The sequence below is a fragment of the Catenulispora sp. EB89 genome, from assembly GCF_041261445.1.
GTDB lineage: Bacteria > Actinomycetota > Actinomycetes > Streptomycetales > Catenulisporaceae > Catenulispora.
This window is the reverse complement of sequence record NZ_JBGCCU010000008.1, coordinates 1-57671: the sequence shown is the minus strand read 5'-3', so window position 1 is coordinate 57671 and position 57671 is coordinate 1. Positions and strand designations below refer to the sequence as shown.

General features: G+C 71.6%; 41 protein-coding genes and 1 pseudogene (1 of these 42 running past the window's edge). 15 read left to right on the top strand and 27 right to left on the bottom strand.

Annotation, left to right across the window (positions count from 1 at the left end; translation table 11 throughout):
* Nucleotides 1-170: the 3' portion of an RES family NAD+ phosphorylase gene (locus ABH920_RS18900; protein ID WP_370350342.1), read on the top strand. It extends 523 nt beyond the left edge of the window; the window shows 170 of its 693 coding nt (coding positions 524-693); its start codon lies beyond the left edge, outside the window; its stop codon occupies nt 168-170.
* Between the two features lie 71 nt (nt 171-241).
* The gene (locus tag ABH920_RS18895) at nt 242-481 is read left to right on the top strand and encodes a hypothetical protein (protein ID WP_370350341.1); all 240 of its coding nucleotides are present in this window, start codon (nt 242-244) and stop codon (nt 479-481) included.
* Between the two features lie 37 nt (nt 482-518).
* Here ABH920_RS18895 and ABH920_RS18890 read toward each other — a convergent pair whose 3' ends face one another.
* The 4 genes from ABH920_RS18890 to ABH920_RS18875 all read right to left on the bottom strand — a co-directional run bounded on the left by ABH920_RS18890 (nt 519) and on the right by ABH920_RS18875 (nt 6094).
* Nucleotides 519-1643, bottom strand: a complete 1125-nt coding sequence (locus ABH920_RS18890; RefSeq protein WP_370350340.1) for a hypothetical protein — start codon at nt 1641-1643, stop codon at nt 519-521.
* A gap of 1 nt (nt 1644) precedes the next feature.
* Nucleotides 1645-2358, bottom strand: coding sequence for a TauD/TfdA family dioxygenase (locus tag ABH920_RS18885; protein WP_370350339.1), 714 nt, complete (start codon nt 2356-2358; stop codon nt 1645-1647).
* A gap of 129 nt (nt 2359-2487) precedes the next feature.
* Nucleotides 2488-4896: a hypothetical protein gene (locus tag ABH920_RS18880; RefSeq protein ID WP_370350338.1), complete on the bottom strand. Its 2409-nt coding sequence runs from the start codon at nt 4894-4896 to the stop codon at nt 2488-2490.
* 238 nt (nt 4897-5134) lie between these two features.
* The gene (locus ABH920_RS18875) at nt 5135-6094 is read right to left on the bottom strand and encodes a helix-turn-helix domain-containing protein (protein ID WP_370350337.1); all 960 of its coding nucleotides are present in this window, start codon (nt 6092-6094) and stop codon (nt 5135-5137) included.
* Between the two features lie 315 nt (nt 6095-6409).
* Between ABH920_RS18875 and ABH920_RS18870 the strand changes: the two genes are divergently transcribed.
* From ABH920_RS18870 to ABH920_RS18855, 4 genes are all read left to right on the top strand, one after another.
* Nucleotides 6410-6898 (top strand): DUF2690 domain-containing protein, encoded by a 489-nt coding sequence (locus tag ABH920_RS18870; protein ID WP_370350336.1) that lies wholly within the window; start codon nt 6410-6412, stop codon nt 6896-6898.
* A gap of 103 nt (nt 6899-7001) precedes the next feature.
* Nucleotides 7002-13715: an RHS repeat-associated core domain-containing protein gene (locus ABH920_RS18865; protein ID WP_370350335.1), complete on the top strand. Its 6714-nt coding sequence runs from the start codon at nt 7002-7004 to the stop codon at nt 13713-13715.
* Nucleotides 13716-13788: 73 nt separating this feature from the next.
* Nucleotides 13789-14265, top strand: a complete 477-nt coding sequence (locus tag ABH920_RS18860) for a DUF2690 domain-containing protein (RefSeq protein WP_370350334.1) — start codon at nt 13789-13791, stop codon at nt 14263-14265.
* A gap of 377 nt (nt 14266-14642) precedes the next feature.
* Nucleotides 14643-15905, top strand: coding sequence for an Appr-1-p processing protein (locus tag ABH920_RS18855; RefSeq protein WP_370350333.1), 1263 nt, complete (start codon nt 14643-14645; stop codon nt 15903-15905).
* 9 nt (nt 15906-15914) lie between these two features.
* On the opposite strand, the gene ABH920_RS18850 is transcribed toward ABH920_RS18855, so the two are convergent.
* Nucleotides 15915-16799, bottom strand: a complete 885-nt coding sequence (locus ABH920_RS18850) for a hypothetical protein (protein ID WP_370350332.1) — start codon at nt 16797-16799, stop codon at nt 15915-15917.
* A 493-nt stretch (nt 16800-17292) separates the two neighbouring features.
* On the opposite strand from ABH920_RS18850, the gene ABH920_RS18845 reads away from it, so the two are divergent.
* Nucleotides 17293-18534, top strand: coding sequence for a molybdopterin molybdotransferase MoeA (locus tag ABH920_RS18845; RefSeq protein WP_370350331.1), 1242 nt, complete (start codon nt 17293-17295; stop codon nt 18532-18534).
* A 14-nt stretch (nt 18535-18548) separates the two neighbouring features.
* On the opposite strand, the gene ABH920_RS18840 is transcribed toward ABH920_RS18845, so the two are convergent.
* Entirely contained in the window at nt 18549-19349 is an 801-nt protein-coding gene (locus ABH920_RS18840) for a hypothetical protein (protein WP_370350330.1), read from the bottom strand.
* 273 nt (nt 19350-19622) lie between these two features.
* Between ABH920_RS18840 and ABH920_RS18835 the strand changes: the two are divergent.
* Nucleotides 19623-19937, top strand: a pseudogene (locus ABH920_RS18835) (gamma-glutamylcyclotransferase family protein); the annotation flags it as partial.
* A gap of 48 nt (nt 19938-19985) precedes the next feature.
* Complete coding sequence (locus ABH920_RS18830) at nt 19986-20648, top strand: M24 family metallopeptidase (RefSeq protein ID WP_370350645.1); 663 nt, start codon at nt 19986-19988, stop codon at nt 20646-20648.
* Nucleotides 20649-20744: 96 nt separating this feature from the next.
* Here ABH920_RS18830 and ABH920_RS18825 read toward each other — a convergent pair whose 3' ends face one another.
* Together ABH920_RS18825 and ABH920_RS18820 are read right to left on the bottom strand one after the other, a co-directional pair.
* Nucleotides 20745-24872, bottom strand: a complete 4128-nt coding sequence (locus ABH920_RS18825; RefSeq protein WP_370350329.1) for a molybdopterin-dependent oxidoreductase — start codon at nt 24870-24872, stop codon at nt 20745-20747.
* A 233-nt stretch (nt 24873-25105) separates the two neighbouring features.
* Nucleotides 25106-25873: a hypothetical protein gene (locus ABH920_RS18820; protein WP_370350328.1), complete on the bottom strand. Its 768-nt coding sequence runs from the start codon at nt 25871-25873 to the stop codon at nt 25106-25108.
* A gap of 190 nt (nt 25874-26063) precedes the next feature.
* Between ABH920_RS18820 and ABH920_RS18815 the strand changes: the two genes are divergently transcribed.
* Together ABH920_RS18815 and ABH920_RS18810 are read left to right on the top strand one after the other, a co-directional pair.
* Entirely contained in the window at nt 26064-28085 is a 2022-nt protein-coding gene (locus ABH920_RS18815) for a cell wall-binding repeat-containing protein (RefSeq protein WP_370350327.1), read from the top strand.
* 297 nt (nt 28086-28382) lie between these two features.
* Nucleotides 28383-31010: a cell wall-binding repeat-containing protein gene (locus ABH920_RS18810; RefSeq protein WP_370350326.1), complete on the top strand. Its 2628-nt coding sequence runs from the start codon at nt 28383-28385 to the stop codon at nt 31008-31010.
* Between the two features lie 120 nt (nt 31011-31130).
* Here the strand turns inward: ABH920_RS18810 and ABH920_RS18805 are convergent, their stop codons facing one another.
* Entirely contained in the window at nt 31131-32390 is a 1260-nt protein-coding gene (locus tag ABH920_RS18805; protein ID WP_370350325.1) for an RNA polymerase sigma factor, read from the bottom strand.
* A gap of 66 nt (nt 32391-32456) precedes the next feature.
* On the bottom strand, nt 32457-32819 hold the full coding sequence (locus ABH920_RS18800) for a YciI family protein (protein ID WP_370350324.1): 363 nt from the start codon (nt 32817-32819) through the stop codon (nt 32457-32459).
* A gap of 180 nt (nt 32820-32999) precedes the next feature.
* Here ABH920_RS18800 and ABH920_RS18795 point away from each other — a divergent pair, with 180 nt between their 5' ends.
* Nucleotides 33000-33581, top strand: coding sequence for a DUF6069 family protein (locus ABH920_RS18795; protein WP_370350323.1), 582 nt, complete (start codon nt 33000-33002; stop codon nt 33579-33581).
* On the opposite strand, the gene ABH920_RS18790 is transcribed toward ABH920_RS18795, so the two are convergent.
* A complete protein-coding gene (locus ABH920_RS18790) occupies nt 33559-34791 on the bottom strand; it encodes a DUF4132 domain-containing protein (protein WP_370350322.1) in 1233 nt (410 codons plus the stop codon). The genes ABH920_RS18795 and ABH920_RS18790 overlap by 23 nt on opposite strands.
* A 292-nt stretch (nt 34792-35083) precedes the next feature.
* Here ABH920_RS18790 and ABH920_RS18785 point away from each other — a divergent pair, with 292 nt between their 5' ends.
* Nucleotides 35084-36688, top strand: a complete 1605-nt coding sequence (locus tag ABH920_RS18785; RefSeq protein ID WP_370350321.1) for a phytoene desaturase family protein — start codon at nt 35084-35086, stop codon at nt 36686-36688.
* Nucleotides 36689-36922: 234 nt separating this feature from the next.
* On the top strand, nt 36923-37444 hold the full coding sequence (locus ABH920_RS18780) for a hypothetical protein (RefSeq protein WP_370350320.1): 522 nt from the start codon (nt 36923-36925) through the stop codon (nt 37442-37444).
* Nucleotides 37445-37844: 400 nt separating this feature from the next.
* On the opposite strand, the gene ABH920_RS18775 is transcribed toward ABH920_RS18780, so the two are convergent.
* From ABH920_RS18775 to ABH920_RS18745, 7 genes are read right to left on the bottom strand one after another with little or no spacing between them, the layout of a single operon-like run.
* On the bottom strand, nt 37845-39068 hold the full coding sequence (locus ABH920_RS18775; RefSeq protein ID WP_370350319.1) for a 4-hydroxybenzoate 3-monooxygenase: 1224 nt from the start codon (nt 39066-39068) through the stop codon (nt 37845-37847).
* Nucleotides 39068-40228, bottom strand: a complete 1161-nt coding sequence (gene pcaD / locus ABH920_RS18770; RefSeq protein WP_370350318.1) for a 3-oxoadipate enol-lactonase — start codon at nt 40226-40228, stop codon at nt 39068-39070. Before pcaD ends, ABH920_RS18775 begins: the two co-directional genes overlap by 1 nt.
* A complete protein-coding gene (gene pcaB, locus ABH920_RS18765) occupies nt 40225-41649 on the bottom strand; it encodes a 3-carboxy-cis,cis-muconate cycloisomerase (protein WP_370350317.1) in 1425 nt (474 codons plus the stop codon). Before pcaB ends, pcaD begins: the two co-directional genes overlap by 4 nt.
* On the bottom strand, nt 41636-42205 hold the full coding sequence (gene pcaG, locus ABH920_RS18760) for a protocatechuate 3,4-dioxygenase subunit alpha (RefSeq protein WP_370350316.1): 570 nt from the start codon (nt 42203-42205) through the stop codon (nt 41636-41638). Before pcaG ends, pcaB begins: the two co-directional genes overlap by 14 nt.
* Nucleotides 42205-42957 carry a protocatechuate 3,4-dioxygenase subunit beta gene (gene pcaH / locus ABH920_RS18755; protein ID WP_370350315.1) on the bottom strand — a complete coding sequence of 251 codons (753 nt, stop codon included), beginning with the start codon at nt 42955-42957 and terminating at the stop codon, nt 42205-42207. The genes pcaG and pcaH overlap by 1 nt, the downstream gene beginning before the upstream one ends.
* Before the next feature lie 7 nt (nt 42958-42964).
* Complete coding sequence (locus ABH920_RS18750) at nt 42965-43600, bottom strand: CoA transferase subunit B (RefSeq protein ID WP_370350314.1); 636 nt, start codon at nt 43598-43600, stop codon at nt 42965-42967.
* A complete protein-coding gene (locus tag ABH920_RS18745; RefSeq protein ID WP_370350313.1) occupies nt 43597-44355 on the bottom strand; it encodes a CoA transferase subunit A in 759 nt (252 codons plus the stop codon). The genes ABH920_RS18750 and ABH920_RS18745 overlap by 4 nt, the downstream gene beginning before the upstream one ends.
* 207 nt (nt 44356-44562) lie before the next feature.
* On the opposite strand from ABH920_RS18745, the gene ABH920_RS18740 reads away from it, so the two are divergent.
* The gene (locus ABH920_RS18740; RefSeq protein WP_370350312.1) at nt 44563-46209 is read left to right on the top strand and encodes an IclR family transcriptional regulator C-terminal domain-containing protein; all 1647 of its coding nucleotides are present in this window, start codon (nt 44563-44565) and stop codon (nt 46207-46209) included.
* 12 nt (nt 46210-46221) lie between these two features.
* Here the strand turns inward: ABH920_RS18740 and ABH920_RS18735 are convergent, their stop codons facing one another.
* From ABH920_RS18735 to ABH920_RS18695, 9 genes are all read right to left on the bottom strand, one after another.
* Entirely contained in the window at nt 46222-47349 is a 1128-nt protein-coding gene (locus tag ABH920_RS18735) for a LacI family DNA-binding transcriptional regulator (RefSeq protein WP_370350311.1), read from the bottom strand.
* A 5-nt stretch (nt 47350-47354) separates the two neighbouring features.
* The gene (locus ABH920_RS18730) at nt 47355-48407 is read right to left on the bottom strand and encodes a LacI family DNA-binding transcriptional regulator (RefSeq protein ID WP_370350310.1); all 1053 of its coding nucleotides are present in this window, start codon (nt 48405-48407) and stop codon (nt 47355-47357) included.
* Between the two features lie 55 nt (nt 48408-48462).
* Nucleotides 48463-49929, bottom strand: coding sequence for a GH1 family beta-glucosidase (locus tag ABH920_RS18725; protein ID WP_370350309.1), 1467 nt, complete (start codon nt 49927-49929; stop codon nt 48463-48465).
* Nucleotides 49930-50070: 141 nt separating this feature from the next.
* Nucleotides 50071-51786 (bottom strand): ABC transporter substrate-binding protein, encoded by a 1716-nt coding sequence (locus ABH920_RS18720; RefSeq protein WP_370350308.1) that lies wholly within the window; start codon nt 51784-51786, stop codon nt 50071-50073.
* A gap of 204 nt (nt 51787-51990) precedes the next feature.
* Complete coding sequence (locus tag ABH920_RS18715) at nt 51991-53652, bottom strand: oligopeptide/dipeptide ABC transporter ATP-binding protein (RefSeq protein WP_370350307.1); 1662 nt, start codon at nt 53650-53652, stop codon at nt 51991-51993.
* Nucleotides 53649-54746: an ABC transporter ATP-binding protein gene (locus ABH920_RS18710; protein ID WP_370350306.1), complete on the bottom strand. Its 1098-nt coding sequence runs from the start codon at nt 54744-54746 to the stop codon at nt 53649-53651. The genes ABH920_RS18715 and ABH920_RS18710 overlap by 4 nt, the downstream gene beginning before the upstream one ends.
* Nucleotides 54746-55801, bottom strand: a complete 1056-nt coding sequence (locus tag ABH920_RS18705) for an ABC transporter permease (RefSeq protein ID WP_370350305.1) — start codon at nt 55799-55801, stop codon at nt 54746-54748. The genes ABH920_RS18710 and ABH920_RS18705 overlap by 1 nt, the downstream gene beginning before the upstream one ends.
* A gap of 3 nt (nt 55802-55804) precedes the next feature.
* A complete protein-coding gene (locus ABH920_RS18700; RefSeq protein ID WP_370350304.1) occupies nt 55805-56791 on the bottom strand; it encodes an ABC transporter permease in 987 nt (328 codons plus the stop codon).
* Nucleotides 56792-57344: 553 nt separating this feature from the next.
* A complete protein-coding gene (locus tag ABH920_RS18695; protein ID WP_370350303.1) occupies nt 57345-57629 on the bottom strand; it encodes a hypothetical protein in 285 nt (94 codons plus the stop codon).
* Nucleotides 57630-57671: the final 42 nt, after the last annotated feature.

Here is a 57671-nt window from a genome sequence, read left to right as displayed (position 1 = left end):
TCGGCGACCGCTTCCCCGGCCTCGACCACGGCGACGGCGTGCTGAGCCCCGGCCGGACCGACCCGCTGGACCTCAGGGCCGGCAAGGGGCTGCGGCTCGTCAAGGAGGTCGGCAAGACGTTCCACGTCGCCGTCGCACCGGAGCGGGTCAGGCCGGGGGCTGCGCGGTAGGACCCGCCGGCAGGGCGAGCTAGTGCCGTGGCCAGGCGGGCGGCTACCTTCGGTCCGTGTTCCATTTCCGCGTGGCGGCCGACGGGCCCGATCCGATGGTGGTGCGGTTCGAGCCCCTGGCCTGGGAGGTGGTGATCAACCCGGGCGATCACATCCTGATCGAGTGGCCCGACAGCCCTCCGGGCCCGGAGGTGTGCGGAATGTTCTGTCACGAGCCCGGGCGCCTGACGATCCTGGAACCGGACTTCCTGCGCCGGCCCCGGAACTACGCGCGGGTCTGGAACTCCAGCGGCGAAGAAATCACCTACTGACCACGGTCGGGCGCCGTTCGCGTCCGGCGATCCGGCACTAGCGGAAGACATCGCAGGCCCGCTCAGCGAGCACGGCAGCCGCCGGGAACCGCCGCTCGGCCTGCGCCCAACGCCAGTGGAAGTCGCCGGCGAGCCGGTCCGGAAGCAGGTCCGGTGCGGCGTGGCCAGCGAGCACGGCCAGCGGTCCGACGACGTAGTTCGCGGCGAGCGCCGGCAGGGCCTGGAACTCGCCGATCCGCACGCTCGCCGCTTCGATGAGCGAGGGGCTGATGTGGCCGCGCGCGTTTGACTCGTACCACTGGCGGTAGCCCGGGACCCGGCCGATGCGTTCGACCAGGCCGGCGCGCAGCTGGGCCGCCTCGCCGGCCAGGCCCGCGGCGGCGCACTCGGCGGCCGCGAGCAGTTCCACGGCCATCGCGTACGCCTCGGCGGCGAGCAGGCCGGCGCCGTACTCGATCGGGGCCGGGACCGGGCCGGGGGTGACGACGGCGGCGAGGTGGTCCAGGTGCGCGCCGTTGTGGACGCCGTGGCAGATCCGGCCGCGGTAGCCGGGCGCGCGGCCGGGTTCGCCGGCGACCAGCACCAGCCGGGAGCGGCCGCCGGTGGGCAGCGCCAGCCAGCAGCGCCAGGTCAGGCCGCGGGTCATGGCGGGGGCCTGCACCACCTCGTACGGATAGCCCAGCGGCGTGGGCCGCCACCTGCTCCCCCACCCCAGGTGGTCGGCCACGCCGGACCAGACCGGCGGCTCGTCGGTCCGGACCGGCCGGACCTCCAGCAGGGAGTCGCAGAACCCGCCGATCGCGCGCCAGGCCGCCTCGGTCCGCGCCGACGGGGCGACAGCCGGCTCGGGCTCGTCGGCGCCGTCGCGTCCGTAAGCCTGCGGCGGACGTCCGGCGAGCTGACGCAGCGCGCGCAGCCGCCGCGCGAACCGGCCCGCGCACGCCAGGCCCGACTCCCGCACCACGTCGTCGAGCCCCCGGACGGCCGCGTCGACCCCGAGGACCAGGCAGGCGAGCATGACCTCGGCCCACCCGCGCAGCGTCCAGTCCCGGGCCTCCCGGCCCAGCGCCGGAACGGCCGCGGCGGCCTCCCCGGAACGGCGGGCCCACTGGTAGGCGGTGTCGTCGTCGATCCGCAGGTCCAGAGGGAACACGCGCGGCATGTCAGCGCTCCCACAAGCGGACGCGCAGCAGCAGGCGGCGCGGGTCGCCGAACGACGTGCGGCCGTGCAGCACGCGGCGGTTGTCCAGGATGAGCGCGTCCCCGGCTTCCAGCGGGAACGTCCGCACCTCGGGGGCCGTGTCCAGCGCGTGCGCGACGCGGGCGACGAGCTGCGGAGCCGGTCCGCCGTGCCGCCGGACGACGTTGTCCGCGCGCCAGCGGATGGTTCCGTCGCCGGGGAGGACGGCCGCAGCCGGGCTGACGGTGCGCTCGCCGGCCGCGAACTCGCGGGGGACGCGCCACTGCCAGACCGGGGTGGCCAACGCATGTAGGAGGTTCGAGCTACCGGGTTCCCGGGTGAGCGCCGCGACGGCATCCGACGCGGTCAGCAAGCGCGTGTGACCGCCGTCCTCGGCGGGCCGCACCGCGACCATACAGACCAGCGGTTCGGGGTTGGCGTGGTACTGCGAATCGGTGTGCAGACCGGCTTCTCCGGCCGTCACGGAGAAGGTGCTGCCGTTGCCGTCGGGGGCCGGTCGTACGGGCCAGACCGCTGCGCCGCCGTCCCGCCGCGACGGTCGGCCGAACTCGGCGGCCAGTGCCAGCGCCAGGGCGGCGGCGTTGTCCATGTCGCCGCCGGCACTGCCGACGCCGCTTCTTCGCAGTACGGTCCAGCCTTGATCCCGCAGCTCTCTACGAGCCGTCACCAGGTCCATCGGACTCACTCCCCAGAAGAGTCCGGCGAGTGGTTCCCGCCGGTTTCTCCCAGGCAACAGGCCGTGGTGGAGGGTTTCCCGGGCGCCGGCCGGTGGAAATCCGGTCGGTTTCAGGGCTCTTCGCGGAGGCTAGCCCTCGTCCCAGTCGTCGTCGGCGGTCCGGGCGGCGAGCCCCATCTGCGCGGCGAGATCGCGGGCCGCGCTGAGGACAGGGTGTCCTTCTTGCAGAACGGGTCGGCCGTGGCCGAGCGGGCTGCGATCCACGAGGGCTGAGACCAGCTGGCCCGCGCCGGTGAGGTCGCCGACGGCGTACAGGCGCCGGGCCTGATCCAGCTGAGCGCTCGACACGGTGGCGTGCGCGGGATCCAGGGCGGTCCCGACCTCGCTGTGCAGCGACTCGTAGTGGCTCCGTGCGAGATCGACGGCTCGGTCGGCGTCCGCGCAGCGGGCCAGGTCCCGCAGGGTCGCGGCGGTGGCGGCGGAGAAGCGCCCGGCGTCGATGTCCCGCTCGGCGGCCAGGACTCGGGTCGCCAGGACGGAGGCGGCTGCGGTCTGGCCGTCGAGGCGGAGGAGTTCGGCGCGGCATCGCTGGGCTGCTAGGAACAGCGGATCTCCGGCCGCCCAGCCGTCAGCGATGGCAGCGGCCGCGTCCAGCCGGAAGACGATGTCGAGCTCTGCGTCGGCTTCGTCCCGGTGCCCCGACCGGCCCAGCGCGACGGCACGCGCCACCCCGAGCCGCGCCGCCAACCGTGCCGAGCCGCGCAGGGCGAACCACGCCAGCGCGTCGCCGTCGGGCAGGATGCGCAGCGCACTGGCAGGATCATCGAGAGCCAGGCACGCTCGCGCGAGGTGTAGCGCACCCCGGTAGACCGCGTAGCTGAACGGAGCCAGGCGCTCCATGTGGAGCAGGCGCGCGATCTCCAGGTGGTGCCTGGCTTCCAGCGGATGACCGCAGCGGGTCAACGCCTCGCCCAGCACGACCCGCGCAGCCGCGACACCGGCGTTGTCGGGCCCGCCGGCGGACGCGATCCGGTCGGCCAGCAGCGCACCGGCCCGCTGCACGGCGGCCACCGCGCCCCCGCCGAGGCCCACGACGCGGACCTGCAACTCCATGGTCAGCGACAGGCGACGCCACGATGCGGAGGACCCCCCGCGTGCCAAGTTCTGCCGCACCGCCAACGCACGCTCGGCAAGGCTCTCGGCGACCGGCGAGCGACGCTCCAGTGCCACCTCGGCAAGGTTGTGATCACTGCGCGCGGCATAGGAGGCGACCTCGTCCGCGCCGAGCGGCACCAAGCCGATCTCCGCCACCGAGCGCGCCTGCCGGTGCGCGGCCTCGGCGCCGGCGAGATCGCCGAAACGTTGGAGGGCGAGGCCTCGGCGGCTCGCGGCGTCGCAGAGAGTCTGGAGATCGGCGATCTCGCTGCCACTGCCGGTGCCGCTGCTGGTGCCGCTGCCACTGTCGCTGTCGCTGCCGGTGCCACTGTCGCTGTCGCTGCCGCTACCGGTGGCATCTCCGGGTCCGGCACCGGCAGCATGGCGCGCCTGGTCCAAGCCCGACCCCACCGTCTCGCCCGGCGACCCCGCAGCCGCCGACACCGGCTCCGACACCGGCTCCGGCACCGGCACCGGCGCGCCGCCCGCCGTCAGCATCCTGATCCGGCGCGCCTCCTCGCGAGCGCACCTCTCATACAGCGCCCCGGAGTCCAGCAGCACCCTGGTGAGGAAGCCCTGCGCCGCCACCTCCGCCCGCACGTCGCCCGACCACCGCAGCGCGCCGTCCACGGCCTTCTCGGCCGCGGCCAGCTCCCGGGTCCAGCGGCCGGCGACGCGGACGAGGTCGCGCTCGGTCCAGTAGGCCGCCAGGCCCTCGGCGATCAGGTCGATGGGGCCGTCCGGGTCGCCGCACAGTGCCCGGAACGCCAGGTCGGACAGCGTCGCGGCCTGCTCGGCGGCCTGCGCCGCGGGCATCGGGCACACCGCGCGCGCCGCCGCGAGCAGGCGTGGCGCGAGGTGGTCGGCGTAGGCGCCGAAACGCCCCGCGTACCCCTCGGCCGCGACCCGGCCCCAGGCCGAGGCGGGCCAGCTCGCCGGCGCCTGGTCCGCGGATTCGGCGCGCTTCTCCGAGGTCGCTATGTCGCCGAGGCCGAGCTCCACCTGCCGCAGCAGGAACCGCGCGGCGCGGTGGAACCGGGCCACGGTCAGCAGCGCGTCGGCGACAGTGGCGTGGGCTTCCTCAAGGGTCGAAGGGTCCGGCGGCACCGCGGCGTCGGACTGTCCGGCGCGGAACTCCTCCCACGCGTGCAGCGCCGCCAAGGCCACGAGAGCGCGGCGGCTGCGCACCGTGCCGTACAGCCACACCGCGCTGCGCCGGCCCTTCGCCGAGCGGCCGTCGCCACCCTCCAGGTCGATCAACGCCGCCACGTCGGCGGTGCGGACCTGGTGGTACTCCGCCTCGGAGAACGCCGCAGCCGCCGCGGCGGCTACCGCCGCCAGACGCGCGTCCTGCGAGTCCGCGGCGACGTGGTGCCCTGGCATGTTCCGCTCCGTGATCGTCGATGGTGCCCGCTACGGTAGCGCCAAGTGGCGAACACCCTTATCGCCGTACTCACGGCTCGTCGGTGTATCCGCGACCCGCGATCCGATCTACGAGAACTGACTATCACAATTATAGCGACTATTCCTTTACTCAGGTCATGAGCTGCGCGGACGCGAAGCACCTTCACGTGCCGTGACCTGTGGTTCGACCGTAGGTCCGCCGTGCGCCAGCCGCGCGCTAGTGCTGCCAGCCGATCCCGTAAGCCAACCCCTGCCGAAGCCGGGTGAACTCGACGCTCGTCTCACCGAACGCGTCGAGCCCTATCGGCCCGCCCACCACCGGAATCTCGGCCAGCGCCGCCGTGGGAAGTCCGTCGAGGCGGACGACCCGGCGCGGCGACCAGTCCGTCGGAAAGCGCGCGGTGAGCCGGAACAGATCGCTGCGGCGATGCGGGACGTGCACGTAGTACGGCCGCAGCGGCTGTTTGGGCGGAACGCGGACCCGCAACGTGTACCGGTGACGCTCGCCGGCGCGCAGAGGTCGCGGCAGCTCGATGACGGTCCGGAAGTAGCTCTCGTAAGGATGCTGACGCTGCGCCGCCACACCACCGTGGAGCAGGTCGACGATGACGTCGTGCGACGCCGTCCGATCGCCGAGGCCGCGCGGCAGGCTGATCGACGCCGCGATCTCGCTGAGCCCGTCGACCGCCGCCACCACGACGCGGTGCTCGATCGCCTCCAGCGAGCCGCCGTCGAGCGAGACGACGACGTCCAGTGACGCCAGATACCACGTGTCCGCCTCCGACGGATGCCGACCGGCGGCGCCAGCACCAGCACCGGCACCGGCACCGGCACCCCCGACGCCGTCGCCGCCGCCGGCCTCAGGCCCGGCCCACGAAGGAGCCGGTGCCGGCGGCCCACCGGGCGTCCACTCCTGCGTGTATCGCTTGATCCGCAGCCAATAGCCGCGCCACATCACCTCGTCACCGCCGCAGCCCCGCACAAAAGCAAGCGTGAGCTCCAGCGTCGGCAGCGTCCGTCCGGCGGCGGCTTCCTGCAACGAGCTGGCCGAATACCGGCTGAGCTCGGCGAGCCGCGCATAGGTGACACCGGCCCTGCGTCGCTCGGCACGCAGCCAGTACGCGAGTTCCCGGGCGGGACTGCCATCCCGGGCCAGCGCAGCCTCCTGCCGTCCCATCCCGGCTCCCCTCGCGCCATCCCGAAGCGCCCGGCGCCGCACGCGATCCCGCGTCCGGATTATCCGGATCACGCCGGACACCATCTGGACGCTATCGCGCGGCACAGGCGATGGCCAGGGAACCTCCCCGCCTTACCCAGGCGGGGTTTTCCGGAGAATCACCGGACCTCGCCTCAAAGCCTGGATACCCCCGTCCGCCACGCCTTTGACTCGATCACAGACGCGGCGCGCGCCCAGCGAGGGGAGGGCGCGGACCGCGTCCATGACCGCCCGACCGCTCGGCTGGGTGTGAACATCCACTGAAGGGATCCAGCTTTGTCCTCCATCCGCACTCGCCGCGGCGCAGTCGCCGGGACGCTCCTGCTCCTCGCGTCCGCCGTCCCCGGCGCGGCCTCGGCCGCGTCGTCGACGGCTCCGCGAGCGGGCACCGCCACCGTGCACCCGGACACCGGGTGCTACAGCACCAGCTGCACCAACCAGGACCCCGTTGCCAAGGGTTGCGCCACCAACATCCAGACGCTCGACACGGTGTCGGGCGGCTCCTACGTCGTCCACCTGCGCTACTCCCCGGGCTGCAACGCGGTCTGGGCCCAGGCCGTCGGCACCTCCGACAGCTATCACGCGGGCGAAGTCCTCGGCTATCAGACCGACAGCGAGGCCTACCCCGTGGTCGGCAACATCACCGGCACTCCGACGCCTCAGGGCTCGTACAGCCTCATGGTCTCCTTCACCTACTGGACGCAGGCTTGCATCGCGTACAACGCCTCCGGCTGGGAGACCCAGAACTGCACCGGTCTGCACTGAGGCCCGATCGCCCACCAACCCACACCGGCGCGCCCCGCTCTGGCCGCGCCGGTCCGTCGCATCGGTCCCGCAATCCCGTCACCGCGCTGTGAGAGGGCGCCCCATGCTGAAAATCCCTGTCTCCCGGAACGCACTGCTCGGACCGGCGCTCGCCGTCTCCCTGACGGTGCCCTTGTACGCGGCGCCGGGGCCGGTGCCGACGGTGCGGCCGTCGACACCGGCTTCGGTGGCCGCCCCGGCCGCCGCCGCCCCGGCCATCGCGGCCCAGGCCTCCGACGTCCTGGTGGACGGCTGGGGCGACAGCACCGGATACCACCTGGACGTCGCCGACGCCGCGGGCTCGTTCTCGTGGCGCGAGGTCGCGCTGCTGCGGCCCGGCGGCGTCGACGCGCAGTCGTGGACGGGGTATCAGTGCACGTCCGGCGATGGCCGTTACGAGGCGGTCGCCGTGCTGCCGACGGCCGCCGCCAACAGCGCGTCCCTGCTGGCGCACGGCGCGATCGCGTACTCCGTGGACCTCGTCACCGGCGCGGTCGAACCCCTGATCAGCGGGGTCGGCTTCGACTACCACTCGCCGGGCTGCGGCGTCGGCGACACCGCCGTGTTCACCGGCTATCCCGGCACCGGCGACCGGGCCACCGCGGTCAGCGTGGTCGATCTCGCGACCAGCCGCGTCACGCGGTCCGGGACCGAGGCCGAGCAGCTGACGTCCGCCGTCCCGACCGGCGACACGGTGACCGCCGTGCGCGGCTCGGCCATGGTCCGGCTGAGCCCGCACGCCGGCGGCTTCGCCACGCCGACCGTCCTGACGACTGCTTCCGGTGTCCCGTTCGACCTGCGGCCGTCTTCGGACGGCGGGGTCGACTTCGCAGTGATGGCGAAGGGAAACACCACCGCGGAGGTCTGGCACGAGAACAACGGCACCCCGCACCGCCTGGGTCAGGGCCCTGCGACCTCCGTCGCACTGCTGGCCGGACGCGGCGGGCACAATCTCGCCTCCGGGGTGACGCCCGCCGCCGGCTCGGATGTACGCGCGCTGATGACGACCGGCGCGGACAAGGCCACACCGAAGACCGTTCCGGAAGCCGTGTCCCTCGACGGCGACGCGGTCCTGAGCGCGCCGGCGGGTGTCCGAGCGACCGCGCCGATGATCGCCGTCAGCGGTCACCCCGCGACGGCCAGGCCGTTCCCGACCGGCTCCGAGAAGGTCACGACCGCGACACCGCACACCTCACCGCCGCCGGCCCAACCCCACAGCACAGCCGCGACGACGACCGCGACGGCAAAGGCAACGGCAGCCATCACCCCGGCCACCAGCGGCACCCCCGCCTGCAGCGTCCCCCGGCTCGACCCGGCCCGCCAGGTCCTCCAACCCGACGCCGCCCAAGTCGACTGGGCCACCCAGCTCGACGAACGCGGCCTGGAAACCGCCGCGCGCCCGGCCGGATACGCCAACCTCGGCCTGGTCTCCTACTCCCCCAGCGGCGACTTCCCGCCGGTTCCCCTGGACCACCCGGCCGGCAGCGGTACCACAGCCGTCCCGCGCTCGGTGATGGAGGCGATCCTGGCCCAGGAGAGCAACTGGGACCAGGCCTCCTGGCACGCGCTGCCCGGCATCGCCGGCGACCCGCTCATCGCCGACTACTACGGCTCCGGCGGCTCGATCGACACCATCGACTACTCCTCCGCGGACTGCGGCTACGGGATCGCGCAGGTCACCGACGGCATGTTCGCCGGCCAGACCGACTACTCGGCACACGGCCAGATGAAGATCGCGGTCGACTACGCCGAGAACATCGCCGCCGGTCTCAACATCCTGCAGAACACCTGGAACCAGCTCTACGCCGCGGGCATCACCGCCAACAACGGCGATCCGCGGTACCTGGAGAACTGGTACTTCGCCATCTGGGCCTACAACACCGGCATCCAGCCCACCGCCGCCTTCGGCAACCCCGGCTGCACGCCCGGACCGTCCTGCACCGGCCCCGACGGCACCTGGGGCCTGGGCTGGTCCAACAACCCGGCGAACCCGAACTACCCGCCGAACCGCGCCCCCTTCCTGGAATACAGCTACGGCGACGCCGCGCACCCGGGCAGTTGGCCGTACCAGGAGCGCGTGCTGGGCTGGATGGGCAGCCCGCTGCTCGGCGCCGGCGGGCCGAAGTACGCGCCGGCGACGCTGAACGGCGGCAGCAGCTGGCTCAACGTGCCGCCGATCAACACCTTCTGCTCGGCGGCCGACGACTGTTCGCCGGGCACCGGCGGCGGGGCCGGCTCGTGCACGCTGAGCGACTACGAGTGCTGGTGGTCCGCGCCGGCGACCTGGCTCCCGAACTGCGCGAGCGTCTGTGCGACGAGCTCCTACACCGTCGCCGCCGGGACGCCGGAGCCCAGCGGATCCGATCCGCACCCGCCGACGTGCAACGCCTCGTCCACCGACCTGCCCACGACCGGCTCCGGCGCCCCGATCATCGTCGACGACGAGTCCAGCCCGCCGTTGAACCTGGTCGGCTGCGGCGGGGAGAACTGGTCCGACGGCGGGACGTTCACCTACACCTACGGCACCGACTCGGCAGGCGACCAGGTGGGCGCGATCGACACCCACCAGCTTGGAGCGGGGTTCGGCGGCCGGATCCTGTTCACCCACACCGAGGACGGCAGCGAAACGGACCTGGTGAACATCGGCACCTGGGCACCGCGCCTGCCGAAGTCGCAGTACTACACGATCAAGGTCCACGTCCCGGCCACCGGAGCGGCCGTCACCGACGCCACGTACAAGGTGAGCACCGCCGGGTACGGCACGTATCTCGCCCCGCTGAACCAGGACCAGGAACGCGAGGCCTGGCTCACGCTGGGCACCGTCGCCCTCGCCCCCGGCGCCACCGTGTCGCTGAGCAACATCAGCGGCAGTCAGGCCGGGGCCTACGACGTCGCCTTCGACGCCATGGCCTTCCTGCCCCAGGGCGGGACGCCCGGCGTGCCGATCGGCGGCGCACCGGCGACCGCCGAGCGGCCCGGCGGGGCGAACCCGTCCTGGACCCAGTGCCTGTGCTCCACCCGCACCGCCGGCGACCCGGTCGACACCGCGACCGGCGCCTACAGCGACAGCTTCACCGACCTGTCCACCCCGGGCCGCGGTCTGGCCCTGGACCTGACCCGCACCTACGACTCGGCCCTGGCCGACCCGTCCGGACCCAACGGCGCCGCCGCGGTCAACGGCCCGTTCGGCTGGGGCTGGACGTTCTCCTACGGGCTGAGCGCCGCCACCGATCCGGCCACCGGGAACGTCACCGTGCATCAGGAGGACGGCTCCACCGTCTCCTTCACCGACAGCTCGGGCAGCTACGCGCCGACGGCACCGCGCGACGCCGCGACGCTGGTCAAGAGCGGTTCCACATACGTTCTCACCCGCCGCGCGACGCAGATCTTCACCTTCGACGCCGCCTCGGGCCGGCTGCTGTCCGAAACCGATCCACCCGGCACCCAAGCCGTCCCGCCGACCGCGACGACGTTGGCCTACAACGCCTCCGGACAGCTCACGACCATCACGGACCCGGCCGGACGCACCTACACGCTCGGCTGGACCGGGTCGCACATCAGCAGCCTGCAGGACGGCGCGGGACGCGAAGTCACCTACGCGTACGACGCGGCCGGCGACCTGACCGACGTCTACGGCGTCGCCACCGTCCGCACCCCGACCCTGCAGAACAACGACCACGCCACCTTCGCCTACTCGTCATCGCACCTGATGACGGCCTATCGCGCGCCGACGTACTACGGCGACACGACCACGAGCCCGAGCCCGGTGCTCACCATGGCCTACGACGCCTCCGACCGGGTCACGAGCCAGACCAACCCGATCGGCGGGACCACCTCGTTCCGCTACGGCCCCTCCGGGAGCCTGGTGGCGGGGCAGACCCTCACCACCGATCCGGCCGGCCACGCCGAGCTGGACACCTACACCAACGGCCTGCTCAACTCCAAGGTGCTCGGCTACGGCACCGCGTCGGCCGCGACCTGGGCCTACACCTACGACCCGGTCAGCCTGGGCGTCACCACGATCACCGATCCCACCGGCGCGGTGCAGAGCTTCAGTTACGACGCGTCCGGCAACCGGATCAGCAGCGCGGACGCGCTGGGGGCGACGACGAGCTACACGTACAACGCGTTCGGCCAGGTGACGACCAAGACCGATCCGGACGGCGTGCAGACCGCCTACGGGTACGACGAGGCCGGGCACATCGCGACCACCGGCGGCACGAACAGCGGGAGCCTCGTCTACGGACTGCTGACCAGCACCACGACTCATCAGACCGAGCAGAGCGCCGAACCGGGCGCCCCGGCGCCGCCGACCCCGGTGGTCACCGGCGACTACTACGACACCGCGGCCCACCCCGGCGATCTGACGCGCGCCGTCGACGGCGACGGGGCCACGACGACCACCGGCTACGACGCTTACGGCGACGTCATCTCCCTCACCACGCCGGTCGGCGACAAGACGCTCTACGGCTACGCCACGGCGACCGGCCTGCTCACGTCGGCTGTCAGTCCTCTGGGTTCGGCCGCCGGGACGACCACGTCCTGCACGCCACCGGCGACCGGCTGCACGGTCTACGGGCATGACTCGCTCGGCGACGTCACCTCGGCCACCGATCCGGCGGGGCACGTCAGCACCGCCGGCTATGACGCGGCGGGCCGGCTCACGTCCACGACGGACGGCGCCGGGAACCACATCGCCTACGGCTACGACCCGAACAACGACCAGACGACGGTCACCCGGGCCGACGGCTCCGCGACCCACACCGCGTACAACACCGACGGTTCCGTCGCCTCGACGACGGACGCGTCGGGCGGCGTAACCGCGTACACCTACGACGCGCAGGGACGTCAGGCCACGGTCACCGATCCCGACGGCGCGGCCACCGCCGACTCCTACGACGCGGCCGGTCGGCCGTCGACCGTCACCGATCCTCTGGGCCGCGTCACCACGAACGCCTATGACGCGGCGGGCAGGGTGACGTCGACCTCGTACTCGGGGACCGGCGCCCCGACGGTCGGCTACGGCTACGACGCCGCGGGCCGGCGGGTGCGGATGACCGACGGGACCGGGACGTCCACGTGGCAGTACAGCCTGCTCGGCGCGGTCAGCGCCATGACCAACGGCGCCGGGGCGAGCGTCGCCTACGGCTACGACGCGGACGGGAATCAGACCTCGATCACCTATCCGGGCGGCGTGGGAACCGTCACGCAGACCTTCGACCCCGACGACCGGCTCGCCTCGGTCACCGACCCTTCGGGCCGGAACACCGGCTTCACGTACAACGCCGACAACGCTTTGACGGCGACCAGCTACCCCAACGGCGACACGGTCACGGACTCCTACGACGCGACCGACGCACTGACCGGGACGGCTTTGGCCAGGGCGGGCTCCGGAGGCTCCGGTCTGGCCTCGGTCGCGTACACCCGGAACGCCGACGAGCTGGTGCTCACCAGCACCCCGACCGGGCTGGCCGGCGGCGCGACCACGTACCAGTACGACGCGCTGAACCGGGTCGACCAGGCCACGACGTCGGCGGGCACGTCAGGGTACTCCTACACCCCGGCCGGGGGTCCGAACACGCTGGCCGGGACGGCGCAGCGGTTCGACGCCGCCGGGAGGCTGTGCTGGAGCGCGTCTCCGGCGCCCGGCGGGACCCCCGCCTGCGCCTCGCCGCCGTCCGGATCCACCGTCTACGCCTACGACAGCGCGGGCGAGCGGACGACCCGGACCGACGCGAGCGGCACTGTGAGCCACTACGGCTACAACGCGGCGGGCGAGATGACCAGCGCGTCCGGCTCGTTCGGGAGCGCGCAGTACACGTACGACGGGAACGGGCTGCGTGCGGGGAAGACGGTGGGTTCGACGTCTGAGTCGTTCACGTGGGGCACCGGCTCGACGCCGAACCTGCTGAGCGACGGGACGACGGCGTACCTGTACGGACCGGGCAACCTGCCGATCGAGCAGATCGGGGGCGGCGGGGCCGCGCAGTGGTTCTTCCACGACGCCCTCGGCTCCACCGTCGCGCTGACCGACGGTACCGGCGCCGTTGTGGGCTCCTTCGGATACAACCCCTACGGCGCGGTCACCGCCACGTCCGGCACCGCCACCACGCCGCTCGGCTTCGGCGGGCAGTACGGCGACAGCGAGACCGGGCTGGTGTATCTCAGGGCCCGCTATTACGACCCGGAGACGGCCCAGTTCCTCACCGTCGACCCGGACCTCAAGCAGACCGGCCAGCCGTACCAGTACGCCGGCGACGACCCGGTCAACGCGCTCGACCCGAGCGGGCTGTTCTCCTGGAAGACGTTCGGGAAGATCGCCAGCGCGGTGAGCACGGCGGCGGCGATCACGCTGGCGGTCGGGATCGCCAGCGGCCCGATCGCCGCGGCTTTGGCCACGGTGGCCGTGGTCGGCGGTCTGACCAGCGCAGGAGTCGACTTCGCGGACGGGGACTACACCGGCGCGGTGTTCGACACGGCGGGCGCTCTGTTCGGGGCCGGAGGATACGTCGAGGACGCCACCTCCGAGATCCTCGAACCGGTTGCCAGGCTGGCGCTGGGACGCACCGGTACCCGACTGGCGAATGTGGCGCGCGGCCTCCGGATCGGCAAGGCGGCGGAGGAGGCCGGGGCCGCCGGCCATGCCCTCGACAACATCGGCGCCGCGTTCGCCGGCGGCGGTCTCGACATCGCCCTCCACGGCTCGTCCGAGGAATCGGCCGGCGACACCGGACCCAAGGACCTGAGTCGGCTCGAGTGCTTCGCACCGGCGCCGTAAGCACCTCAGCCACCGAACCATCCCCGGACTCCGGCGGCAGCCGTCGCCGGCCACCACGAAGGAAGGACACACCGTGCGCAAACGTCTCGGAGCCCTCGGAGCCCTGATGGCGGGTCTCCTGCTGACCGCGGGAACGTCGGTCGCGGCGGCCGCCCCGGCTTCCGCGGCCACTCCCGCCGTCTCCTGCCATGCCAACTCCTGCTACAACGTCGATCCGCTGGCGTCCGGCTGCGCCAACGACGCCGAGACGGTCCTGGTCCAGGACTACAAGGCGGAGAGCCAGGCGAGCTTCGCCCTGGAGATCCGCTACTCCCCCACCTGCGCCGCCGCCTGGCTCCGGCTGACGGTGTGGAGCGGGTACAACATCGGCTTCGCCGGTTCGGCCTGGAACCCCGGCGGCACCTCGGTCGGCTTCTCGGGGCATCAGGCCCCGGAGACGTGGACCGCCATGGTGCCGGCCACCCCGACGCAGCAGGCGTGCGGGGGAACGCAGTTCTACGTCAACGGCAACTGGGTGCGCTGGTACTTCCTGGGCTGCTTCACCGCCTGAGTCGTATAAGTTCCCTGAGCCGCCTGAGCCGTCTGAACCGCCTGAACCGTCCGAACAACCTGTGCCACCTGCACCATATGCGCGACACGGCCCGCGGGCCGCAGGCATTCCGTGGCCTGCGGCCCGCGGGCCTTCGTCCGAAGGCAGCCGTGCGGCTACCATCGATGACGACGGACGCCTCCGCCGTGGACACCGCACCGGGCTCCTACCCCGATCCGCCGTCCACGAGCGGCGGACGCCGTCAGGCGCTGAGGCCGGCCAGCGACCCCAGCAGCCGGATGATCTCGTGCACTTCCATGGCGGGAACCTCCTCCCGTCGGCCGGGCCGCTCCCGGCCGACGGGGACCACGAAACCAACTGGCCTGTCGGGAGATCGGGTGGCGGACCGGGCGCAGTCCGGGCAGTATCCGGGCGATGCCCGGGCCGGGGGCGCGCCCGCGCACGACCAGCTGGTCGCCGATCTCAAAGTCCTGCGGGAGCGCGGCATGCTGCGCCTGCGCAGCCTGGAGCTGCCGGCCCTGGCCGCCGCCGCGCACGCCGCCGGCTACACCGACGGCACCGCCCCCGACCCGGCCGCCGTCGACCAGCTCCTGCGCGACGCCGTCGACGCCCTCGGCGACGACATCGTCGGCCAGGCCGCCGAGTACCTGTTCGGCCTGGTCCGCGGCACCGCGGGCTGGCGGCCGAAGGACCTGCGCGAACACGCCGCGGGCTTCTACGGCGTCAGCGCGGAGACCTTCCGCAAAGAACGCGAAGGGCTGCTCGTCGCCCAGACGGCCGAGGAGATCCTCAAGCTCTGCCTCCGCCACCGCCGCCAGCAACTCAGCCCTCTGGGCACGGCCTCCGACGCGGCCGACGCCCCACGCCGCGAGCCCTCCGAAGGCAGCAGCCTGCTACTGACCGCGCAGTCGCAGACCCCTGCATCCGACACCCGCGGCACCGTGCCAGTCGAGTTCCGCACCTACGGCCCCTTCCACCTCCCGGTGGGCAACGGCTCGGCCACGATCAGCGTCCACGGCGGCATGGTCGACGCCCTGACCGGCGTGGACGTGGTGACGGCACCGGAGAACATCTACTTCGCCCTCCCCGCCCCCTTCAAAGCCTCCCTGTCGGCCCGGCTCCGCAGCATCGCCGCCCACCGAGACCAGGCCGGCGAAATCGTCGACGACATCGTCGGCCGCCAGATCGACGAGTGGATGCGCACCCACGGCCGCGCCGGCCTCCCGGTCGAACCCGGAACCGTAGCGCCAACAGACGCCGGCGAGCTGGCGGCCCACGGCGTACGCCGCATCTACCACGCAGCAGTGGCAGCACCCCGCCCGGCGACGAACAACTACGACATCGACCCCCAGGCGGTCTTCCGCGCCACCCAGAACGCACTGGCCCTGGCACGCGCGGAACGCGAGGACTTCGACCCGCCCCTGTCCTCAATCTGCATCCCCCTGTTCGGCGCAGGCCGCGGCGGCCTGGACCCAGCGGTGAGCTTCGCGTGGATCTGGGCCGCGGTGACGGCCCAGCGCGAACTGCTCGATGGGTGGCATCTGCACTTCCTCACCCGACGCATGGACGGCACGCTGGCGGTGCTGAAGCGGCTGGAGGGCGTGCGCGTGGGATCGGGGAGCTTGCTGGACAGCAGTTGAGGGCTTTTGCTACTTCGGTTTACGGTGCTTGCGCTCCGATTGGTCCTCGGAGAGCTGCCACAGGAAACGTCTCAAGCTCCACGTGATCACCGACTGCAAGAACATCGGCAGGACCAGGACGAGCACGAGGACCATGTCGGACACGTTGTCGGCAGGGGTGTACAAGCCCGCGAGCACGAACGCCGACAAGGACGCGACCGGGCACGCGATGCATCCGAAGAGGATGTAGGGCCTGAGGAACTCATAGGCTTTCTTCTTGCCCGGATCCCCCTTGTGCCTCCGAGCCCTCAGGAACCAGTTCAGGTACGCGATCGCCCCGACGACGAGGAAGAGCCCTAGCCGGAACAGGAACACCTTCGTGCCGCTGGAGACCGAGACGATGAGAAAGCACTCGGTGAGCCCGAGCGCGGCCGGGATCGAGGCGTCCAGCAAGCTCGGGAACCACCGGCAGATTGTGGACCCCGACAAATAGTCCTGCCAGACGGCGATCACCATCATGGTACAGATCGCGTATCCGATGCCTTGCATGGGACCAACGACACGGCCAGTGATCATCCGATCGGCCAGGAACCCCACTGCGAGGCTCTGCATCATGGACACGATCGCCAGATATGCCTCAGGGAAGCTGTGGTTCGACAGTTCCGAGACATTCCAGTGCGGCGAAGACGCCTCCGGCTCCTGACGAGTCGGCGGCTCCGCTTCGACGGTCAAAAGCGTGGGAACGCCACGGATTCTCGACGTCCGCACGGAGACCGGAGCGACCAGCCCCGAGCTCAGGATGATCACCACGGCGGACGCGGCACGCCGCCTTCGCCTCGTGCGAAGCGCCAGCACGAACGGCAGCGCCAGAACAGACAAGCAGGTGCCGACGGCAGCAAGGCGTTTACGCCGCATCCCGATCCCCTCACGACTGACAGCGCCCTGACTCCGGCCATGCGGGCGCAGCCATGTTAACGCCGTCAACATTGCCGGTATGTAGCCACGCTAGCACCTTGCGATACCGCACGGAGCGCAGTCCGCACTGCTCACGCTGCGGGGGCCGCGGCATCGCCACTCGAACCTGCCGGGCGAGGACTACTGCTGGGCGTCGCAAGCGAACCCGACCTCGCGCCAGATCCTGCCGTTGCTGAACCTGAACTACCGGCTGAACACGGACGCCACAAACACCAGCCACGTCCTGTCGATCGGATACGCAAGCTTCGACGGCCAGGGCTCGCAGGCCACTGACAACGCTTGCACCATCGACTGAGGGAGGGGAATCATGAGCCTGATATCGAAGACGCGCTACCGGGTGGCCGCCGGCGATTATTGGTCACATTCACCCAAAGGATCCATGAGCGATGCTTCGCGCAGGTGACATCCGCCGATGCGATGGTAAATCATGGTCATGACAGCCAAACGGGAAACCAGCCGCGCGCTCGCCTGGGCGGTGGCTCGGGAACGTGCGCACGCCGCAGCCGTGCCGACGCCGGCGACGCGAGTCGCGCTCGGTGCGGCGGCCGGGCTGGTGCTGGCCGAGGGCCTCGTGACGGCGGGGCCGATGCCCGCGTTTGACACCGCCGCGATGGACGGGTACGCAGTGTGCGGTGCCGGGCCGTGGACTGTGGTGGGCGCGGCTCGCGCGGGACGGCCGTGGGACGGCGGCTGGATGGAGCTGGGGTGCGCGGTCGGGATTTCGACCGGGTCCGTTGTTCCGGCCGGGGCGTGGGCGGTGCTTCCGGTGGAGGTGGCTGTGCTGAGCGGCGCCGGTCTGGTCGGCCCCGGCCTTCCGCGCGGGAGGCACATTCGGTACGCCGGGGAAGACGCGCCGGCGGGCGCCGTGCTGGCACCGGCTGGTACGCGGGCCGGGCCGGCGCTGCTCGGCCTGGCGGCGTCCTGCGGGTACGACGAGCTGCTGGTGCATCGCGCGCCGATCGTGCGGGCGGTGGTGACCGGGGACGAGTTGGACCGTCGCGGTCGTGCGGGGGCCGGGCGGGTCCGCGACGTGCTGAGTCCGCTGCTGCCGTCGCTCGTACAGGCCATGGGTGGACGGCTGGAGAGCGTGGTCCACGCACCGGACCATCCGGACTCGGCGCTGGGTGCGGCGGTGGACGCGGCTGGCGCGGCGGATGCGGTTTCGGGTGTGGATTCGGGTGCGGATCCGGGTACGGACGCGGATGTGGCCGCGGATGTGATCGTCGTCGGCGGATCGACCTCGGTCGGCGTCACCGACGGGCTGCGGCGGCTGTTGGCCGAGCGCGACGCGCGGTGGATCGTGGACACCGTCGCCTGCCGACCGGGACGCCCCCAGGTGCTGGCCCGGCTGCGCGGCGGCCCGTTCGTCGTAGGCCTGCCCGGCAACCCGTTCGCCGCGCTCGTCGCCGCGTACACGTTGCTGGAGCCGCTGCTGGGCGGCCTGTCGGGCCGCGGCCTCCCAGCGCTCCCGCAGGCCCCGCTCCTCAGCCCGATTCAGACCTCAGCCGACCAGACCCGGATCATCCCGGTGGTCTGGGACGGCGCCGGCGTGCGGATGCTGGGCACGGACCGCCCCGCGTTCCTCAACGGCGCGGCGCTGGCCGATGCTCTGGCGGCGGTCCCACCCGGCGCGGAGGCCGGGCAGCCGGTGCCGCTGGTCACGCTGCGCGGCTGACTCGCGGGAGCAGTTCAAGCAGCCCGACTGCCCCGCGCCGCCAGCGCCGGATGCGCGCCCATGGCAGCCAGGTCGGCGACGATCGCCGCAGAGTCGGCGGCGCCGGCCAGCAGCTCTGCCCCGACCAACACCGCGTCGGCACCGTTGCGGGCACACGCGATCAGGCCCGAACGGCCCGTCGGACCGCACTCAGCCAGCTTCACCACACCGTGCGGGACCATCGACAGCAGATCGCGCGCGCTCGCCCCGGACGGCGCCGCGTCAGCGGTCGGCCGCACGAGGACGGCCCGGGCCCGAGCCTTCAGAGCGCGTACCAGATCCGCGCCGCAGCGCACTTCGACGAGGCCGTCCATGCCGAGCGACTCGGCGCGCTCCAGCAGCGAGTACAGCGCCGAGTCCGACAGCGCGGCGGCCGGCAGCACGACCATGTCGGCGCCGCAGGCGCGGGCGTGCCAGATCCGGTAGCTGGAGTCGGCCGGTTCGAGGCACAGCACCGGAGCGTGAATACGGGAACTGATACCCGCCACAGTGTCCGGGTCCAGGCCCAGGCCCAGGTCCGGATCCGCGCCCGCGCCCGACGCACCCGCGCAGACCGCGATCGCGATCGCGCCCGCCCCCGCATCGACGTACCGGTTGCCGCGATCGGCGCCGCCGGGATGACGTGGATCGAGCTCGGGAATCACCGTTATCCGCTGGCCCCGAAGCCGGTCCAACCCTCCGCGCGCCGCAGGACGCGACAACGCGAGCTTCTTGATCTCCTCCAGCGCGGAGAAGGCCCCTGCAGCTTCGGACTGGTAGGACTGGTACGGCACCATGGGCTGCAATGCTCATCCCCCTGAGGATCGTCCTGTGGGCCGACGCGGCCGCCCCATCCCAGCGGGACCTGCCCGGTCTACCCTTACGCTAACCGCCCCCGCACACTGATATGCAAATCAATGATCGTCGGCGACGCATATGCGACCCATATCAGCCGATTCAGCCAGCATCTGCGCCCGCCAAGCGCGCCGCTGGTTCGCGTCTGCAAATGCGCGATGCGATGATCTATCGTGGCAACGACCGCTTCGTCGCCACACGCCCCAGGGGTTCGCATGCCTGACCAATTGTTGTTCTCCTACGGAACCCTGCAAATGCCGCAGGTGCAGAACACGCGATTCGGGCACGAGCTCGTCGGCCGGCCCGACGCGCTGCCGGGCTTCCGTCTGGAGACCGCGATCATGACCGACCCGTCGGTGATCGCGGTCAGCGGCAGTGCGGAGCATCCGGTGGCGATACCGTCCGACGACCCGGAGGACGCCGTCGAGGGCGTGGTGTTCACGCTCTCCCCCGACAACCTGGCGGCCGCCGACGCGTACGAGGTCGACTACCTGCGCATCCAGGTCGCCCTGCGGTCCGGGGAGAAGGCCTGGGTCTACGTCGACGTCGCGACCGCCGAGGACTTCCGCGTCCGGCGGCTGCTCGCCGCGCAGGCCGATGCGCTCACGTTGTTCGACGAGGTCGTCGCCCGGAACCTGATCGTCGCCGGGGAGTCCGAGCGCGCGATCAGCGACCGGATCCGGGACCTGGCAGACGACCTGTTCGGCACCACCCGGCACTGGCACAAGCGGATCATCCGCTCCGGTCCGAACACTCTGCTGCCCTACAGCGACAACCCGCCGGACCGGATGCTGCGGGATGACGACATCGCCTTCGCCGACTTCGGCCCGATCTTCGCCGACTTCGAGGCCGACCTCGGCCGCACCTACGTCCTGGGCGACGATCCGGTGAAGCACCGGCTGGCCGCCGACCTGCCGGTCATCTTCGACGCCGGACGCCGGTACTTCGCCGAGCGCCCGGACATCACCGGCGCCGAGCTGCACGCCGAGATCGCCCGGCTGGCCCGGGCGGCCGGCTGGGAGCTGGGCGGGAGCGGGTTCGCCGGGCACCTGGTCGGGGAGTTCCCGCACGAGATCATGGACGCCGAGAAGATCCAGTCCTACATCGCGCCGGCCAACACCACGCCGATGCGCGGCAAGGATAAGGCGGGGCGCGTGTGCCACTGGATCCTGGAGATCCACCTCGCCGATCCGGCTCGCGGTTTCGGCGGGTTCTACGAACAGCTCCTCGACCTCGGCTGAGCATGGCCTGCGCGGCCTGCATGGCCTGCACGACCTGCACGACCTGCACGACCTGCGCCAGCGAAGAGCGGCCGCAGCGCCGCCGTTCGCCACCGTTCAGTAAACGTCGCGCACGTAACGCTTTTCCGTCGACAGGCGCCGCACATAGGCCGCGGCCTCGTCCTCGTCCATCCCGCCGTGAGCGACCGCGATGTCATGCAGCGCTTGGTCGACGTCCTTGGCCATGCGCGCCGCGTCGCCGCAGACGTAGAAGTGCGCGCCGTCCTGCAGCCACTTCCACAACCGGACGCCGTTCTCGCGCATCCGGTCCTGGACGTAGACCTTGGCCCGCTGGTCCCGGGAGAAGGCGACGTCCAGCCGGTCGAGGTGGCCAGAGGCCTGATACGCCTCCAGCTCCTCGCGGTAGTAGAAGTCAGTGGCCTGATGCTGCTCGCCGAAGAACAGCCAGTTGGCACCGGTGTGGCCGCGCTCCCGGCGGTCCTCCAGGAAGCCGACGAACGGCGCGATCCCGGTGCCGGGCCCGACCATGATCATGGGGGTCGCGGGGTCGGCGGGCGGCCGGAAGTGCGGCGCCGGCTGGACGAAGACCTGCACCGGACCGTCGTCGGCGTGGTCGGCCAGATAGGCCGAGCACACGCCGTGGCGGTCCCGGCCGGCCTCGGTGCGGTAGCGGACCACCGAGACGGTCAGCCTGATCTGGTCCGGATGAGCCAGCGGGCTGGAGGAGATCGAGTACTGGCGGGGTTGCAGCCGCTTGAGGACGCCGGCCCACTCGGCCGCCGAGGCGCGCACGGGGAAAGCGGCGACCAGATCAGCAGCCTGACGTCCCCAGCTCCACTTGGCGAGTTCGTCCTTGTTGTCCGGGCGCAGCAGCCGCTTCAGATCGTGGCCGCCGGTCCGGTCCGCCACGAACTTCAGCAGGTCGGTGCTGATGCGGGTGATGTCCAGGCGGGTGCGCAGCGCCTCGGCCAACGACAGCGGCGGCGCGTCGCCGACATCGACCGGCTCGGCGGGGTCGGCGCCGGTCAGAGCCAGCCACTCGCGCACCAGGGCGGCGCTGTTCGCGGGCCACACCCCCAGGGCGTCTCCGGCCTGGTATGCGAGTTCGCCATCACGCGTGTCGAAGGCGAACCGCCGGACCTCCTTGCCGGATCCCGGCAGGCTCAACAACCGGTTCCCGACCAGCAGGGTCGCGAACGGCGACGCCTTGGAGTAGACCGATGACGAGGACGAGGAAGAGGACAAGTCCGTCGAGGCGACCGCTGCTGCGGGGACGGTGACCGGCTCCTCAGGAGCGACGGGCTGTGCCAGGGCACTGATGAAGCGGTCGAGCCACTGATCGGCGGACTCTTCGAAGTCCGGTTCGCAGTCGGCGCGCGCCAGCAGGCGGGTGGCGCCGAGGCCGGCGAGGCGTTCGTCGAGCCGTCGGCCGTGCCCGCAGAAGTCGTCGTAGCTGGAGTCGCCGAGGGCCAGGACGCCGTAGCGGAGCCCGTCGAGCCGGCCGGCGACCTGGGTGGTCAGCGCCTGCCAGAACGCGGTGCCGTTGTCGGGGGCGTCGCCGTCGCCGAAGGTGCTGGTGACGATCAGCGCGTCCGTGCCGGACATCAGGTGCGCGGGGGTGGCATCGGCCATGGGCAGCAGTTCGGCGACGCGGCCGGAGGTCGCCAGCCGTTGGGCGGCGGTGGCCGCGAACTGCTCGGCGTTGCCGGTCTGCGAGGCCCACAGGACTATGAGCCGCCGCGACGCCACGGCAGGGACGGCATCGGGTCGGCCTAATACCTCGGTGCGCGAGAACCTTCCGGCCAGCACGCCGTCGATCCACTGCGCGTGCTCCGGCGTGAAGGGAGCGCCCGGCGGCAGAACCGGAACACGGCCGTCCGGCGGCGCAAGTGCCAGACCGGACAGGAAGCCGGCCAGATATCGGCGCTCCGGCTCGGCCAGGGCCACCGGAGCGAGATCGCCGATGCCGAACACCGCAGCGAGTTCCCCCGCCTCCGAAACAACCTCAGGCTCGGTGCTCGGGCCGGGCGCAGAGACCGGAGCGACCGTCTTGGCGATCCTGACGGCGCACATCTTGAACTCCGGCTGGAACGAGATCGGGTCGACGGCGTCGTTCGTCACGGCGTTGATGCTCAGGTACTCGCCGAACAGGTCGTTCCAGTGGAACGGGGCGAAGCACGTCCCCGACCGCACCCGATCCGTGACGACCGCCGGCAGCACCGCACGCCCCCGGCGGGAGGCGACCTCCAGATGATCGCCCTCGACGACCCCGAGGGCGGCGGCGTCGTCGGGATGGACCTCGACGAAGGGGCCGGGGTTGAGTTTGACGAGTTTCGCGACCTTCCCGGTCTTGGTCATCGTGTGCCACTGGTGCTGGAGTCGTCCGGTGTTCAGGACGAAGGGGTAGTCGTCGTCCGGGAGTTCGGCCGACGGCAGGTGCGGCCGAGCGAAAAACTGCGCGCGCCCGCTCGCCGTCGGGAACGCCAGCCGGGGACGCGTACCGTCCACGCGTTCCCGCAGGGTCTGGCTGACGCCGTCGTTGAGGTAGCGGATCGGGTTGCGGTCCGGGCCGTCGGCGTCCGGGGCGGGCCATTGCACCGGCGTGCTGCGCAGCCGGTCGTAGCTCACACCGCGAAGATCCCAGCCGGTCTTGGGATTCCACGCCTGCTTGAGCTCTTCGAACACTTCCTCCGAGCTGTCGTATGTGAAGGCGTCGGCGAATCCCATCTCGCACGCCACCCGGGCGATCAGCCGCCAGTCCGGCAGCGCCTCGCCCGGCGGGTCCACGACCCCCTGCACCAGCGTGAGGTTCCGTTCGGAGTTCACCATGACGCCGTCGGACTCGGCCCACAACGTCGCCGGCAGCACCACATCGGCGTAGGCGGTGGTCTCGGTCTCGGCGAAGACGTCCTGGGTGATGACCAGCTCGGCCGCCTCCAGGCCGGCGATGACGTTCTTGCGGTTCGCGACGGAGGCCACCGGGTTGGTGCAGATGATCCAGCACGCCTTGATCGCGCCGGTCCCCATCTGCTCGAATATCTCCACCGTGCCGCGTCCGACCTCGGTGCGCAGCGATCCGGCGGGGACGCCCCACAGGTCCTCGACGAAGGCCCGCTCGTCCTCGGCCAGCACCGAGCGCTGCCCCGGCAGCCCCGGGCCCATGTAGCCCATCTCCCGGCCGCCCATGGCGTTGGGCTGGCCGGTCAGCGAGAACGGGCCCGATCCGGGACGGCAGATCGCGCCGGTCGCCAGGTGCAGGTTGACCAGGGCGTTGGTGTTCCAGGTGCCGTGCGTGGACTGATTCAGGCCCATCGTCCAGCAGCTCATCCACTCCCCCGCCGCCCCGATCCAGGCCGCGGCCTGTCGGATGTCGGCCTCCGGCAGCCCGGTGATCCGTGCGACCGTCTCCGGCGGGTAGTCGGCGAGGAACGCGGGCATCGCCTCCCAGCCCTCGGTGTGCTCGGCGATGAAGGCCTCGTCGATGTGGCCGTCCGCGACCAGCAGGTGCAGTAGGCCGTTGAGCAGCGCCAGGTCGGTGCCGGGCTTGATCGGCAGGAAGAGGCCGGCCTTGTCGGCGGTCGCGTTGCGCCGCGGATCGACGACGATCAGCTTCGCGCCGGCCCTGATCCGGTCCATCATGCGCAGGAACAGGATCGGGTGGCAGTCGGCCATGTTGGAGCCGATGACGAAGAACAGGTCCGCGGAATCAAAGTCCTGATAGGAGCCGGGCGGGCCGTCCGCGCCGAGCGACAGCTTGTAGCCCGACCCCGCCGACGCCATGCACAGCCGGGAGTTCGACTCGATCTGGTTGGTCCGCACGAAGCCCTTGGCCAGCTTGTTGGCCAGGTACTGCGCTTCCAGCGACATCTGCCCGGACACGTAGAAGGACAGCGCGTCCGGCCCGTGCTGGTCCAGGATCGCCCGCAGCCGCGCGGCCACGGCCGAGATCGCTTCGTCCACACCGGTCTCCACCGGCTCGGCACCGCGCTCGGGGCGCACCAGCGCCGTCCCCAGACGCCCGGGTGCGGCGAGCATGTCCGCGCTGGTCGCCCCCTTGGTGCACAGGCGGCCGAAGTTGGCCGGGTGCGCCTTGTCTCCCGACGCCTTCACCGCGCGGCGGCGCCCGTCCGGCCCGTCCCGCCGGACGTCGAGGACGATCCCGCACCCGACACCGCAGTACGAGCACACGGTCCGAACGCCGCCGACCTTCACGCCAGACGCCACCGATGCTCCATCCCGCGATTTCCCGCGCCGTCCCTTAGCTTCCCGCGCTTCCCGCGCTTCCTGCGCTTCCCGAGCTTCCCGAGCAGCACCGTAGGAAGAACGGGTTTCCAGGCTGTCACGCGGCGGCAACAACCGCGGTTACGGCCCACGCACACGTTCGGAACCGCCGTGTGACCACGCGCGGACGGCCCCATCGGCGGTCAAGGGCGTATGACGCGTGGCGCACAAGGCGCTCAGGTATGGGCGACCTGTAGCGCACGTGCCAGCTCACCGGTCTGCTCGCGCGTCAGCGGAGGCAGCGTAAGAAGTCGTTCGCCATCGCCGCCGACCAGAATCGGTTCGGCCCTGGTGCGGCGCACTTCTTCTATGCCCGACCGGTCGACCCGGCGGTAGCGGCCGGTGAACGTGTAGACGTAGACGTCTTCGCTGTACACGACGATCCGCTGCCGTCGATGACCGATCGTCGTCCAGGCACCGAACACAAACGCCAGAGCAGCCATGCCGATCCACAGGACGGCACGGTGCCCGGAAGCGACGTCCACCGCCGCGGCGACCAACGTCAGCACGCCCACCAGCAGCGGAAACGTCACCACCAGGCCGAGCGGCTGGCGCAGGCTCGGCCGGAGCACCAGCAACGCCGGCGGTCGCCGGGCGGCGGCGTCGCGGTCTTCCACGAACGGGAGGTTCAAGGCCTCGGCCGTCAGCGGCGTCCCGGACCGCCTCCGCGATCTGGCCACCGCGAGGTGCAGAGCGGCGAACATGACGAAGAAGATCGCCTCGATGACACCGGCGGCGATCCACAGCCGCCGGCCCGACGAGTGCAGCTGCCGGCCTTCCCCCACGGCGAGGAAGGCGCTCTTGCCGAAGACCAGCAGCGTCGTGACGGATGACAGCAACAGGGCCGAGAGAACCGGATGCCGCATCGCCCACAGCAAGAACCGGCCGCCACGACGACCTTCTCCGGGCCCGTCCTCAGGGCCCTCCCAGCGCTGTTCCTGCATCTACTGACCATCCCCGTTTGAAAGCCGACATCGTAGGCATTTAACACCACTCCACCACTGCTGAATCCGCCGCGATCCGGACCTTCGCACCATGCGGTGAACCGTGGTCAAAGACACTCCTGCCGAGGTTGTATTCTGCCGCTCTCTGGTGTCGAACGCAGTGTCGACACCTATTTCCGGGGAGGGTCTTTTGTCCAGCAAGTTCAACCGGAAGCCGGTCGCGGTCGCCGCGCTCTTCGCTTCCTCCATCGGTACCGTCCTGGCCGCCGGGGGCGCGGCGCACGCGACCACCTACGGTGGCGCCGGGGCGAACCCGGTGACGATCACCGCCGGCGGCGCGATCCACATCGTCGGCGGGGGGACGGTCGCGCTGCCGGGCGGGGCGCACGACGTCTCGTGGGCCGGGCAGGGCGGCCGGTTCGCCTTCATCGGCGCCGACAACGGGATCTACACCGCCGACTACAACGGCACCAACGGCGTCAAGGTCGCGCAGGGTGTCGCGCCGTCGCACACCGTCTGGGACTCCTCCAACGAGTCCGTGTACTGGACCGAGGGCACCGGGACCGGCGCCAAGGTCGTCGGCGCGCTGGCCAACGGCGGCTCCCTGGGCACCCCGAACCCGACCTACGACGTGGTCCAGGCCTCCGTCGCGCCGGCGGGCCTGGGCCTGAGCAACCCGGACGTGGCCAGCGACCTGGCCGGCTCGGTCGTGCTGCAGACCACCGACGGCAGCGGCAACACCGGTATCGGCGTGGCCTCCTACGGCTCGAACGGCCAGCAGTCGTTCACCACGATCGTGGCCCCGGACGTCGCCACGAAGGGCGGCTGGTCGCCGACCATCTCCGCCGACGGCAAGACCGTGGTCTTCGCCCGGAACGACGCCAACGGCGACGCGCAGCTGTTCGCCACGTCCTGGCAGAACAACGCCTGGTCCGCACCGAAGCAGATCACCTGGATGACCGGCGGCCACGCCACGCCGATCTTCGAGGCCTCCACCCAGACCGACGCCCAGGCCGTCACCGACCTGACCGTCGCGTTCGAGTACACCAACCGCAAGGTCCCGGCCGGCGGCCACGCCGACGGCACCTACCAGGTGAACGTGACGCAGGCGCTGGCCGCCGCGGCGCCCGCGCCGCAGCTGGAGACGAGCGTCTCGACGCTCACCGGCGCCCTGGCCGTGCGCACCGACAACCCGGGCCACGTCTACCGCATCGCCGGCTCCGACCGCGTCGACACCGCGGTCCTGGCCTCGCGGCAGACCTGGCGCAGCGCCGGCGCGGGCCAGAACGACCCGCGCCCGCAGGCCAAGTCGGTCGTGCTGAGCCGCTCCGACGTCTTCGCCGACGCCCTCGGCGGCGCCGCGCTGGCCGCGCACAAGAACGGCCCGCTGCTGCTCACCGAGAGCGCCAAGCTGAACCCCGAGACGCTGACCGAGATCCGGCGGATCCTGCCGACCCCCGGCACGGTCTACATCCTCGGCGGCACCTCGGCGATCTCGCCGGCCGTCCAGACCGCGCTGACCAAGCTCGGCTACACCGTCGACCGGGTCGCCGGCGCGGACCGGTTCGAGACCGCGGTCAAGATCGCGAACACGGTCGACCCCAACGCCACGAACGTGCTGGTGGCCACCGGCACCAACTACCCGGACGCGCTGTCCGCGGGCGCGGCGGCCGGGACGTACAACGGCATGGTCGTGGTCCTGACCAACGGCACCACCCTGCCCGCCTCGACGGACGCCTTCCTGCAGGGCAAGCTGGACAAGGGCCAGCTCTTCGTGGCCGCCGTCGGCGGGGCCGCGGACAAGGCGCTCAAGGATGCCAAGTACTCCGGCTACGAGCCCCTGGTCGGCGCCGACCGCTACCAGACCTCGTACCTGGTCGCCCACGACATCTTCGGCGCCTTCGGCTCCGTCGGCGTGGCGACCGGCGTCAACTGGCCGGACTCGCTGTCCGGCGGCGCCCTGATGGGCGAGCGCGGCGGCCCGCTGCTGCTCGTGGACCCGAAGGCGGGCCTGAGCGCGGCCGACAACGCCCTGCTCGACGCCAACCGCGGCGCCGCGAACTGGGCCTACGTGTTCGGCGGGACCAGCGCCCTGCCGCTGCACGTCGACCAGCAGCTGGCGGCGGACATCGCCACCGCCTCGGGCTCCTCTACGAGCGCGGCCCACGCCGCGGCTCCGCACCTGTCGACGCCGAACGTCGCCAAGGGCTGAGTCGTCAGCTCGGTTGTGAACTGAGCTGTGAGCTGAGTGTGAGATGACAGAGCCCGGCTCGCTCCTTCGGGAGCGGGCCGGGCTCTGTCAGTGTTGCAACTTACAGCGATGAGCTCTTCGCCGAATTCCAAAGGTGCTCACCCGGGCCGTGGTCCGGTTTCAGCAGAGGCGGCCCATCAGGCACTGAACCAGTAACAGTTTGATCAACTGGCACATCGTCATACACACTTCCTGCGTTCATCGAAGCAGTAGTTTTCGGGCGGGGAGTCACACATGCGCGCGCGGCGTGTCACAGGAATGTCCATTTCGGCGCTGGCGATCGCCACGCTCGCCGCACCGGCGGCGCACGCCGCCACCGGCCCGACCGGTCCGACCGGTCCGACCGGTCCGGTGACGCTCCAGGTGGCCCACAACTCGCTGTGCTCGGACTCCGCCGCTCGCACCTACGAGGCCATCTACTGCACGCTCGCCGGCGCCACGGCGGCGGCGCAGCCCGGCGACTCGATCGCCGTGGCGCAGCTCAACGCCACCGACAAGATCGTCGGCTCGGGGCAGCCCGGGAAGCCGATCACGGTCTACGGCACGTGGGACGACACCGCGACCGCCGCCTCGCAGGTGAGTATGGCCGGGCAGCACGACGTCGTGGTGAAGGACCTGCGCCTGACCTCGCTGGCGGTCTCCGGCTCCTCGGCGGTCACGCTGAACCACCTGTGGATCGGTCGCGTGGTCGGCGACCCGGCGCCCAACACCTTCCCGCGGGTCGTGGGCATCCACCTGACCGGGACCACGGGATCGACGGTCACGGCCAGCCGGATCGACGAGTTCGCCTTCGGCAACGAGGGCGACGTCGCGCTGGTCCTGGACGGCGGTTCCGACGGCGACACGGTCAGCGACAACATCATCGCCGAGTCCACCGGCGCGGGCGTGCAGGTCGCCGACTCCGCCGACGCCGTCATCGTCTCCAACACGATCGCCTGGAACGACAGCATCGGCCTGTCCCTCACCGGCGCCTCGGCCGGAGCGGTGATCGAGAACAACCTCGTCGACGGCAACGACCAGGTCCAGTGGGGCGATGCCACCCGGCCCGCCGCCGGGACCCAGCTGAACGTCGACGCCTCGGCGACCGCGCGGGCCCGTGTCGGCCACAACCTGCTCTCCAGCGACGGGCCCGAGGCGCCGGTCGTGTGGGGCGGGGCGGCCCACCACGCCAAGGACTTCGACGCGGCCGGCCTCGGCGGCGGCGACATCGAGGCCGACCCGCTGTTCGACCTGAGCGTCGTGGACGGGGAAAGCAAGGACACCAACTTCAGCCTGCAGTGGAACTCCCCCGCCATCGACGCCGCCGACTCCGGCGCCCCGGGCCAGCCGCAGACCGACGAGCTCGGCCACGCCCGCGTCGACGACCCCGCCGTGCCCGACACCGGAACCGGACCGGTCTCCTTCGCCGACATCGGCGCGCGCGAGTTCGCCGGCACCCCCTCCAGCGTGGCCGTGGCCCCGGCCTTCGGCGTCACCCCGCAGGACTACCTGACCGTGACGCTCACGCAGGGCGGCACGCTGCCCTGGTCTCCGGCGACCTCGGTCAGCTACGACTACGGCGACGGTTCCCCGGCGACGACGCTCAACACCCACACCTATGCCGCGGCGGGCAACTTCACCGGCTCGGCGACGTTCACCGGACCCGGCGGGCAGACGCAGGTGGTGCCGTTCTCGGTGTCGCCGCGCCCGACGACGGTCACCGCGTACGCGGACGCCAGCCTTCCGGACGCCGCGAACCCGGAGAACGTCCAGTTCCACGTCTACAGCGACCACGCCGGTGCCACCTACGCGATCGACTTCGGCGACGGCCAGAAGCAGGCCCTGACCGCGGACGGCGTCATCCACCACCAGTACAGCGGCGCCGGCACGTACCAGATCTCTGTGACCGCCACGTACAACGGCTGGACCGGCACGTCCTCCTACCCGCTCACGATCACCACCCCGCCGCCGCCCCCGCCGGCCCCGGCACCGCTGGTGCACCGGGTCTGGGGTGCGGACCGCTACCAGACCGCGGTCGCCGCCTCCCAGAAGCGCTTCGCGCCGTCCTCGGCGAACGCCGTCGTGCTGGCCCGCGGCGACGACTTCCCCGACGCGCTGGCCGGCGGGCCGCTGGCCGCGCACGTCGGCGGGCCGCTGCTGCTGACCGACCCGGCCGGCCTCACCCCGGTCACCGCGCAGGAGATCGACCGGGTGCTCGGCGGGGACCACTCCAAGCCGGTGTACCTCCTCGGCGGGACCGCCGCGATCAGCCCCGGCGTGGAGCAGGCGGTGCGCGCGATGGGGTACCGGGTCGTCCGCTACGGCGGCGCCGACCGCTTCGCGACCGCTCTGCAGATCGCCCAGAACGGCATCGGCGACCAGGCCACGGTGATCGTCGCCCGCGGCGACGAGTTCCCGGACGCGCTGGCGGCCGGCCCGCTGGCCGCGAACCGGAAGGCCGTGCTGGTCCTGTCCGACGGCCCGAGCCTCGACCCGGCGACCGCCACCTTCGTGCAGCGGCACCAGAGCATCATCGCCGTCGGCGGCCCCGCGCGCACCGCCGTGATGTCCCACGTCGGCCTGGCCGGCAAGGACTTCCAGGCCGCGGCCGGCGCGGACCGCTACGACACCGCGGCCCAGACCGCGTCGCTGTTCACCGGGCCCGCCCGCACCCTGACCGGCGTGGCCACCGGCGAGAACTTCCCCGACGCGCTGGCCGGCGGCGCACTGATGGCCGCGACCGGCCAGCCGCTGCTGCTCACCGACACCGGCTCGCTGCCGCCGGAGGACGTCAACGTCCTGACGGCCGGAGGCAGCGCGGACGTCGACGTGTTCGGCGGGCCCTACGCCGTCTCGGACGCCGTCGTCGGGGAGATCGCGGGGATTCTGCACGGCAAGATCGGCTGACGGCTCGGGGCTGGTCTGGCTCGGGGCTGGTCTGGCTCGCGGGCGGGTCCGGCCCCTTCACGTCGCGGCCGATGATCTCGACGGCAGCGGTCGACGGCAACGTCGGGCCAGCGGATCCGGTCATCGTGAACTGATGCCCGCCGCCCGGTCGAGAAGATAGCGCCGCTCGGGACCGCTGGCGGTGAGCTTGGCCGCGCGGCGGTAGTCCTCGATCGCGCCTTCGTGGTCGCCGGCCAGCTCGCGCAGGTGGGCCCGCACCGCCGGCAGCCGGTGGCCGCGGGCCAGCTTCGGGTCGGCGCGCAGCTGCTCGACGGCGGCCAGGCCCGCGGTCGGGCCGTGCACCATGGCGACGGCCACGGCCCGGTTGAGCCGCGCGATCGGGCTCGGCGCCACCTGCACGAGGACGTCGTACAGGCCGAGGATCTGCGGCCAGTCCGTGGCGTCGACGGTCGAAGCCTCGCCGTGCACGGCCGCGATCGCCGCCTGGAGCTGGAAAGGTCCGGCCTGGCCGCGCGGCAGTGTGCGGCTGAGTAGTTCCGTCCCCTCCTCGATCAGATCGGCCAGCCACCGGCCGCGGTCCTGGTCGGCCAGCGGGATCAACACGCCGCCCGGGCCGGTGCGGGCCGGGCGGCGGGCTTCGGTGAGCAGCATCAGGGCCAGCAGTCCCGCGGACTCGGCGTCCTCGGGCACGGCGCGGCACAGCAGCCGGGTCAGCCTGATCGCCTCCTGCGACAGGTCCGGTGCGGTCAGCTGCTCTCCGGAGGTCGCGGTGTAACCCTCGTTGAATATCAGGTACAGGACGTGCTGCACGGCGCGCAGTCGTTCGGGGCCGTCTTCGGCGGGCAGGTCGAAGGTGATGCCGTCGGCTCTGATCGTCGCCTTGGCACGGCTGATGCGCTGCGCCATCGTCGACTCCGGGACGAGGAACGCCGCGGCGATCTGCGCGGTGCTCAGGCCGCCGACAGCGCGCAGTGTCAGCGCGATCTGGCTGGCGATGGACAGCGCCGGGTGGCAGCACAGGAACAGCAGCTTCAGCGAGTCGTCGCGGTCGCCGCGCTCGTCGTCGTCGAACCCGGCGTCCGCCGAGCGGCTGAGCAGCTCCGACTGCGGCGTGGCGGCGTACAGGGCGTCCTCGCGCCGGCGGCGGGAGGTGTCCGAGCGCAGCGCGTCGATGAGGACCCGCGAGGCGACGGTGACCAGCCAGCCGCGCGGCCGCTCCGGCACGCCCTCGGCGGTCCACACGCGGACCGCCTTGACCAGCGCCTCCTGGGTGGCGTCCTCGCAGGCGTCGAAGTGCCCGTAGGCGCGGGTCAGGGCGGCCAGGACGTGGGGCGCCTCGTCGCGCAGCAGGTCGGCGACCGGACGGGGTGACTTGGTCACGGCAGCCTCCTGCTCGGTGCGTCAGTGCGTCAGTGGTCGCGGACCCGCGCCGAGTCGTCGCAGTCCTCAGGCGTCCTGAGTGCTGTCGTGCACGATCGGCCACACCTCGGTCGGGTTCAGATCGGCCCAGGGCATGTCCGCCGCGAGCTCGTAAGCCCGCTCCTCGCTCTCGACGTCGACCAGGTAGAAAGTCGCCATGTGCTCCTTCGTCTCCAGGTAGGGGCCCTCGACGATCACCGGTGCGCCGTCGCGGCGCGAGACCTGCCGGGCCGCCTCAGCGTCGGGCAGCGCGTAGCCGCCGAGCAGTTCGCCGGTCGCCATGTACTTCTTGTTCCAGGCGTCCTGCTTGGCGATCTCCTTCGGCCAGTCCTCGGCCGGGATGGTGTCCCACTTCTCCTGGTTGCCGTAGATCATCAGCAGGTACTTCATGACGTGCCCCTTTCGTCGGTGGCAGTCCGCACGGTGACGTGCCTTCACCGGGACGACGGAGCCGGCCGGCCGTTCTCGACATCGCTGCGGCCACTGTGCGATCAGTGTCGGGGCGATGTCGAGAACCCGCACACCGGCCTCGTTGTACAGGTGACACCACCCACGCCTCGGAGGACCATCATGGCCGGTCAGAGCAGCACCACCAACACCACGAGCACCAGCACGGGCACGAGTACCAGCACGAGCGCCGCCACGAGCAACACCACAGGCCTCAGCACGACCACCGGCAGCAGCACCGCCTCCGCGCAGCGCGTACCGCCGCCGACCGCGGTGACGGCTTTCCTGGCCGGCCGACCGGTATGGCAGGTGAGCTACCTGTCGGGCCTGGCCGCCGGTGTCGTCACCGAGATCTGGGGACTGGCCGCCCGCGCCGCCGGCGTCCCGATGAAGGCCGCCGGGCTCGGCTCCCCCCACGCCACGGCGATCACGGTGGGCATGTTCGCGCTGGGAACGATGGTGGTGGTCTTCTGGTTCACCTTCGTCACCGCCGCCGTCGCCCGCTTCTCGCGGCGACCGGCGCGGCTCTACGTGCGGCTCACGGTGCCGCTGACCTTCCTGTCGCTCCTGATCCCGGGCACCGCCGCGGACACCGCCGTCTCGACGAAGCTGGTCCTGGCGGTCGCGCACCTGCTGGCGGCGGCCGTCATCATCCCGTCCGTCGCCTATCGGCTGGCGCAGGTCACCGCCGATCCAGCTGCTTGAACGGCTGCGTCAGCCGGAGCACCCGGAGCCGTGAGCCCCAAGCACGCGTCTCGGCTGCGGTGAGGTGCTTCTGCAGGACGATGCGGGCCTGCGACTCCTCCGCGATGTCGTGCGTGACGCCGTCCTCGCCGAGCCGCAGCCACGCCTCGCGGCGTGCGCTCCACGTCGGCAGGAACCGCTGCCAGTGCTCGCCGCCGTCGATCGACGACTCCCAGACCAGCCCCCGGCACAGCCGTCCGGTGACCCGGTTGCCGAGGTAGAACTCCATCCAGTCCTCGTATGTCAGGGTCCGCTGGTCCTTCATCAGCTGCTTGAGGCGGAAGCGCTCGGCGTAGACGACGGTCTGGAGGTTCCCCGCGAGCTCGACCGCCTCGCGGGCCCGGTCGGCGCGCAGGCTCGACGGCTTGTTGGGCAGCCGCTGCCCGGTCGGGCCGCGGTAGAACCAGGTGACGGCTCCGTCGACCGCCAGCTGGATCGTCGCCGTGTAGCCGTGGTCGAGCTCGATGACGCGCTGGCCGTCGCGGTCGAGCTGGAAGTCCTCGGCCTGCCACTCGGGGACGTCGGCGCGCGAAAGGTTCTCCGCCCCCAGGGTCTGATCGAGTTCCTGGGACGCGGCCCGGCGAACGGCACTGAGCCTGGCCTGCGCCTTGAGCTGCCGCAGCGCCGGCAGCGCGCGCTCACCGCCGATCCCGCCCAGCGCCTCGACCGCGGCGAGCGCCACGGAGCGGTAGTCGCGGCCGCGCCCCGGCTCCCCGTACAGGTCGGTGACGCGGACGAGCAGCGCGACGGCGTCACCGGGCTCGGTCAGGCCGACCGCCCACACCACGGCGCGCGCGAACGAGACGCGATGGTCGGCTCCCGGGTCGTCGAACGGCGTCTCGCACAGCGCGATCGTCCGCAGCGCGGCGACGCCGGCGGCGTTGTCGGCGAGGAGCGCCGCCATCTGCTCGCGCCAGGAACCCGGCGGCATCGGACCGCGCAGAGTGTCGCAGAGGTCGAGGACCTGCCTGACGGCGAGGTCGTCGGCCGCGGCGCCGAGGACGCGCCGCAGCGCCTCGTCCCGATCCCAGCTGACGATCGTCAGCGACGGGACGGCGTCCTGAACACGTGGCTGCGGCAGGCTTTCGCGCGACGATGCGCTGCTCTGCGTCGACGTCTGCGTCCGTGAACCGGCCCGGGAATCAGCCCCGGTACCCTTCCGCCCGAACAACTTCCCGAGAAGACCGCCCTGACCCATCCCGCCCCCTGATCCCGCGTCCACCCCGCAGAGATGTCCAGCTTACCGAGGTGGTCGGACACGGGAACCGCTCCCGGGCGGCCAGGGCCGGTCCGACCCGTTCGTAGCCGCGACCCGCGAGACGGCGCGCCGGATCGCGCACACGTTGGACCGGTCGCAGTCCGGCGCTTACGCTGACCACTGACCGGTCATCGGCGCGCGCAGCGCGGCTCGATCCGCCTACGTTCGCTCGCGTGAGTACTGCCGACCGCAGGGAGCAAAGCGAGTGAACGACCTTCCCAAGCGCGCTGACGTGGTCTTCGTCGGCGCCGGCCACAACGCGTTGGTGGCCGCCGCGTATCTGCTCGAAGCCGGGCGCAGCGTAGTGCTGCTCGACCAGATGGCCCAGCCCGGCGGCTGGGTCCGGACCGCCGAACTCGGCGCGCCGGGCTTCCACCACGATCTCTACTCGGCGCTGCATCCGGCCTTCGTCGGCGGCCCGGCCTGGGTCGAGCTCGGCGCGGACTTGAAGCGGCACGGGCTCGACTACGTCACCGCGCCACTGGCCACCGGCGCGTCGCTGCACGACGGCCGCACCGCGGTACTACCAGTCGATCAGCAGGAAGTGGCGAAGGAGCTGGACCGCCTCGGCGAGAGCGCGGGTTGGTCGTCCCTGTTCGCCGGGGCCGGGCCGTACTTCCCGGGGCTCATGGAACTGCTCGGCGACGGTCTGGACACGCCGGCGGCCCAGGCCACGTTGGCCGGCCTGGTGACGAGCGGACGAGACAGCGCACTGCCGTTCACGCAGCTGCTCAGCGGCAGCACGCAGGACCTCGTGCGCCGGTTCTTCGTCACGGAGGAGTTCCGCCTGCTGGCCGCGCCGTGGCCGCTGCACCTGGGCATCGGCCCGGAGGACCCGGCCGGGGCGCTGTGGACGGTGTTCGCCCTGGGGATGATGGCCGGCGGCAATCCGGCGCCGGTCGGCGGCAGCGGCCGGCTCGCCGACGCGCTCACCGGGCTGGTGGTCGAGCGGGGCGGTGAAGTGTTCTGCGATGTGGACGTCGAGGAGATCCTGGTCGACGGCGGCCGCGCCACGGCGGTCCGTACCGGGTCCGGAGCGGTCGTGACGGCCGGGCAGGCGGTCATCGCGTCCGTCACGCCCGACAATCTGTATGGAAGGTTGCTGCGCAATGCGGCGGGGGTGCCCGCCGGGGTCAGGGAGCAGGCGGCGGGATACCGGTTCAGGCGCGGTTGTTTCCAGCTGAACCTCGCACTTTCTGCCAGGCCGCACTTCACCGATCCCCGCCTGGACGCCGGCGGCGCGATCAATCTGGGACGCGGCCTGGACGAACTGGTCGTGTCGGTACGGCAGGCGGAGGCCGGGCTGTTGCCCGAGCATCCGTCGCTCTCCTGGCACGAGCCGACGGCCGTCGACGCGAGCCGGGCGCCCGAGGGCAAGGCCGTCGTGCGGATCCAGGTGCTGGACGCGCCGCTGTCGCCGATCGGGGACGCCGCCGGATCGGCGCGGGGCGTCGAGGGCTGGTCCGCATCGACCGCCGAGGCTTTCGCCGACCGCGTACTCGCCGAGGCCGAGGCGCATCTGCCGGGCTTGACCGGGACGGTGCTCGAACGACACATCACCACCCCCGCCGACCTGGCCAAGGCCAGCCCGAACGCGGGTCCCGGGGATCACGGCGCCGGGGAGAACTCGCTGGCGCAGGGGCTCGTCCAGCGGCCGATTCCGGCCCACGGCGGCGGCTATCGCACCGCGGTGCCGGGGCTGTGGATGATCGGCGCCGCGACCTGGCCTGGGCCTGCGGTGAGCGGTGGGTCCGGCCGTGCGGTCGCGCGCGCCATCGTCGGAGGCGACGGCGGCGGCTCGCCGGCCTGATCGGTCCGCGGCCGGGCCGTCACCTGCCCGGACCCGGCTGCCCGATGCGTTGCGCTAAGGGTCGCTCCGCCACGCTAAGGTCGCTGCTTCCGGATTCGTCATGATCAGCACCCGCCGATGGCGATTCCAAGCCATATTCCTTGATTCACCCTGTATCAGGGGTGACACAAGCCGTCACGAAGGGTAGGTCTCAGTTTTGACAACCAATGCCCGACGGGGCGGGAGATGGTGAACATGACGAAGAAACGAGTGATCGGCCTGGCAGCGGTGCTCTTTGCGCTGCTCAGCTTCCTGCCGGCGGCGCCTGCGGGGGCACAGGCCGCGCCGGCCACGACGGCGGCCGTGGTGGCCGCGAAGGCGGTGGCACCGGCAGCGGTGACGTCGGCCGCGGTGACACCGGCCGTCAGCAATCCCTGCGGCGGTTCGCCGTACGCGTGCGCCGACGGCAACTTCTACGCGTGGAACGGCCACAACGGGAGCCGCTGCCAGTGGGCCGGCAACGCTCCCGATCTCGGCAACTGCCGGAACACGGACTACCTGGTCGCCAACTACGGCTACCCCTGCGCCGGCTGTGACTGGATCCACCTCTACTACAGCCCGAACTACTCCGGCGCCTACTTCTGCATTCCGCCCGGCTACACCTACGGGCAGCCGACCTCCCCCAACCTGACGTTCAACAAGGGGGCCGGACGACCCGGATACGGACAGTCGATCTGGTACAACGCCGCCTCCGCTTCGTGGGGCGCAGCCTGCTGAAAGCAGCCTGCTGACACTGTCGCAGGAGCCTCAACAGGCGACCTGGGCGTCGGTCCTGCTGCCAAGCGGGGCCGACGCCTTTCGTCGGGTCGCCTCGGCCACGTCGTCGGAGTCCCGGGTGGCGCCTTCAGTCACCAGCGGGGCGATGCCGCAGCCGCGGGTGTAACCGCTGGCCACCATGCCCTCACGGCCGAGGTCCGGTCGAGCTGGACTACCGCCAGATAGCCCGACGCGGCGAGGAGATCGCGCGTCGCGTCAGCATGCAGAACGGCATGCCGATCAGCGTCTCGTCGGTCGGTGAGGCCGGGCTGCCGCCGGGCACGCTCTCGATCCTGTCGGCGGACCTGGCCTGTCAGCCGACGGTCGAACCCGCCTGAAGCGTCAGGTCATCCGGCCCGGCTCACACGATCGGGACGCCGACGTAGTTCTGCGCCAGCTCCGCGGATGCGTGCGGCGACGCGGCGATGCGGGCGAGCTGCGACAGCTGTAGCCGGGTGTCGAAGGCGGGCTGGGCCGGGTCCGCGTGCAGGGTCGTGGTCATGAAGTGCGAGAAGTGCTCGGCGCGCCAGATGCGCTCCAGGCAGGTGTCGGAGTAGGTGTCGAGCAGGTCCGTCGAACCGGTTCGGTGCAGGCGGGTGAGGGCGCGGGCCAGGACGATGACGTCGGCGGCGGCGAGGTTCAGGCCTTTGGCGCCGGTCGGGGGGACGATGTGGGCCGCGTCGCCGGCCAGCAGGAGGCGGTGGTGGCGCATCGGTTCGGTGACGTGGCTGCGCATCGGCAGTACCGATTTGGCGGTGATCGGGCCGCGGGTCAGGTGCCAGGCGGGGTGGTCGCGGAGCGCGAACCGCCGGTCGAGTTCGTCCCAGATCCGGTCGTCGGGCCAGTCGGCCGGGTCGGTGTTGGTGGGGACCTGGAGATACAGGCGGCTGACGGTCGCGGAGCGCATCGACGCGAGTGCGAAGCCGCGGTCGGAGTGCGCGTAGATCAGCTCGTCGTAGACCGGCGGCGCGTCGGCGAGGATCCCGAGCCAGGAGTACGGGTACTCGCGCTCGTAGGTACGCCGCAGGCTCTCCGGGATGGCGTTCTTGACGACGCCGTGGAAGCCGTCGCAGCCGACGATCCAGTCGCAGGTGAGGATCTGCTCGCGGCCCTGGTGACGGTAGCGGACGCTGGCCGGCGCGCCGTCGGGCTGGTCAGCGAGCTGCTGGTCAGCGAGCTGTTGGCCGGCGCGCTGGTCGACGGCCAGGACCTCGGCCTCGAACAACAACGGCCCGCCCTCAGCGAGGTGCAGTGCTATCAGGTCTTTGACCATCTCGGTCTGCGCGTAGACCATGACGGTGCGGCCGTCGGCCAGGCCGGGGAAGTCGATGCGGTGGGACCGGCCGTCGAAGCGGAGTTCGATGCCGTGGTGCACGATGCCTTCGCGGTCCATGCGCGCCCCGGCCCCGGCGGAGCGCAGGGCGTCCACCGTGACCTGTTCGAGGATCCCGGCACGCTGCCGCTGCTCGACGTAGTCGCGGTCGCGCGCCTCCAGCACCACGGAGTCGATGCCCGCGTTATGCAGGAGCCGCGCCAGGAGCAGGCCGGCGGGACCGGCGCCGACGATACCGACAGTGGTGTGCATCAGTGGCCGTCCTGGGGATCGTCGGGGTAAAGCACCTTGTTCGCCACGGCGAAGGCCGCGTTGGCCGCCGGGACGCCGCAGTAGACGGCGCTCTGCAGTAACACCTCTCCGATCTCCTCGGCGGTGAGACCGTTGCGGACGGCGGCGCGAACGTGCATCGCCAGCTCGGCATGATGGCCGCCGGCAACCAGGGCGGTCAGCGTGATGCAGCTGCGGGTGCGACGGTCCAGGCCGGGCCGGGTCCAGATCTCGCCCCAGGCGTAGCGGGTGATGAAGTCCTGGAAGTCGGCGGTGAGCGCGGTGGTCGCGGCGGCGGCCCGATCGACGTGGGCGTCGCCGAGGACGGCACGGCGGACGGCCGTACCCGCGACACGCCGCGCAGCGTCTGTGGACTGCGGTCGGCCGAGATGGCCGAGCAGGGCGTTGAGCACGGCTCCCGACTGCTCGACCGGCGCGAGGTGCCCGGCACCGGGGATCTCGACCAGGCCCGCGCCGCCGATACCGTCGACAAGCTCCCTCGCGTGCGACGGCGGGGTCGCAGTGTCCTGTCGTCCTGCGATGACGAGTGTCGGCGCGCCGATACGGCCCAACTCCGCACGAAGGTCGTACCCGGCGAGCGCATCGCAGCATGCTGCGTAACCCTCCGGATCGGCAGCACGCTGGTCGCCGACCAGCGTCGCGATCGTCTCGGTGTCGGCAAAGGCCGGGGTGAACCAGCGACCCGCCGCCGAAGCGGCCAGCGCCCCGGTCCCGGCAGCACGCACCTGCGCAGCCCGGTCCCGCCACGCCTGCGGATCGCCGAAACGCGCGGACGAGCAGACCAGCGCGAGCGAGGCGATCCGCTCGGGATGCCGGACGGCGAGCTCGGCGCCGACCGCCCCGCCGATCGAGATGCCCGCGTAGTCGAAGCGCGCCAGCCCCAGCTCGTCGGCCCCGGCCAGGACCAGGTCGGCCAGGTCGGCGACGGTGGCCCCGGCGCCCACCAGATCACCCGCGGAGCCGCCGTGCCCGGGAAGATCCCAGCGGACCACGCGGTGATGTCGAGCCAGGACACTGACTTGCGCATCCCACACGGCCAGGGATGTGCCGAGCGACGGCCCCAGCAGCAGCGGCGGCGCATCCGCCGGACCGTCAACGACGAAGTGAAGCAGAGGGCTCATTGGCCGCTCCCATCCGAGAACACCGGCATGGTTCGTTCCAAAGCGCGTTCGACCAACGCCGACGCCGCTCCGAGGCAGTCGACCGGATCAGCGAGCCGGCGCAGCTGATCCCGGCTGATCAGGCCCTGGAGTTCGGGTGCTTCCGCCAGGATCTCCGCAAGGCTCCGGCCGGCGCGGACGGCCTCATGCGCGGCAGCGGTAAGCATCGTCTTGGCAGGTTCGCGCCCGATGAGAGCGCCCAACTCCGCAGCGAGTCGTTCGCTGACCACGAGCCCTCGCGTCAGATTCAGGTTCTGAAGCATCCGGTCGGGAAACACACGCAGGTTCTCGACCAGCGCGACAGCCGTCTCGGCCGCGCCGCCGGTGAGCCGAAGCAGCTCCCGCAGCGGCTGCCATTCGGCGTGCCAGGCGCCGGCGGGACGCTCGTCCTCGGCGGCGAGCCCGCCGAACAGCACGACAGCCAGCCCCGGCGCTTGACGCGCGGCGGCGGCGATCATCGTGGCGCGAACCGGATTCGCCTTGTGCGGCATGGCCGAGGAGCCGCCCGCGTCGCCCTCGGCGACCTCGCCGATCTCGGTGCGGGTAAGCACCAGCACGTCGGCCGCGATCTTCCCCAACGCGCCGACGGTGACCGCGAGCCCGGCAGCGAGATCGGCGATCGGCGTGCGGAGCGTGTGCCACGGCAGTAGCGGCGCAGCCAAACCCAGTTCCTCGGCGAACGCCTCGACGAGATCCAGACCGGAGGAGGAGCCGGGAACGCCAGCCGGGGCCGGGGCCGGAGCCGAAACCTCGAACGCCGCCAGCGTCCCTGCGGCCCCGCCAAGCTGGGCCGGCAGGCGCAGCACGACCAGCCGGTCCGCAGCGTCCAGCAGCAGGCTGCGCCACCCGGCGACCTTGAGCCCGAACGTGGTGGGCACCGCGTGCTGGGTCAGCGTCCGACCGGCCATCGGCGTGCCCTGATACGTGGCGGCCGACCGTCCCGAAGCCTCGACCGTGCGCCGGAGGTCGTCGAGCACCAACGCCACGCTTCGGGTGGCGACCAGCATGAACGCGCTGTCCATGATGTCCTGGCTGGTAGCACCCTGATGGACAAACGGCGCCGCCTCGACCGGCACAGCCGCCTTGAGATCGGCGACCAACGGAATCACCGGATTGCCGCCGCCACGCGCCCGCAAGGCGATCCCGCGCACGTCGAACCGCTCGGCGCGCGCCGCCGCCGTGACCGCCGCCGCAGCGCTCACCGGAGCCCGGCCGATCCTGGCCTGCGCGCAGACGAGTGCGGCCTCGGCGTCGAGCATCGCTTGCAAGAACGCGGCATCGCCAGTCGCCGCTTCGACGCGGGTGCCGACTCGGGCAGGTGCGAGCAGGCCGACGTCGGCGGCGAGCCACGCCGCATCAGGGTTCTGATCAGCCGAAGTCAAGGAAGACCGTCTCCTTCTCCCCCTGCAGATGGACGTCGAACCGGTAGACCCGTTCCGACTCCGGCTCGGCGATCAGTGTGCTGCGTCGCTCCGGACCCACCGCGGCGAGCAGGCGATCGCCGGTCAGATCGGAACCGGGCAGATAGATGCGGGTGAACAGGTGGTGCAGCAGTCCACGAGCGAAGACGCACACCGACAGATACGGCACGCCACCCGGTGGCAGCGTGCGAAAGACGTAGCGACCGGCGGCGTCGGTGCCAACACGCCCGAACCCGGTGAAGGTGGCGCCGTCACGTCCGGCGAACCCGCCGGTCGTGGAATCGCGGCGCAGCGATCCAGGCGCGCCGGAACGCGTGCCGTCCGGCGCCGGTTGCCAGATCTCCAGCAGCGCGTCGGGCACCGGATCCCCGGCACCGTCGAAGACCTGGCCGTGCACGGTGAACGCATCCGGATGCCCGGCCGGGGCGATCCCGCCACCGTCGGGAAACGGCAGCGCGTATCCGTAGAACGGCCCGACGGTCTGCGACGGGGTCGGCGCGAACTCCTCGCCGGACATCAGCGTCCTTCCTCGATCCAGGTGGCCGCCGGACCGTCGAGGACGATGTCCCAGCGGTAGCCGAGCGACCACTCCGGCACCGACAGGTCGTGCTCGTAGGCGGCGACGAGGCGGTCGCGGGCGGCGTCGTCGGTGACGGACTGCAGGATGGGGTCGTAGGCGAAGAGCGGGTCGCCGGGAAAGTACATCTGCGTGACCAGGCGCTGCGTGAAGGCGGTGCCGAACAGCGAGAAATGGATGTGCGCGGGCCGCCAGGCGTTGGTGTGGTTGCGCCAGGGGTAGGCGCCGGGCTTGATCGTGGTGAAGCGGTAGCCGCCCTCGTCGTCGGTGAGGCAGCGGCCCACGCCGGTGAAGTTCGGATCGAGCGGCGCCGGATGCTGGTCGCGTTGGTGCGCGTAGCGGCCGGAGGCGTTGGCCTGCCAGATCTCGACCAGCTGCCCGCGCACCGGCCGGCCGTCCCGGTCCAGGACCCGGCCGGCCACGGTGATGCGCTCACCCTGCGGCTCGGTCAGATGCTGCCGAGTCAGATCGGACTCCAGCGCGGTGACATCGGCCACGCCGAAGACCGGTCCGGACAACTCGGCCGCCTCCGGATCGCCGACGGACACCAGGGGCTGCCGAGGGTGGCGAAGCAGGCTGCTGCGATAGGGGGCGTAGTCGCGCGCCGGGTGCTGCCGCGTCCGGTCGGCTTCGGCATACGCCCGGGATTGTTCGGCGATCTCTTGGGATATGTCCTGCTGCGTCGGTGTCATCAGGGCTTTACCTTTCCAGCCGGAGGGGAGCGGCCGTGCGGCGTGCGATCTCCTCGGCGGTGACCCCGGGCGCGGTCTCCACCAGGACCAGGCCCTCGGCGGTGACGTCCAGAACGCCCAGGTCGGTGATGACGCGGTCCACGCAGCCGCGCCCGGTGAGCGGGAGCGTGCACTCCGGCACGATCTTCGGCGAGCCGTCCTTCGCCGTGTGCTCCATCAGCACGATGACCCGGCGCGCGCCGTGGACCAGGTCCATCGCGCCGCCCATGCCCTTGACCATCTTGCCGGGGATCATCCAGTTGGCCAGGTCGCCGCCCGCGGACACCTGCATCGCGCCGAGGATCGCGGTGTCGATGTGGCCGCCCCGGATCATCCCGAAGGACAGCGCCGAGTCGAAGAACGCGGCGCCCGGCCGGACGGTGACGGTCTCCTTGCCGGCGTTGATCAGGTCCGGGTCGACTTCCTCAGGGCTCGGATACGGGCCGACGCCGAGCAGGCCGTTCTCCGAGTGCAGGACCACGTCGACGTCGTCGGCGAGGAACCCGGGCACCAGTGTCGGCAGTCCGATGCCGAGGTTCACGTAGGAGCCGTCGGTCAGCTCCGCGGCGGCGCGCGCCGCCATCTCGTTCCTGGTCCAGCTCATGACGTCCGCACCATCCGCTTCTCGATGGGCTTGTCGGCGGCCTGCTCCGGGGTGAGCACCACGACGCGCTGCACGAACACGCCGGGCAGGTGGACCGCGTCCGGATCGAGCACCCCGGGTTCGACGAGTTCTTCGACCTCTGCGACGGTGACCCGGCCGGCCATCGCGGCCAGCGGGTTGAAGTTCCGCGCGGCCTTGGTGAAGACCAGGTTGCCGTGCCGGTCGCCGCGTGCCGCCCGGACCAGGGCGAAGTCGGTGCTGATGCCGCGCTCCAGCACGTGGTCGCGGCCGTCGAAGGCGCGGACTTCCTTCGGCGGGGAGGCGACGGCCACGCCGCCGTCGGCCGCGTGGCGCCAGGGCAGCCCGCCCTCGGCGACCGGGGTGCCGACCCCGGCCGGGGTGAAGAAGGCCGGGATGCCGCAGCCGCCGGCCCGCAGCCGCTCGGCCAGCGTGCCCTGCGGCACCAGTTCGACTTCAAGTTCCCCGGCCAGGTACTGGCGGGCGAACTCCTTGTTCTCTCCCACGTACGAGCCGGTGACCCGGGCGATCCGGCCGGCGGCGAGCAGCAGGCCCAGGCCGCCGCCGTCCACGCCGCAGTTGTTGGACACCACGCTCAACCGGTCGGCGCCCTGCTGGAACAGCGCACGGATCAGCGTCTCGGGGACGCCGCTGAGCCCGAAGCCGCCGACGGCGAGGGACGCCCCGTCGCCGATGTCGGCCACGGCTTCGTCGGCCGACCGCACCACCTTGTCCATCGGCTCCCTTTCACCCCCGGCGTCGGCTCCGCGCCCGCCGTGTTTGGCGTTTTCCGCTGTGCGTTCCATCTGATGCGTGTTCGCCCAGTGAAGTTTTTTTCATATACTTCGATTCCGTGAGTCTCCACCGCGACCGGCGCGGGTGTCAACGGCCCTCACCGGTACGGTTCGGGAGCACAGAAGGACAGGAGGACAAGGAGCACACCGATGTCACCGACCGCCGCCGACGCCTCTGTCGGCCCGCTGGAGCGCGGGCTCGCGGTCCTGCGCACCCTCGCGCTGGCCCCCGGCGGCCGGATGCGGACCAGCGACGTGGCGCGCGCCACCGGCCTGGCCCGGTCACCGGTCGACCGGATCGCCACGACCCTGCTGCGGCTCGGCTACCTGCGCGACGAAGGCGGCCGGGAACTCGCGCTCGCGCCGCGGGTGCTGGAACTCGGCCTGGCCTACCTGCGCGCCGGGCGCCTTGCCGACCGGCTCGGACCACTGGCCGAAGCCCTCGCCGACGAGATCGACGAGTCCGTCTCGCTGGCGGTCCCGGACGGCGACGCGGTGCGCTTCGTCGTGCAGACGCCGCGGCGGCGCGCCTTGTCCGTCACCTTCCGCGCCGGCGACGCCCTGCCGGCCGAGCGCTGCGCCCCGGGAATCCTGTTCGCCGCCGAGTGGGACGAGTCGGCCTTCGAACGCTGGCAGGCCCGCATGGCCGCCGATCCCGAGGACGCGTCGTTTCCCGCACTGGGCCGCGCGCACCGGCAGCCGCGGCTGACCGCCGAGCGGTTCCGCGCCCTGGCCGCGCAGGCCCGTGACACCGACTGGGCGCTCGACGACCAGCTGATCGAGCCGGGGCTGGTCGCGATGGCCGTGCCGGTCCGGGACGGCTCAGGGCACGTCGTCGCCGCGCTGAGCGTGGTCAGCCACTCCAGCCGGCACTCGGCCGCCTCGCTGCCCGATCACGTGCTGAAGCGGCTGCACGGCGCAGCGCGGCAGATGACGGCCGCGCTCGAAGAACCCGAAGACCGCCACTTTGGTCCGGCGCCGTCCCGTGACGATTCCCTGGACCCCAAACAGGAACTGGGCCCGGAGTACCTACAGTCGCTGGCCCGCGGCCTGAGCGTCCTCGCCGCGCTGTCCACCCCGGGTGGCATGACGCTCACCGAGGTCGCGGACGCCACGGCGCTGCCCCGGGCCACGGCCCGACGTTCGCTGCTGACGCTGGAACAGCTCGGCTACATCGCCCTGGACGGCCGCCGCTTCGCCCCGCTCCCCCGCGTCCTGGACCTCGGCTACCCGACCGTGTCCGCGCGTCCGCTCGCCGATCTGGTCCAGCCGCATCTGGTCGAGCTCGTCCACCGGGTCCACGAGTCCGCCTCGGTCGCCGTGCTGGACGGCCGGGACATCCGCTACGTCGCACGCGTCGCCGCGAGCCGGATCATGCGGGTCGAGATCACCGTCGGCACCAGGTTCCCGGCCTATGCGACGTCGATGGGGCGGGTCCTGCTGGCGGCGCTCGCGCCGGAGCAGCGCGTGGCCTGGCTGGCCGGCGCCGATCTCGCACCGCTGACTTCGCACACCGTCACCGATCCGGCCCGGTTGGAGGCCCTGCTCACGGAGGCCGACCGCCACGGGTTCGCGATCGCGGACGAGGAGTTGGAGGAAGGAGTCCGCTCGATCGCCGTGCCGCTGCGGGGACCGGACGGCCGGGTCGTGGCGGCGGTGAACATCGCGCTTCCAGCGGGCAGGACCTCGGCGGTCGACATGCCCCGGGAGTTGCTTCCGGCATTGCGGGAGACCGCGCTGCGGATCAGCGAAGACGTAGGACTCGCCTTCGCGCTGAAGCCCTCGGCAGTGCACTGACGGTCTCGGCGGTCAGCTTGAGCCGCGCCGCACGAGCGTGGTGCCGAGGATGACCGGCTCCACAGGCCCGGACCCCCGCCCGGCGCCGTCCGCCATCCCCCGCAGCAGCTGACGCGCCATCGCCGCTCCCATGTCCTCCACCGGCTGCCGCACCGTGGTCAGCGGCGGCCGGGTATGCGCCGCCAGCGGAGCGTCGTCGAACCCGACGACAGCCACGTCGTCGGGGACGCGGCGACCGGCACGGCACAACGCCCGAAGCGCCCCCGCCGCCATCAGGTCGGAGGCGGCGAACACCGCGTCGAGGTTCGGGCGGGCGTTCAGCAGGCTCGCCATCGCGCGCTCGCCCGACGGTCCGGAGAAGTCGCCGACCACGGACACCTGCGGCATCCCCGCCGCGCGGACCGCGTCGCGGTAGCCGGCCAGGCGGTCCACTCCGGCGGCCATGTCCTGCGGGCCGGCGATCGTCACAATCTCCCGTCGGCCGGAGGCGATGAGGTGTTCCACCGCTTCGGCGGCACCGGCTCGGTTGTCCACGTCGATGTAGGAGTGCGGGTTCCCCGACAGCGGACGTCCGGCGAGCACCGTCGGCACCCCGAGCGTCCGGACACAGGCCGCCACCGGGTCGCCGTCGTGCGCGCTGATCATCAGCACGCCGTCCGGGCGGCTGCGCGTCAGGAACCGCTCGGCCGCCGAACGGTCCGCCGCGCCGCGGATCGCCAGCATCGCCAACTGGACCTCGCCGGCCGGCAGCGCGCCGGTCACCCCGAGCAGCAGCCGGGAGAAGAACGAGTCGGCGAACATGCGCGCGCCGTCCTCGCACACGATCGCCGCGACCAGACCGGACGATCCGGCCACCTGGCAGGCGCGGGCCGAACCCGCCGAACCCGCCGAACGCGCCACACTCGCGGCGCTCACCGAACTCGTCACCGAACTCGTCACCGGAGCAGTCGCCAAGCTCGATGTCACACTCCGAGTCCGCAGCCGCACATAAGACAGCCGCGCCGCCGCCGCGTGCACATCGGCCCGTGCGCTCCGGCTGACCCCGGCGGACCCGTTGAGCGCCCGCGACGCCGTGGCCACGGACACTCCCGCCATGGCCGCGACGTCGGCCAGGGTCGGCTGGGCTGTGCGCTCCGACACCCGGCTCATCCCGAGGCGCGCAGTACCAGGCGGGTCGGCAGGATCGCCGGGCTCGGCTTGGGACGCCCCGCGACCCGGGACAGCAGCATGTCCACCATCGTCACGGCCATCGCCTCGACGGGCTGGCTGACGGTGGACAGCGGCGGCTCGGTGAGCATGGCGACGTCCAGGTCGTCGTACCCGACGACGGCGACGTCCTCCGGGACCCGGCGCTCGTGGCGGCGCAGGGCCCGCAGCGCGCCGGCGGCCATCAGGTCGCTGGCGCAGAACACCGCGTCCAGGTCGGGGTGGTCGGCCAGCAGCGCGAGCATCGCCTGCTCGCCGGAGGACTGGCTGAAGTCGCCGAAGGCGACCCGGTGGTCGGCCATCCGGGCCGCGAGCAGCTCCTGGCGGAAGCCGTCGAGGCGGTCGACGCCGGCCACCATGTCGTGCGGTCCGGCGATGGTGGCGATCCGCTGCCGGCCGATGGCCACCAGGTGCCGGACCGCCAGCCGGGCGCCGTGCACGTTGTCGACGTCCACGTAGGGCAGCTTGACGTCGCCGAGCGGCCGCGCCATCTGCACCACCGGGATGCCCGAGTCGGACAGAATCTGCGGCAGCGGGTCTCCCTCGTGCAGCGACATCAGGAACACCCCGTCGACGTGCCCGCCGAGCAGGTAGCCGGTCAGCCGCTGCCGCTCGTGGTCGGCCCGGACCATCATCAGGACCAGCTGCACGTCGTGCGAGGACAGCGCCACCCCCAGGGACCGCACCATGGCCGCCAGCAGCGGATCGGTGAAGACCTTCATCTCCGCCTCGCTGACCACCAGCGCCACCGAGCCGGTCCGCCGGGTCACCAGCGAGCGCGCGGCCCGGTTGGGCACGTAGCCCAGCCGGGCCACCGCCGCCTCGACGACCTCGCGCACCTCCTGCGAGACCTTCGGCGAGCCGTTGACGACGCGGGAGACGGTGGCCCTGGAGACGCCGGCCTCGGCGGCCACCGTCTCCAGGGTCGGTGCCGCCGTGTCCGGCGTGCGCGGCACCATCGTCTCCGGGATTCCCCCGTCCTTGCCTGTCATGTTCTCGCCTGTGCTCCTTGCAAGTCATGCCGGCGGACACCGGCACCACCGGGCGTCAACCCTGGACCGCGTTGGCCGCGATGACGCCTGAGTACCAGTTCCCGCTGGCCTTCACCGTACGCCGCTGGGTCGCGAAGTCGACGTGGACCACCCCGAAGCGCCGGGAGTAGCCGTAAGCCCATTCGAAATTGTCCAACAGGGACCAGCAGAAGTAGCCGCGGACGTCCACTCCGGCCTCGATCGCGTCGTGGACCGCGACCAGATGGCCGCGCAGGTACTCCACCCGCTGGGGGTCGCGCGCCTCGCCGTCGGGGCCGACGTAGTCGTGGAACGCGGCGCCGTTCTCGGTGATCGCGATCGGGATCGGGCCGTAGTCGCGGTGGATGCGCAGCAGCAGGTCGTGCAGGCCGGAGGCGTCGATGGGCCAGCCCATCGCGGTCGGCTCGCCGGGCATCCGGACGAAGCGCAGCGCCTCGCTGCCGACCCACGGCGAGTAGTCGCTGGCGCCGTGGCCGTCCACGCCGCGCTCGGGCTCGGCGCCGTCCCGCGGCGCCGCCCCGACCACCACCGGGTTGTAGTAGTTGACCCCGAGCAGGTCGATCGGGGCGCTCACGGCCGCCAGGTCGCCGTCCTGGACGAAGGCCCAGTCGGTGACGTGCGCGGTGTCCTGGATCAGGTCCTGCGGGTAGGAGCCGCGCAGCACCGGGTCGAGGAAGATCCGGTTCTGCAGCGCGTCCACCCGCCGCGCGGCGTCCAGATCCTCCGGCGCCTGGCTCAGCGGCCGGACCTCGGCCGGGTTGACGGTCAGCGCCACGCGCGAGCCGGCCGGCAACGCCGCGCGCAGGGCCTGGGTGCCGAGTCCGTGGGCCAGGTTGAGGTGGTGCGCGGCGCGCAGGGCGACCTCCGGCTCGTGCCGCCCGGGGGCGTGCACCCCCGAGGCGTAGCCGAGGAACGCCGAGCACCAGGGCTCGTTCAGCGTGGTCCACAGGTCGACCCGGTCCCCGAGCCGTTCGGCCGCGATCGCCGCGTACTCGCCGAACCGCTCGCTGGTGGCGCGGCTGCCCCACCCGCCGGCGTCCTCCAGCTCCTGCGGGAGGTCCCAGTGGTAGAGCGTCACCACCGGCTTGACGCCCTTGGCCAGCAGCTCGTCCACCAGCCGGGAGTAGAAGTCCAGCCCGGCGGAGTTCGGCGCCCCCTGCCCCCCGGGCTGGACCCGGCTCCACGACAGGGAGAAGCGGTAGGCGCCCAGGCCCAGGCCCGCCATCAGCGCGACGTCGTCGCGGAACCGGTGGTAGTGGTCGGCGGCGATGTCGCCGGTGTCGCCGTTGACGACCTTGCCGGGGACCCGGCTGAACGTGTCCCAGATCGAGGCGGTGCGCCCGCCGTCGAAGGCCGCGCCCTCGACCTGATAGGCGGCGGTGGCGGCGCCCCACAGGAAGTCGGTCGGGAAGGCCCTGGTGCGGGCCTTCCGGCCGCTCGCCGACACTGTGTCACCGGCCGCGGCCCGCGTACCTGTACTCATTCTTAAGACAACTCCTTGCGATAACCTTCAGCCGCCCTGCCGGGCCGCGGTGGTGATGTCCTTCTCAGCGAGCGTCCCGGCGGCCCGGCCCCCAGAGGGCGGCCGGACCGACCGGGACGCTCACCGGCCCCGCCGGTCGGATCAGGGCTTCGGCGTGAGCTTCAGGATCAGGTACTCGTAGTCCTGGCTCCGGGGCGACGGGTTCACGAACGGGTTGGCGCTGGTCGGCCAGCCGGTGAAGTTCGCCGTGCTGAACTCGTACCAGGCGGCGCCGTAGAGCACCGGGACGGCCGGCACGTCCGAGGAGAACACGCCCTGCAGCGTGTTCAGGGCCGTGGCCTGGTCGGCGTCGGTGGTCGCGCCCTCGAAGGCGGCGATCGCGGCGTCGGCGGTCGGGCTCTTGTACTGCCCGAAGTCACCGGCCGCGGTCTGCCCGGCGGGCGCGGAGAGGCTGGAGTCCAGGATGAACTGCAGCCGCTGGAACGGCGTGGTCCCCTGGCCCCAGTGCAGCGCCGCGTCGTAGTTCCCGGTCGTGATCGCGGTGTTCCAGCTGTTGTAGTCGAAGGCGCCGTTGTCCTTGACGTCGAAGCCCACGCTGTTGAGCTGCTTGACCATGGCCTCGGCGTCGCACCAGTAGTCGGTGAAGGAGTTCGGGTCGATGATCGTGAACTTGATCGTCGCCCCGTTCTTGGTCCACTTGCCGGCGCCGTTCTTGGTGTAGCCGGCGGCGCTCAGCAGCGAGGTGACGGAGTCCGGGTCCGGGCCCGGCTTGAGGTCGTTCGTCTGCGCCGGGGCCAGCGACTTCTGGTCGATCGGCAGGGTCAGGCCGCCCGAGGAGGAGGCCGGCAGCTCGTAGTTCGTCTCGCACTGGGTCGCCATCGAGGTGCGGTCCAGCGCCGCGCTGATCGCCTTGCGCACCGCGACGTCGGCCAGGGCCGGGGCGCTGGGGCTCTTCTCGTTCAGCAGCAGGGACACCGTGTTCGACGCCGGGAAGTACGGGGCCGTGCTCTGGAAGAGCTGGTTGTCCTTGCTCTTGGCCACGAACGTGTTCAGCACGTCGTTGATGTCGTTGCCGGTGAGGTCGATGTCGCCGTTGGCCAGCGCGAGCGTCGCGGCGTTGTTGTCGGCGTAGGCCGGGAAGGAGATCTTCTTCACCGCCGGCGCACCGTCGCGGAACGTCGTGTTCGCCTTGAGCGTGATGTTCTGCGGGGTGAAGTTGTCCAGCACGAACGGCCCGGTCCCGACCGTGTCGGCGCCGGTGACCACGGCCTTGTCCGGGTTGGTGATCCCGGACCACTTGTGCTTGGAGACGATGACCTGGTTGGCGATGGCCTGGAAGTTGGCGGCCTGCGGGGTGGAGTAGTTCAGGACCACCGTCTGCGGGTCCGGGGTGGTGACGCTGTCCGGGACCGGCGTGCCGTTGGTGTTGGCCGCCTTGAAGTTCTTCAGCAGCGTGAAGGTGAAGGCCACGTCGTCGGAGGTGAACGGCTGGCCGTCGCTCCACTTGACGCCGGACTTCAGCGTGAAGGAGAGCGTCTTGTTGCCGTTGGACCAGGTGTAGTTCGACGCCAGCCACGGGATCGGGGCCTGCGCGGAGTTCAGGGTGTTGAACTGGTACAGCGGCTCGTAGAACAGCGAGATCGCGTTCTCCTGGCCGACGAAGGAGTTGCCGTCGAACGGGTTGAAGTCGTTGGTGAACGACGCGACCGGCTTGTCCTCGACCACCAGCGTGCGGACCTTGCCCGAGCCGGTGCTGCTGTTGGTCGACGACGACTTGGGCTTGCTGCTGCTGCACGCCGCCGCACTGAGACTGACGGCCGCGACCAGGGCTAGCCCTTTGATAGCTGTACGACGCATTGCGTACACTTCCCTAAAGATCCGGACCGGCTTCTGGGCCGGCCTGTCCTGAGCGGACATGGGCGATGACTATGGCTGTACGGGATGTGGAACGGATCTGACTTCCCTTCGCGCGAGTTGCCCCTCGGGCGAAGCCTGGCCGCCCGTCCCCCGGCGGGGGGCGGGCGGCGTTCCCGCCCGGGCTCCCTTCGCGGCTGTGGTCTTTCATGCGTTCTCCTTACTGGTTGCGCTGGTTGCGCCGTTCACAGTGCTTGTGGTGCTTGCGTTGCTTGGGCTGCTTCCGTTGCTTCCGTTGCTGGCCGCCGTGGCCGTGGCCGTGGCCAGCGGCTCGCGCTGGTCGTCGCTGAGCCCTGAGACGTGCAGCCAGCACGCCGAGACGTGGTCCTCGGCCACCGGCTGGGCGACGGGAGACTGCTCCGCGCAGACCTTCATCGCGAACGGACACCGCGGATGGAACCGGCAGCCCGACGGCGGGTTCACCAGGCTCGGCGGCGCTCCCCGGCCGCGCAGCACCGGGGTCTCGGCGCGCGCCGGGTCGGGCGCGGCGCTCAGCAGGAGCTGGGTGTAGGGGTGCGCGGGCTCGTCGGTGATCCGGGTGGCGGGCCCGGACTCCACGACCTGGCCGGCGTACATCACCACGATGCAGTCGGCCAGGTAGCGCGCCGAGGCGATGTCGTGGGTGACGTACATGGTGGCCAGGTTCTCGCCGGTCCGCAGGTCGTCCAGGAGGTTGAGCACCCCCAGCCGGATCGACACGTCGAGCATCGAGACCGGCTCGTCGGCCAGCAGCACCCGCGGCTCCACGGCCAGCCCGCGGGCGATCGCGACGCGCTGGCGCTGCCCTCCGGACAGCTCGTGCGGGTACTTGTCGAGGTAGTCCTCAGCCGGAGTGAGCGAGACGCGTTCAAGCAGCTGCCGCATCCGTTCGGCGCGCGCGGAGCGTCCCAGCTTGGTGTGCAGCTTGAGCGGACGCTCCAGGTGGTAGCGCACGGTGTGCACGGAGTTCAAGGACGAGAACGGGTCCTGCAACACCAGGTGGACGCTGCTGGTGTAAGTACGCCGCGCCTTCGCACCGGTCCCGACCGGCACACCGTCCAACAGGACCTCGCCGGCCGTGGGCTTGATCAGCCCGGTCAGCAGCCGGGCCAGCGTCGACTTCCCGCTGCCGCTCTCGCCGACCACCGCGGTGACGGTGCCGGCCGGCAGGACCAGGGAGATGTCCTCCACGGCGTGCACGACCATGCCGCGGCCGATGCCGCTGTGCATCGGGAAGTGCTTGACGAGGCCGCGGGCCTCCAGCCTCGGGACGCCGGGGCGGCGGGGGCCGTGGACGACTGCCGACCGGTCGGCAGGGTCCACCGGCGCGGCAGATTCAGCCGCCTCGACCGGTACCGCAGACTCGACCGATTCCGTCGCCTCGACCGACTCGGCGAGTTCGGCGGCCTCGGCAGGTTCGGCGTGCTCGGCGCGCTCCGTCGCATCGGCGAGCTCAGTCGGCTCGGCGGACTCGGCCGGCTCGGCGAGTTCGCCTCCCTCAGCAGGTTCCACAGCCTCAGGGGACTCCTTCACATCGGCGAGCTCAGTCGGCGCCGCGGACTCGGCCGGCTCTGCGGTTTCCGCGCTCTCGGTCGGCTCGGCGGGCTCGGCGGCCTCAGCAGGTTCGGCGTGCTCGGCGCGCTCCGTCGCATCAGCGAGCTCAGTCGGCTCCACGGACTCGACCGGCTCGGCGAGCTCGGCGGCCTCAGCAGGTTCCGCAGCCTCAGGGGACTCCTTCACATCGGCGAGCTCAGTCGGCTCCGCGGACTCGGCCGGCTCTGCGGTTTCCGCGCTCTCGGTCGGCTCGGCGGGTTCGGTGGTGCCGGTCATGAAGTGCTCCTGGACAGGTCGCCGACAGCGGAGGCCGAAGGCGTTGCGAGCGGCGGGTAGGCGCGGGCCAACGCCTCGGGCGGATCCTGCCGGCCGTCCTGCAGCCAGCAGGCCGTGACCCGGCCGCCGCCCTCATCGGTCGGCCGGGTCAACGGCGGTTCCTGCGTCCGGCAGCGGTCCATGGCGTGCGGGCAGCGCGGGTGGAACTTGCAGCCGTCGGGCATCGCGGCCAGCGACGGCGGCGAGCCCGGGATGCCCTCCATGCGCACGCGCTCGCCGTGCAGGCTCGGGAAGGAGCTCAGCAGCCCCAGGCTGTAGGGGTGGCGCGGGGCGTGGAAGAGCTCCGCGGCCTTGGCCCGCTCGACGATGCGCCCGGCGTACATGATCGCGATGGAGTCCGCGAGCTCGATCAGCAGCGACAGGTCGTGGGTGATGAAGATGACGGCGAACCCGAGCTCGTCGCGCAGCGCCATCAGCTCTTCGAGGATCTCCCGCTGGGTCACCACGTCCAGCGCGGTCGTCGGCTCGTCCATGATGACGATCTGCGGCTGCAGGATCAGCGCCATCGCGATCATCACGCGCTGCCGCATGCCGCCGGACAGCTCGTGCGGGTAGCTGCGCAGCCGGTCGGCGTTGATCCCGACCATGCGCAGCATCTCCACCGCGCGGGCCCGGCGCTCCTGCGCGGACATCTGCGGCCGGTGGACGCGCAGCACGTCAGTGAGCTGATTCTCGACCCGGGCCACCGGGTTCAGGGCGTGCATCGCGCTCTGGAACACCACCGCGATCTCCGACCAGCGGTAGCGCCGCAGCTCGTGCGCGCCGGCGGCGAGCAGGTCCACCGTCGTCGTCTCGCCGGTCTCGGCCGAGCGCGAGTGGAACAGCACGTCCCCGCCGGTGATGACGCCGGGCGCGCGCAGCAGCCGGGTCAGCGCGTAGGCGAGCGTGGACTTGCCCGAGCCGCTCTCCCCCGCGATGCCCAGGACCTCGCCTCGGCGCAGCACCAGATCGGCGTCGGTCACCGCGCGGACCGCCTCGGCGCCCAGGCCGTAGTCGACACACAGCCCGCGGACTTCCAGGACCGGATCGGCCATCAGCTCTCTCCTTCCAGAACAGGCGCCGCCATATCAAGGTTCGACGAATCACGGTTCGACGAATCACGGTTCGCTGAAGCATCCGGCCGCGCGGCCCGCACCACCGGCGTCAGCCCCAGCTGGAACCGCACGCCGCGCCGGCTCCCGCGCCGGGAGCGGACCCGCGGGTTGACGATCTCGTCGATCCCGAAGTTCAGCAGCGCCAGCCCGATGCCCAGCAGCGCCACGCACAGCGCCGGCGGCGCGTACCACCACCAGTCGTTCGAGATCATCGCGCTGGCGCCCTGGGCGTTCTGGATCATCGTGCCCCAGGACGCCTGCGCCGGGTTGATGATGCCGAGGATGGACAGCACCACGTAGATCCCGATGCCGTAGATGACGGTGAAGATGAACGACGAGGCCAGGATCGGCAGCAGGTTGGGCAGGATCTCCGAGACGATGATCCGCGGCCGGCGCTCGCCGATGATCCGCGCGGATTCCACGTAGTCCTGGTCACGCAGCGCGAGGGTCTGCGCTCGCAGCACGCGCGCGCCGTAAGCCCAGGCTGTCAGGGCGATGACAGACCCGATCAGGAACGGGTTGTCGGTGTCCCCGGCGGGCAGCGGCTTCATCACGACCATGAGGATCAGCAGGCCCGGCAGCGCCAGGAAGATGTTGGCGATGATGGACAGCACCTCGTCGACGAGGCCGCCCATGTACCCGGCCGTCACCCCGAACAGGATGGACAGGATGCTGGCGACGATGCCGGCGACGAACGCGATGACCATCGTCGACCGGCCGCCGGAGAGCACCTGCGACAGGATGTCGTGCTGCTGCCGGTCGGTGCCGAGCCAGAACTTCGCCGACGGCGGCTGCGCGAAGGCGCTGGAGTTGCTCGCCTGCCAGCTCGCCGAGTGCGGGGCCAGGGTCGGCCCGAAGATCGCGATGAAGACGAAGAAGAGCAGGATCGAGGCGCCGACGACGATCTTCGGCGACTTGGTGATGCGGGACTTGCGCCGCCTGGCGGCGACGGCGTTCCCCACGGGCTCTGCGGTGGCGACACCCACGACGGACATGGTTCAGGCCTCCCGGCGGGCGCGCGGGTCGAGGATCACGTAGACGATGTCGGCCAGGAAGTTGACGACCAGCACCGCGAAGGTGACGCACAGCAGGATGCCCTGCATGAGCGGATAGTCGGCGTCGAGCGTGGCGTTGTTCATCGCCAGGCCCAGACCCGGGTAGCTGAAGACGATCTCGGTGATGATCGAGCCGGTCACGATGAGGCTCACGGACAGCGCCAGCGACGAGATGGACGGCAGGATCGCGTTGCGCGCCGCCACCCACACCACCCGCCACCGGGGCAGCCCCTTGGCGGCGGCGACCAGGACGTAATCCTCGTCCATGGTCGTGATCATCACGTTGCGCATCCCGAGGATCCAGCCGGCTATGGAGGCCAGCACGATCGTCGCGACCGGCAGGAACCCGTGGTCCACCACGCTGCCGATGAAGCCGCCGTTCCACCCGGGCGTCACCGTCGAGTCGCGGCTGATGTCGTAGCCCCCGCCGAGCGGGAACCACTTCCACAGATAGCCCATGGTCATCAGCAGCAGGAACGCCAGGATGTAGTACGGGATCGCCTGGAAGAACGTCGCGACCGGCAGCAGCGTGTCGAGCAGACCGCCCCGCCGCCACCCGGCGATCACGCCCAGGAACGTCCCGAGCACGAAGGCGATGACCGTGGCGACACCGACCAGCCCGATGGTCCACGGCAGATCCGTGCCGAGGATGTCGGTCACCGGCACCGACTTGCTGGTCGAGGTACCCAGATCGCCATGGAACAGGTTGCTGATATAGGTCGCGTACTGCGACAGCAGGCTCTTGTTGCCCGAGCCGTACTCGGCCTCGAGCGCATGCAGCTCGTCCGGCGTGATCGGCGCGGAGCGGATGGCACTGAGCACCGCCTGCAGCGCACTGCCGGGCAGCATTCGGGGCAGGAAGAAGTTGAGCGTCACGGCCGACCAGGCGGCGAGAAGGTAGAACGCGAGCCTGCGCAGAATGGCTCTCACAGCACGCACACCCTTCTTCTCGGTCGCGACGGCGTCGCCGGAATACGAATCATGAGACTGCCTACATTTCGGGGACCGCGCGCTGGACCCCCTCACAGGGACGGCGCGGACGGTGGCCGGACGGGAGTCACGGATGGGGCTCTTGGGGGGCTGTTGCCTTGCGGATTGCCGGTACCGTAACCGAAAGAGAGCGCTCTCACAAGGCTCCCGGAGCCGTTACCAGGACGTTACCGACTGCCGAAACGGGGCCCTTGGAGGCTCGGGGCTCGCGGTGTGCGGGGGCTGACGTGCGCGGGACGACGCGAAACGCGCAGGTGGAGGGGATGGATGGCGGGCGGTGAGGGTGTCAGGGCATTCCGTTACCGGTGAGGTTTCTTGAGGAAGAGCGTGAGAGCGCTCTCTTGAAAGTTGTGAAGACGGCGGCGCTGACTTTCATGGGGGCTCGGCGGGATGCGTGGGTGCGGTTGGTCTGGGGGTTTCAGGCGATTTTTACGGCTTCGCCTAGCCATCATTGGTGCACCGCACCGCATACAGAGCCAGACCACTCAAAAGATCAAGCCCCCGCCACTACCCCACAGGACTCCCGCACCACCAACCGCGTCGCCACCAGCACCGGCTCGGCAGCACGCCGCTGCTGGAGCGCGCCGCCGCCATCACCATCGCCGTTGCTGCCGCTGCCGCCGTTGCCGCCGCCGTTGCCGCCGCCGCCGCCGCCGTTGCCGCCGCCGCCGCCGTTGCCGCCGCCGCCGCCGTTGCCGCCGCCGCTGCCGCTGCTGCCGCCGCCATCGCCGCTGCCATCACCGCCGTCGCCGCCCCCCCCCCCCCCCCCCCCCCCCACCCCCCCCCCCCCCCCCCCCCCCCCCCCCCCCCCCCACGCCCC

Bases quoted from the DNA above. Each gene is read 5' to 3' on its own strand.
- ABH920_RS18850 (WP_370350332.1), bottom strand. From the start codon at position 16,799: ATGCGGCGTAAACGCCTTGCTGCCGTCGGCACCTGCTTGTCTGTTCTG.
- ABH920_RS18840 (WP_370350330.1), bottom strand. From the start codon at position 19,349: ATGGTGCCGTACCAGTCCTACCAGTCCGAAGCTGCAGGGGCCTTCTCC.
- pcaD (WP_370350318.1), bottom strand. From the start codon at position 40,228: ATGAGCCCTCTGCTTCACTTCGTCGTTGACGGTCCGGCGGATGCGCCG.
- ABH920_RS18795 (WP_370350323.1), top strand. From the start codon at position 33,000: ATGGCCGGTCAGAGCAGCACCACCAACACCACGAGCACCAGCACGGGC.
- ABH920_RS18745 (WP_370350313.1), bottom strand. From the start codon at position 44,355: ATGGACAAGGTGGTGCGGTCGGCCGACGAAGCCGTGGCCGACATCGGC.
- ABH920_RS18725 (WP_370350309.1), bottom strand. From the start codon at position 49,929: ATGAGTACAGGTACGCGGGCCGCGGCCGGTGACACAGTGTCGGCGAGC.
- ABH920_RS18810 (WP_370350326.1), top strand. From the start codon at position 28,383: ATGTCCATTTCGGCGCTGGCGATCGCCACGCTCGCCGCACCGGCGGCG.
- ABH920_RS18730 (WP_370350310.1), bottom strand. From the start codon at position 48,407: ATGACAGGCAAGGACGGGGGAATCCCGGAGACGATGGTGCCGCGCACG.
- ABH920_RS18875 (WP_370350337.1), bottom strand. From the start codon at position 6,094: ATGGGACGGCAGGAGGCTGCGCTGGCCCGGGATGGCAGTCCCGCCCGG.
- ABH920_RS18890 (WP_370350340.1), bottom strand. From the start codon at position 1,643: ATGCCGCGCGTGTTCCCTCTGGACCTGCGGATCGACGACGACACCGCC.
- ABH920_RS18775 (WP_370350319.1), bottom strand. From the start codon at position 39,068: ATGCACACCACTGTCGGTATCGTCGGCGCCGGTCCCGCCGGCCTGCTC.
- ABH920_RS18750 (WP_370350314.1), bottom strand. From the start codon at position 43,600: ATGAGCTGGACCAGGAACGAGATGGCGGCGCGCGCCGCCGCGGAGCTG.
- ABH920_RS18820 (WP_370350328.1), bottom strand. From the start codon at position 25,873: ATGCAGGAACAGCGCTGGGAGGGCCCTGAGGACGGGCCCGGAGAAGGT.
- ABH920_RS18715 (WP_370350307.1), bottom strand. From the start codon at position 53,652: ATGACCGGCACCACCGAACCCGCCGAGCCGACCGAGAGCGCGGAAACC.
- ABH920_RS18740 (WP_370350312.1), top strand. From the start codon at position 44,563: ATGTCACCGACCGCCGCCGACGCCTCTGTCGGCCCGCTGGAGCGCGGG.
- ABH920_RS18710 (WP_370350306.1), bottom strand. From the start codon at position 54,746: ATGGCCGATCCGGTCCTGGAAGTCCGCGGGCTGTGTGTCGACTACGGC.
- ABH920_RS18780 (WP_370350320.1), top strand. From the start codon at position 36,923: ATGACGAAGAAACGAGTGATCGGCCTGGCAGCGGTGCTCTTTGCGCTG.
- ABH920_RS18885 (WP_370350339.1), bottom strand. From the start codon at position 2,358: ATGGACCTGGTGACGGCTCGTAGAGAGCTGCGGGATCAAGGCTGGACC.
- ABH920_RS18705 (WP_370350305.1), bottom strand. From the start codon at position 55,801: ATGTCCGTCGTGGGTGTCGCCACCGCAGAGCCCGTGGGGAACGCCGTC.
- ABH920_RS18720 (WP_370350308.1), bottom strand. From the start codon at position 51,786: ATGCGTCGTACAGCTATCAAAGGGCTAGCCCTGGTCGCGGCCGTCAGT.
- ABH920_RS18845 (WP_370350331.1), top strand. From the start codon at position 17,293: ATGACAGCCAAACGGGAAACCAGCCGCGCGCTCGCCTGGGCGGTGGCT.
- pcaH (WP_370350315.1), bottom strand. From the start codon at position 42,957: ATGACACCGACGCAGCAGGACATATCCCAAGAGATCGCCGAACAATCC.
- ABH920_RS18880 (WP_370350338.1), bottom strand. From the start codon at position 4,896: ATGCCAGGGCACCACGTCGCCGCGGACTCGCAGGACGCGCGTCTGGCG.
- ABH920_RS18800 (WP_370350324.1), bottom strand. From the start codon at position 32,819: ATGAAGTACCTGCTGATGATCTACGGCAACCAGGAGAAGTGGGACACC.
- pcaG (WP_370350316.1), bottom strand. From the start codon at position 42,205: ATGTCCGGCGAGGAGTTCGCGCCGACCCCGTCGCAGACCGTCGGGCCG.
- ABH920_RS18865 (WP_370350335.1), top strand. From the start codon at position 7,002: ATGCTGAAAATCCCTGTCTCCCGGAACGCACTGCTCGGACCGGCGCTC.